General features: G+C 63.1%; 54 protein-coding genes and 1 pseudogene (1 of these 55 only partly in view). 36 read left to right on the forward strand and 19 right to left on the reverse strand.

All coding sequences use genetic code 11. From position 1 onward, the window contains the following. Nucleotides 1-236: 236 nt before the first annotated feature. The gene (locus HWX91_RS19160; protein WP_028198015.1) at nt 237-428 is read right to left on the reverse strand and encodes a hypothetical protein; all 192 of its coding nucleotides are present in this window, start codon (nt 426-428) and stop codon (nt 237-239) included. A 338-nt stretch (nt 429-766) separates the two neighbouring features. On the opposite strand from HWX91_RS19160, the gene HWX91_RS19165 reads away from it, so the two are divergent. Continuing rightward, on the forward strand, nt 767-994 hold the full coding sequence (locus HWX91_RS19165) for a hypothetical protein (RefSeq protein ID WP_028198016.1): 228 nt from the start codon (nt 767-769) through the stop codon (nt 992-994). A 21-nt stretch (nt 995-1015) separates the two neighbouring features. On the opposite strand, the gene hfq is transcribed toward HWX91_RS19165, so the two are convergent. After that, nucleotides 1016-1510, reverse strand: a complete 495-nt coding sequence (gene hfq / locus HWX91_RS19170; RefSeq protein WP_028198017.1) for an RNA chaperone Hfq — start codon at nt 1508-1510, stop codon at nt 1016-1018. Nucleotides 1511-1938: 428 nt separating this feature from the next. On the opposite strand from hfq, the gene HWX91_RS19175 reads away from it, so the two are divergent. The 6 genes from HWX91_RS19175 (at nt 1939) to HWX91_RS19200 (ending at nt 6335) form a co-directional block, all read left to right on the forward strand. Continuing rightward, nucleotides 1939-2085 (forward strand): hypothetical protein, encoded by a 147-nt coding sequence (locus tag HWX91_RS19175; RefSeq protein WP_167440699.1) that lies wholly within the window; start codon nt 1939-1941, stop codon nt 2083-2085. Nucleotides 2086-2100: 15 nt separating this feature from the next. Beyond that, nucleotides 2101-2643: a sigma-70 family RNA polymerase sigma factor gene (locus tag HWX91_RS19180; RefSeq protein ID WP_028198018.1), complete on the forward strand. Its 543-nt coding sequence runs from the start codon at nt 2101-2103 to the stop codon at nt 2641-2643. Beyond that, on the forward strand, nt 2643-3509 hold the full coding sequence (locus HWX91_RS19185) for an anti-sigma factor family protein (protein WP_028198019.1): 867 nt from the start codon (nt 2643-2645) through the stop codon (nt 3507-3509). Before HWX91_RS19180 ends, HWX91_RS19185 begins: the two co-directional genes overlap by 1 nt. A 269-nt stretch (nt 3510-3778) precedes the next feature. Continuing rightward, nucleotides 3779-4273: a hypothetical protein gene (locus HWX91_RS19190; RefSeq protein ID WP_028198021.1), complete on the forward strand. Its 495-nt coding sequence runs from the start codon at nt 3779-3781 to the stop codon at nt 4271-4273. A 63-nt stretch (nt 4274-4336) separates the two neighbouring features. Further along, nucleotides 4337-5914 carry an FAD-binding oxidoreductase gene (locus HWX91_RS19195; protein WP_028198022.1) on the forward strand — a complete coding sequence of 526 codons (1578 nt, stop codon included), beginning with the start codon at nt 4337-4339 and terminating at the stop codon, nt 5912-5914. A 4-nt stretch (nt 5915-5918) separates the two neighbouring features. Beyond that, a complete protein-coding gene (locus HWX91_RS19200) occupies nt 5919-6335 on the forward strand; it encodes a hypothetical protein (RefSeq protein WP_028198023.1) in 417 nt (138 codons plus the stop codon). Here the strand turns inward: HWX91_RS19200 and HWX91_RS19205 are convergent. From HWX91_RS19205 to HWX91_RS19240, 8 genes are all read right to left on the reverse strand, one after another. Then, nucleotides 6332-7309 (reverse strand): DUF1571 domain-containing protein, encoded by a 978-nt coding sequence (locus HWX91_RS19205; RefSeq protein ID WP_042275807.1) that lies wholly within the window; start codon nt 7307-7309, stop codon nt 6332-6334. The genes HWX91_RS19200 and HWX91_RS19205 overlap by 4 nt on opposite strands. A 92-nt stretch (nt 7310-7401) precedes the next feature. Next, a complete protein-coding gene (locus tag HWX91_RS19210; protein WP_028198025.1) occupies nt 7402-9219 on the reverse strand; it encodes an AMP-binding protein in 1818 nt (605 codons plus the stop codon). Between the two features lie 145 nt (nt 9220-9364). Then, nucleotides 9365-10666, reverse strand: a complete 1302-nt coding sequence (locus HWX91_RS19215) for an acetyl-CoA C-acetyltransferase (protein ID WP_028198026.1) — start codon at nt 10664-10666, stop codon at nt 9365-9367. Between the two features lie 119 nt (nt 10667-10785). Beyond that, nucleotides 10786-11706, reverse strand: a complete 921-nt coding sequence (locus tag HWX91_RS19220) for a MaoC/PaaZ C-terminal domain-containing protein (protein ID WP_028198027.1) — start codon at nt 11704-11706, stop codon at nt 10786-10788. A gap of 2 nt (nt 11707-11708) precedes the next feature. Continuing rightward, on the reverse strand, nt 11709-13139 hold the full coding sequence (locus HWX91_RS19225; protein WP_028198028.1) for a 3-oxoacyl-ACP reductase: 1431 nt from the start codon (nt 13137-13139) through the stop codon (nt 11709-11711). 124 nt (nt 13140-13263) lie between these two features. After that, on the reverse strand, nt 13264-15762 hold the full coding sequence (locus tag HWX91_RS19230; RefSeq protein ID WP_028198029.1) for an acyl-CoA dehydrogenase: 2499 nt from the start codon (nt 15760-15762) through the stop codon (nt 13264-13266). Between the two features lie 282 nt (nt 15763-16044). After that, nucleotides 16045-16938 (reverse strand): TetR/AcrR family transcriptional regulator, encoded by an 894-nt coding sequence (locus tag HWX91_RS19235; RefSeq protein WP_028198030.1) that lies wholly within the window; start codon nt 16936-16938, stop codon nt 16045-16047. Between the two features lie 394 nt (nt 16939-17332). Next, entirely contained in the window at nt 17333-18553 is a 1221-nt protein-coding gene (locus HWX91_RS19240) for an MFS transporter (protein WP_028198031.1), read from the reverse strand. A gap of 405 nt (nt 18554-18958) precedes the next feature. Between HWX91_RS19240 and HWX91_RS19245 the strand changes: the two genes are divergently transcribed. Both HWX91_RS19245 and HWX91_RS19250 read left to right on the forward strand, forming a co-directional pair. After that, on the forward strand, nt 18959-19333 hold the full coding sequence (locus HWX91_RS19245) for an MAPEG family protein (RefSeq protein WP_028198032.1): 375 nt from the start codon (nt 18959-18961) through the stop codon (nt 19331-19333). Between the two features lie 215 nt (nt 19334-19548). After that, nucleotides 19549-20886 carry a chloride channel protein gene (locus tag HWX91_RS19250; RefSeq protein ID WP_028198033.1) on the forward strand — a complete coding sequence of 446 codons (1338 nt, stop codon included), beginning with the start codon at nt 19549-19551 and terminating at the stop codon, nt 20884-20886. Nucleotides 20887-20907: 21 nt separating this feature from the next. Here HWX91_RS19250 and HWX91_RS19255 read toward each other — a convergent pair whose 3' ends face one another. After that, nucleotides 20908-21279 (reverse strand): cupin domain-containing protein, encoded by a 372-nt coding sequence (locus HWX91_RS19255; RefSeq protein ID WP_028198034.1) that lies wholly within the window; start codon nt 21277-21279, stop codon nt 20908-20910. Nucleotides 21280-21408: 129 nt separating this feature from the next. Here HWX91_RS19255 and HWX91_RS19260 point away from each other — a divergent pair, with 129 nt between their 5' ends. From HWX91_RS19260 to HWX91_RS19305, 10 genes are all read left to right on the forward strand, one after another. After that, a complete protein-coding gene (locus HWX91_RS19260; RefSeq protein WP_028198035.1) occupies nt 21409-21621 on the forward strand; it encodes a hypothetical protein in 213 nt (70 codons plus the stop codon). A gap of 261 nt (nt 21622-21882) precedes the next feature. Continuing rightward, on the forward strand, nt 21883-22902 hold the full coding sequence (locus tag HWX91_RS19265; protein WP_042275808.1) for an aliphatic sulfonate ABC transporter substrate-binding protein: 1020 nt from the start codon (nt 21883-21885) through the stop codon (nt 22900-22902). 114 nt (nt 22903-23016) lie between these two features. Next, the gene (locus HWX91_RS19270) at nt 23017-24666 is read left to right on the forward strand and encodes an FAD-dependent oxidoreductase (protein WP_042275763.1); all 1650 of its coding nucleotides are present in this window, start codon (nt 23017-23019) and stop codon (nt 24664-24666) included. Next, nucleotides 24663-24983 (forward strand): 4Fe-4S binding protein, encoded by a 321-nt coding sequence (locus HWX91_RS19275; RefSeq protein ID WP_028198036.1) that lies wholly within the window; start codon nt 24663-24665, stop codon nt 24981-24983. The genes HWX91_RS19270 and HWX91_RS19275 overlap by 4 nt, the downstream gene beginning before the upstream one ends. A gap of 271 nt (nt 24984-25254) precedes the next feature. Then, nucleotides 25255-26163: a TauD/TfdA dioxygenase family protein gene (locus HWX91_RS19280; RefSeq protein ID WP_028198037.1), complete on the forward strand. Its 909-nt coding sequence runs from the start codon at nt 25255-25257 to the stop codon at nt 26161-26163. A gap of 47 nt (nt 26164-26210) precedes the next feature. Then, nucleotides 26211-27263: an ABC transporter substrate-binding protein gene (locus HWX91_RS19285; protein WP_028198038.1), complete on the forward strand. Its 1053-nt coding sequence runs from the start codon at nt 26211-26213 to the stop codon at nt 27261-27263. Between the two features lie 81 nt (nt 27264-27344). Further along, nucleotides 27345-28178, forward strand: coding sequence for an ABC transporter ATP-binding protein (locus tag HWX91_RS19290; RefSeq protein ID WP_028198039.1), 834 nt, complete (start codon nt 27345-27347; stop codon nt 28176-28178). After that, nucleotides 28175-29053: an ABC transporter permease gene (locus HWX91_RS19295; RefSeq protein WP_028198040.1), complete on the forward strand. Its 879-nt coding sequence runs from the start codon at nt 28175-28177 to the stop codon at nt 29051-29053. The genes HWX91_RS19290 and HWX91_RS19295 overlap by 4 nt, the downstream gene beginning before the upstream one ends. 133 nt (nt 29054-29186) lie before the next feature. Then, nucleotides 29187-30593 (forward strand): selenium-binding protein SBP56-related protein, encoded by a 1407-nt coding sequence (locus HWX91_RS19300; protein ID WP_028198041.1) that lies wholly within the window; start codon nt 29187-29189, stop codon nt 30591-30593. Next, nucleotides 30590-31273 (forward strand): hypothetical protein, encoded by a 684-nt coding sequence (locus HWX91_RS19305; RefSeq protein WP_028198042.1) that lies wholly within the window; start codon nt 30590-30592, stop codon nt 31271-31273. Before HWX91_RS19300 ends, HWX91_RS19305 begins: the two co-directional genes overlap by 4 nt. 51 nt (nt 31274-31324) lie before the next feature. Here HWX91_RS19305 and HWX91_RS19310 read toward each other — a convergent pair whose 3' ends face one another. Together HWX91_RS19310 and HWX91_RS19315 are read right to left on the reverse strand one after the other, a co-directional pair. Then, nucleotides 31325-31693, reverse strand: coding sequence for a hypothetical protein (locus HWX91_RS19310; protein WP_127837929.1), 369 nt, complete (start codon nt 31691-31693; stop codon nt 31325-31327). A 20-nt stretch (nt 31694-31713) separates the two neighbouring features. Next, on the reverse strand, nt 31714-32853 hold the full coding sequence (locus HWX91_RS19315) for a DNA topoisomerase IB (protein ID WP_030102741.1): 1140 nt from the start codon (nt 32851-32853) through the stop codon (nt 31714-31716). A 220-nt stretch (nt 32854-33073) separates the two neighbouring features. Between HWX91_RS19315 and HWX91_RS19320 the strand changes: the two genes are divergently transcribed. The 8 genes from HWX91_RS19320 to HWX91_RS19355 all read left to right on the forward strand — a co-directional run bounded on the left by HWX91_RS19320 (nt 33074) and on the right by HWX91_RS19355 (nt 42032). Then, on the forward strand, nt 33074-33526 hold the full coding sequence (locus tag HWX91_RS19320) for a PA2169 family four-helix-bundle protein (protein WP_028198044.1): 453 nt from the start codon (nt 33074-33076) through the stop codon (nt 33524-33526). A 229-nt stretch (nt 33527-33755) separates the two neighbouring features. After that, a complete protein-coding gene (ehuR, locus tag HWX91_RS19325; RefSeq protein WP_028198045.1) occupies nt 33756-35153 on the forward strand; it encodes a MocR-like ectoine utilization transcription factor EhuR in 1398 nt (465 codons plus the stop codon). A 176-nt stretch (nt 35154-35329) separates the two neighbouring features. Then, a complete protein-coding gene (gene eutB / locus HWX91_RS19330) occupies nt 35330-36349 on the forward strand; it encodes a hydroxyectoine utilization dehydratase EutB (protein WP_028198046.1) in 1020 nt (339 codons plus the stop codon). Beyond that, nucleotides 36346-37347: a cyclodeaminase gene (locus HWX91_RS19335; protein WP_028198047.1), complete on the forward strand. Its 1002-nt coding sequence runs from the start codon at nt 36346-36348 to the stop codon at nt 37345-37347. Before eutB ends, HWX91_RS19335 begins: the two co-directional genes overlap by 4 nt. A 36-nt stretch (nt 37348-37383) precedes the next feature. Continuing rightward, a complete protein-coding gene (doeB, locus tag HWX91_RS19340) occupies nt 37384-38421 on the forward strand; it encodes a N(2)-acetyl-L-2,4-diaminobutanoate deacetylase DoeB (RefSeq protein ID WP_028198048.1) in 1038 nt (345 codons plus the stop codon). 7 nt (nt 38422-38428) lie between these two features. Continuing rightward, nucleotides 38429-38920 carry an Lrp/AsnC family transcriptional regulator gene (locus tag HWX91_RS19345; RefSeq protein WP_028198049.1) on the forward strand — a complete coding sequence of 164 codons (492 nt, stop codon included), beginning with the start codon at nt 38429-38431 and terminating at the stop codon, nt 38918-38920. Nucleotides 38921-39063: 143 nt separating this feature from the next. Then, the gene (locus HWX91_RS19350; RefSeq protein WP_028198050.1) at nt 39064-40584 is read left to right on the forward strand and encodes an NAD-dependent succinate-semialdehyde dehydrogenase; all 1521 of its coding nucleotides are present in this window, start codon (nt 39064-39066) and stop codon (nt 40582-40584) included. 50 nt (nt 40585-40634) lie between these two features. After that, nucleotides 40635-42032, forward strand: coding sequence for an aspartate aminotransferase family protein (locus HWX91_RS19355; protein ID WP_028198051.1), 1398 nt, complete (start codon nt 40635-40637; stop codon nt 42030-42032). Between the two features lie 185 nt (nt 42033-42217). Here the strand turns inward: HWX91_RS19355 and HWX91_RS19360 are convergent, their stop codons facing one another. Then, nucleotides 42218-43306: an alcohol dehydrogenase family protein gene (locus HWX91_RS19360; protein WP_244144100.1), complete on the reverse strand. Its 1089-nt coding sequence runs from the start codon at nt 43304-43306 to the stop codon at nt 42218-42220. A gap of 66 nt (nt 43307-43372) precedes the next feature. After that, entirely contained in the window at nt 43373-44593 is a 1221-nt protein-coding gene (gene doeA / locus HWX91_RS19365; RefSeq protein WP_028198053.1) for an ectoine hydrolase DoeA, read from the reverse strand. 483 nt (nt 44594-45076) lie between these two features. Between doeA and ehuA the strand changes: the two genes are divergently transcribed. From ehuA to HWX91_RS19405, 8 genes are all read left to right on the forward strand, one after another. After that, the gene (ehuA, locus tag HWX91_RS19370; protein ID WP_042275811.1) at nt 45077-45901 is read left to right on the forward strand and encodes an ectoine/hydroxyectoine ABC transporter ATP-binding protein EhuA; all 825 of its coding nucleotides are present in this window, start codon (nt 45077-45079) and stop codon (nt 45899-45901) included. A 59-nt stretch (nt 45902-45960) separates the two neighbouring features. Continuing rightward, the gene (gene ehuB, locus HWX91_RS19375) at nt 45961-46803 is read left to right on the forward strand and encodes an ectoine/hydroxyectoine ABC transporter substrate-binding protein EhuB (RefSeq protein WP_028198055.1); all 843 of its coding nucleotides are present in this window, start codon (nt 45961-45963) and stop codon (nt 46801-46803) included. A gap of 73 nt (nt 46804-46876) precedes the next feature. Beyond that, nucleotides 46877-47536 carry an ectoine/hydroxyectoine ABC transporter permease subunit EhuC gene (gene ehuC / locus HWX91_RS19380; RefSeq protein WP_028198056.1) on the forward strand — a complete coding sequence of 220 codons (660 nt, stop codon included), beginning with the start codon at nt 46877-46879 and terminating at the stop codon, nt 47534-47536. 4 nt (nt 47537-47540) lie between these two features. Further along, nucleotides 47541-48200 carry an ectoine/hydroxyectoine ABC transporter permease subunit EhuD gene (gene ehuD, locus HWX91_RS19385; protein WP_028198057.1) on the forward strand — a complete coding sequence of 220 codons (660 nt, stop codon included), beginning with the start codon at nt 47541-47543 and terminating at the stop codon, nt 48198-48200. A gap of 3 nt (nt 48201-48203) precedes the next feature. Continuing rightward, nucleotides 48204-48977, forward strand: a complete 774-nt coding sequence (gene eutA, locus HWX91_RS19390) for an ectoine utilization protein EutA (protein WP_028198058.1) — start codon at nt 48204-48206, stop codon at nt 48975-48977. Nucleotides 48978-49113: 136 nt separating this feature from the next. Then, nucleotides 49114-50472: an MFS transporter gene (locus tag HWX91_RS19395; protein ID WP_028198059.1), complete on the forward strand. Its 1359-nt coding sequence runs from the start codon at nt 49114-49116 to the stop codon at nt 50470-50472. 164 nt (nt 50473-50636) lie between these two features. Continuing rightward, a complete protein-coding gene (gene katE / locus HWX91_RS19400) occupies nt 50637-52742 on the forward strand; it encodes a catalase HPII (RefSeq protein WP_028198060.1) in 2106 nt (701 codons plus the stop codon). 25 nt (nt 52743-52767) lie between these two features. Beyond that, nucleotides 52768-53013, forward strand: a complete 246-nt coding sequence (locus HWX91_RS19405) for a DUF6723 family protein (protein WP_028198061.1) — start codon at nt 52768-52770, stop codon at nt 53011-53013. 21 nt (nt 53014-53034) lie between these two features. Here the strand turns inward: HWX91_RS19405 and HWX91_RS19410 are convergent, their stop codons facing one another. Beyond that, nucleotides 53035-53625 (reverse strand): hypothetical protein, encoded by a 591-nt coding sequence (locus HWX91_RS19410; RefSeq protein ID WP_244144101.1) that lies wholly within the window; start codon nt 53623-53625, stop codon nt 53035-53037. A gap of 177 nt (nt 53626-53802) precedes the next feature. On the opposite strand from HWX91_RS19410, the gene HWX91_RS19415 reads away from it, so the two are divergent. Beyond that, nucleotides 53803-53988 carry a DUF2934 domain-containing protein gene (locus HWX91_RS19415; protein WP_028198063.1) on the forward strand — a complete coding sequence of 62 codons (186 nt, stop codon included), beginning with the start codon at nt 53803-53805 and terminating at the stop codon, nt 53986-53988. 110 nt (nt 53989-54098) lie between these two features. Here HWX91_RS19415 and HWX91_RS41360 read toward each other — a convergent pair. The 3 genes and pseudogenes from HWX91_RS41360 to HWX91_RS19425 all read right to left on the reverse strand — a co-directional run. Then, nucleotides 54099-54245, reverse strand: a pseudogene (locus tag HWX91_RS41360) (divalent metal cation transporter); the annotation flags it as partial. 6 nt (nt 54246-54251) lie between these two features. Beyond that, the gene (locus tag HWX91_RS19420; RefSeq protein ID WP_028198064.1) at nt 54252-55844 is read right to left on the reverse strand and encodes an FAD-dependent oxidoreductase; all 1593 of its coding nucleotides are present in this window, start codon (nt 55842-55844) and stop codon (nt 54252-54254) included. A gap of 181 nt (nt 55845-56025) precedes the next feature. Then, nucleotides 56026-56610: the 3' portion of a LysR substrate-binding domain-containing protein gene (locus tag HWX91_RS19425; protein WP_028198065.1), read on the reverse strand. Its footprint extends 285 nt past the window's final position; only the last 585 of its 870 coding nucleotides appear in the window; its start codon lies beyond the right edge, outside the window; it ends in the stop codon at nt 56026-56028.

Genomic DNA, 56610 nt, shown 5'->3' on the forward strand with positions numbered 1-56610 from the left:
GCTGAATAACGTTTCATCTTCCATTCGCTGTCCGCCCCCCATCTTTACATCAATCGGTTCGGGTGAGGCGACAACTAGCCTGACATGGGGGGCAGGCAAAGAAAAGTAGGTGCCGCCCCGCACAGGGGCAACGCTAATAGACCACTAGCGCAACAAGGAAAGGCCAACAACCCTCGACGGGCGCAAAGAACCAACAAAAAACCAACCAAAAACAGCGCCCGCGCAAAGCCACACGGCTAATGCCGCTTCTTCCCTCCGGAGGAGGATTCCTTGTCCCCTGCCGAACGCTTTGCGTCACCCACATCAACGGCGATCGGGTCACTCGCAGGAAAGCTTTCCTCGAGCGCTTCATCGAGCCGCTCTTCGAGGGACTCGGCGGGCTGGGCAGTTTCTTTGGGATGAGATGCCTGTTGCTTCTGCTTGGTCATAACGTGCTCCGTTAGAAGAAAAGCCAACAGTTCAGCATAGCGCAAAGCGAGCCCACGCGAGCATCAGCCGAGCATCAGCCGAACGACCAGACCACTCTCCAGCAGCCAGTTCCTTCAAATCCAGAACCCGAAGAAACCAGACAACAGAACGACAGAAAAAAACAAAAGTTAAAACCATCCCGCATCAAGTCGTTTTCCGAGTGTCGCCTGACAACAAAAAGCATCCGCCGGCCACGCCAGCCGGCAGACCGCACGGCATACCGTGCACGGGCAACAGGGCAGCATCCAGCTCGGGAGGGGAGCAAACAGAAGCAGCGAACACCAAGGCAGCGAACGAAATGGACCGAAAAAACGCTCCGCGCGCGCAGCGCTTCAACGCGTCACACGTGGTGGAAGCCGAACTGGAACACCTGGATTGGGCGACACGGCAACCGGCACTGCACATGCTGGACGCCGGGTACTGGCGGCGCCGCGTGCTGGCGGTCAAAGGCGGATTTGAGCTGACGGACTTGCAGGTAATGCGGCTGGAGAAGATTTTGCAGCGGCTCGGCTATCCGTCGGAGTAGCCAAGCCGCTGCGGCGGCGATTTATTCGTTGCCGCCGCCGTTGCCACCATGATTGCCGCCGCCATGGTTGCCATTGTCGCCGCCGCCCGTGCCGAACAGGCGCCGGCGGCGTGTTACCACCACCGGGCCGTCGGACGTGCTGCTGCTACGATCGGGCGCGGGGCGATCCGAGGCCGGCGCGCCGTACGACTCGCGCGGTTCACGCGGTTCGCGCGGCTCACGATGGTCACGCGGTTCACGTGAGCCGTGCGGGCCGCGCGTGGTGTGCTCACCGTGCGAAGGCCGCCCGGCTCGCGGCGCCGGACGGGTGCCGGTGTCGAGCTGGATCGTCGAGATCGCGCGCTTGTAGATGCCTTGCAGGCCGACAGGCGTGCGCAGCATCACCAGATACTGATCGAACGACTCGATGCACCCCGTCAGGCGAATGCCGTTGACAAGGTAAATCTCGACGCGCTTTCGTTCTTTGCGCGCAGCGTTCATGAAATCGTTTTGCGGATGCGATTCTGCGGAAGCCATGGACAATTCAGGTTAGGTAAAACGGTTGTTCGCCGCGATTCTACCCTGTGTGGGGGCGGAACGCGTCGGGTGCCGAACTCCGTCCACTATAACGGCTTGCGCGCACATAAGCATCTGATAACTATTGACTGTAACGTTGAGTTACGAATCTGCGGACGAATAGCGCTTTCTTCCGCCACGTTCGGTCGGGCCACGGCTGGTCGGGCCACGTTCGGTTGTGCCACGGTTGGTCGGGCCGCGCGCGGTCGGACCCGCGCTCGGCGCGCCCGATGCGCTTGGCCGAAAAAGAAAGTGCCCGATGTCGCCGTATGTGGAATAAATCACCGTCCGCTCGCGTTAATCCAGGCATGGCGGCGCTGCATATCGCACGCAGCCGGTCGGATTCCCGGCTTGCAGGCACCGGCCGGGGGTTCATCAGGAGACTCACCATGAAATTATCCCGGATTTTCTCCGCTGCTTTCGTGCTGCTGGCGCTCGCGCTCGGCTCGCTTGCCACCAGCGCCTGCACCTCCGCCGCGACCGACAACAGCGCTTCGGGCAGCAGTGGGAGCTCGGGCAGCAGCGGTGGCTACTGAGCGTTGCCGCGCCGGGTGAATTTCGAAGCCGAAGTGATTTCGTGGCTCCCGCAGCTGCGCCGCTATGCGCGCGCGCTGACGGGCGACCGCGCGTGGGCCGACGACCTCGTGCAGGATACGGCGGAGCGCGCACTCGCACGCTGGGCGGCGTTCCGTCCGAACAGCAATTTGCGGGCGTGGCTGCTGACCATCCTGCGGCATCTTTACATCGATCAGTTGCGCGGCCGCCGCGAGATTGCCGTCGACGACGAAAGCGCGCCATGGCGCACTCTCGAAGCGCCGCACGGCGAGGTCGATGGCCTGGTCTTGCGCGATCTTCAGCGTGCGCTGTATTGCCTGCCGGTCGAACAACGCGAAGTGCTGCTGCTGGTTTGCGTGGAGGAACTGTCATATCAGGAAGCGTCGAAGGCGCTCGGCGTTCCGATCGGCACGGTGATGTCGCGGTTGTCGCGCGCGCGGGAACATATGCGCGTTCTGATGACGGATGGGCCGCTCGAAGGGGACGCCGTTGGATTGGCGCGTAAAGTCCCGCCGCTGAAAGTAGTGAGAAATCCGTGATGAATAACGACCACGATTCCGGCTTGCCCGAGGGGCCCGATCTGCGAATGCTGTCGGCGTTTGTCGACGGCGAGTTGCCGCCTGCCGAGCGCGCCGCGATCGAGGCGCAACTGGCCCGGCAACCTCAGGCCGCCGCGCGGGTGGCCGCGTGGCGCGCGCAGAAAGCGGCGCTGCAGGCGCTGTGCGGGGCATCGACGCGCAACCGTGAGCCCGAGCTCGATGAGCACGGTGCAAGCGCTGGCGGGGCCGAGCAGAGCGACGCCGGTGAGCCGGCCTTCATCGTGGTGCGGCGGCCGACGCCGTGGTGGCAGCGCGCTGGCCTCGCCGCTTGCTGGCTCGCGGCCGGCGCGGGTCTGGCGCTCGCGCTCGGGCCGCTTGCGCCGCGTCTGACGGGCGGCGCGTGGAACGGTCTGGGCGGCCAGCCGCCGAGCTTCGCCGAGCGCGCCGACATCGCCTATGCCGTGTACACGCCCGAGAAGCGTCACCCTGTTGAAGTCGCCGCGAACGAGGAAGAGCATCTGGTCAGCTGGCTGTCGAGGCGCCTGAACCGGCCGCTGTCGGTGCCGTCGTTGCAGGAGTACGGTTACTCGCTGGTGGGGGGGCGGTTGTTGCCCGGCGAAGCGGGACCGGCCGCGCAGTTCATGTACGAAAATCGCAGCGGCGAGCGCCTCACGCTGTACATCACGGGTATTTCTCGCGACGAAACCGCCTTCCGCCTGTTCCGCGACGGCAACCGCCGGACCTTCTACTGGGTCAGCGACCGTATGGGTTATGCGTTGTCCGGACCGATTGCGGAGGACAAGCTGCGCTCGATCGCGATCGAAGTGTGCAGCGCGCTCGGCGGCAAACCGGAAACCTGGCAGTAGCGCCGCAAGCACGGCAGGCGCCGGCGCCTGGCCCGCCTCAGCCATAAGATATCGCGTGCAACACGGCGTAACAGAAACGTGTGGCACCCGCCCACGCTGCAGGAATAGTGCCGCGCGGCGCTTCGTTTACTCGCTGCAGGACCCTGTTGCCCGGCACTTGCGTATGCGCTGCGACGGCACGGCGTCGTGCGAGGCGAACCGACGGGGTCTTTACGGTGCCGACGCGCTTTTTGCGAGTCGCAACGCCGGCGCGTCGAGGCAGTGAAATCATGCGTACTTTTCATCAATCCGGCATCGGGCTGTGTTGCGGCGTAGCGTGTCTGTGCCTGTGCGCTGTTTGTGCGACGCCGGTCGCGGCGCAAACAGACGCGGATGCGCCGTTGAACGAGGCGTCGACGTGCCGCTTCGTCGTGGGCCAGACGGAGATCGACGGTGTCGTTCAGCAGGTCGGCGGGCGGGCGTGCCTGCAGCCGGACGGCAGCTGGCAGATCGTCGAAGACGGTGCCGGCGCGCTGGCCTTCGGCCCGGCTCCGGTGTATTACTACGATCCATGGTACTGGGGGCCGCCGGTGGTGTTCGCTGCTGGCGTGTCGGTCGTTTTCGTCGACCGCTTTCATCATTTTCATCACATGGATCATGTGCGTTATGGCCACGGATCGTACGGAATGGGCGTACATGGCGGCACCTGGCATGGTGGCGCGTCGACGCACATATGGAGCGGCATGTCACACGGCGGCGCTGGCCACGGCGGGATGCACCGCTAGCTTGCCGGCGTCTGTGCCTACGCCTGTGCCTGTGTCTGCGCGCCCGGCCGCGAGGGAGATACCTTGACGCGCAGCCTGCCGCCGAAGATTTCCGCCGCCGGGTTCGATCGCGCGCTCGCGGGCTGGCGCGCGATTCTCGGTGAACCGCAGGTGATCACCTCGGCCCCCGGGCTCGCCGCGTATCTCGATCCGTTCGCACCCGGCGAGCGCGAAGCGTTCTCGGCGTCCGCCGCGCTGCTGCCCGCATCCGTCGACGAAATTCGTGCAGTGTTGCGGATTGCCAATCAATTTCGCATTCCGTTATGGACGGTCTCGACCGGACGCAACTTCGCGTACGGTGGCGCCGCGCCGCGACTGGCGGGTTCGGTCGTGCTCGATTTGCAGCGCATGAATCGCATCATCGAAGTGAACGAGACGCTTGCCTACGCGCTGGTCGAACCGGGTGTCAGCTACTTCGATCTGTACGCGCATTTGCGCGAACATGGCTACAGGCTGTGGGTCGATCCGCCCGCGGCGGGTTGGGGCAGCGTAGTCGGCAATACGCTCGAGCGCGGCTTCGGCTATACCGCGTACGGCGATCATGCGGCGGCGCAATGCGGCATGGAAGTGGTGCTCGCGAACGGCGACGTGCTGCGCACCGGCATGGGTGGCATCGAAATCGGCACCGCGTGGCAACTGTATCAACCGGGCTATGGACCTTCCTTCGACGCGATGTTCATGCAGTCGAACTACGGCATCGTCACCAAGCTCGGCGTCTGGCTGATGCCGGCGCCGCCCGCGTATCTGCTCGGCGAAATCCAGTTTCGACACGAAGCGGATCTCGAAACGATCGTCGATATTCTGCGGCCATTGCGGCTCGATGAAACGATCCGCAATCACGCGGTGATCGAAGGCGGGTTGCGCCGGGCCGCCGGATTGTCGTCGCGTCAGCAGTGGTATGAGGGCAAGGGCGCGATGCCCGAGAGCGCGGTGGCGGCGATGCTCGACCAGCTGAACGTGGGCCGCTGGAATCTGCATTTCGCGCTATACGGCAGGCCTGAACTGATCGATGCGCACTATGCGATCGTGCAGCGCGCATTCGCCCACGTGCCGCAGGCCAAGCTTTCGGCCGCTCGCTATGCGGGCGATGCGCAACCCACAGCGGGCGGCGACCGCAATATGGCCGGCATCCCCGCGATGAGCGCGTTTCGCATGCTCGACTGGCGCGGCGGCGCGGGCGCCCATGTGGATTTCGCACCGCTGTGTCCGGCAAGCGGACGCGACGCGCTGCGCCAGTACACGATGGTCAAGACCCGCGCGGCGGAATACGGCTTCGATTACTACGGCGGCTTTACGGCGGGCATGCGTCATCTGCATCACATTTTTGCAGCGATTTTCGACCGCGACGACGCGAGCCAGGTCGAGCAGGCCGGTGCATTACTGCGTTCGCTGATGAGCGATGCGCGCGCTGCGGGCTACGGCGAATATCGCGCGCATCTCGCGTATATGGATTTCGCCGCGGCGCAGTACAGTTTCAACGACGGTGCGTTGCTGCGGCTCTCGGAAACGATCAAGGACGCACTCGATCCGAACGGCATTCTCGCGCCGGGCAAGCAGGGCATCTGGCCGGCGGCGTGGCGCGACCGGCGAGGCTACACCTAAGATCATGGACCGACGCGCTTTCATGATGACCGGCGCATGGCTTTCGAGCGCGGCAGGCGGCGCGTGGCCGTGGCTCGCGCAGGCAGCCGCTCGCCGCGATACGCTTGCGGTGATCGATTCCACCCTTGCGGGCGGCCCCGCATTCGCCGACTACGTCGCGCGGATGAAGCTGCCTGTCTTCGAAGCGGGTGACGATATCGGCGTGCTCTGGTACACCACCCTGGCGCCGCGTCTCGGGCAAACGTCAGCGCAATCGCCCGCGTCGTTGATCGGTCTCACACGCGCGTCCGATTACTTCGTGCTCAAGCAGCTTGCGACCCGTGTGGGCCAGATGGTCGTGCCCGGCGGCGAGCAGCGGGTGGCGCCCATTGCGCAGGTCGAGCATGTCGCTTTCGTGCTGACGCCGCGCTTTATCCGCTAGAACTTATAGGCCTTGTTGTTCGGATCGAAGGTCGAGTCGTCGAAGGTTTTAGGCGTGATGCTTTCGAAGACGATCTTCTCGAAGATCTTGCCGTCGTTGTTATAGGACTCGACGGTACGGAAATACGGATGGCGCAGATCGAGCCCGAGTGTTTCTTTCTTCGCATAGAACTGCGGCTGACCGGTCGGCGTTTCGAAGGTGAAGGCAACCACGCGCACGCCGTCGATCGTTTTCACTTCCACCTGGGTCGAGCGCGGCAAGCCGGCCTCGATATATTTCTTGCCTTCGGCGAGGTACTGGTTGGCAATGTACTCGGTGCCGAGATCGCGCACCTGGTGGTTCGACTGCGCACGGGCGAGGGCGCCGGTCACTGAGGTCCACAGCGGCATCACATTCATGATGCCGCCGAGATGGCCGTACATTTCGTCGGTGCGTTTGGATTCGTCGTAGATGATTTCCTGGCCGGCGTGCGCGCCGTCGGGCAGCCACTTCGCGTAGATTCGCAGCGGATCGTGGGCTAAGCGCACCAGCATATGATCGGGCTTGTCGGGCCATTGGCCGTGAATGCGTTCCGAGCGCGACATGACGAACTCGTAAGACGGGTAGCCGTTCGGCCCTTCCTTGATGTAACGCGGCAGCGCAAGCGGATCGAGCGACTGGAACAGGGCGACCAGTTGCGCGTCGTCGAGCTTCTCCATGGCGCCGCTTTGTTGCGCGGCGCGCAGCCACTTGACCTGCTGATCGAGCGTGAGCTTGCCGACCTGCGAGGACGGCGTGGTGGGCGCCTTCACGGCACTGGCGGTATCGAGCGGGGGCGGTGTGTCGTCGTTCTGCGCGAACGCCGCCGGCGCGAGCATGGCGGCGCTGGCTGCCAGCGCGCCGACCAGCAGTCCCCGAAATGACAGCGTACGTAATGAAGCAGTCAGGGAAGCTCCCAACGGGATGGCCGCCGATGAAAAACGAGTGAGACGCATGAAGACCGACGATCGGTTCAAGTCTGTGGACGTGCTGTGCTTCATGAATCTCTCCGAAAGGATGGCCGGCGTGATAGTGCACGCCCAGCCTGTCAGGCAGGTTTTTGCTTCGCGAGTTCCTCGTCGCGCAGTGCACGGCGCAGAATCTTGCCGACATTGGTTTGCGGCAGCTCGTCGCGAAACTCGACGAGCTTCGGCACCTTGTACCCCGTGAGATTCTTGCGGCAGTGAGCGATCACCTGTTCCGCGGTCAGCGCCGGATTGCGCTTGACGATAAACACCTTCACCCGTTCGCCTTGCGCTTCATCGGGCACGCCGATTGCGGCGACTTCGCGCACGTCCGGAAGGGCCGCGATTACGTCTTCGACTTCGTTCGGATAGACGTTGAAGCCCGACACCAGGATCATGTCTTTCTTCCTGTCGATCAAACGGATGAAGCCGCGCGAATCCATCACACCGATGTCGCCGGTGGCGAGCCAGCCGTCGTCGTCGATCACCTTGGCGGTTTCTTCCGGGCGATTCCAGTAGCCTTTCATGACCTGTGGCCCCTTCACGCACAATTCACCCGCTTCGCCGATGTTGGCCCACGTGCCGTCGTCTTTCCTGAAGCGCACCTGGGTGGACGGCGCGGGCAGACCGATCGAGCCTTCGAAGTCGCGCAAATTGGTGAGATCCACGGGATTCATCGAGACGATCGGCGAACACTCGGTCAGCCCGTAGCCTTCGATGATCGGCTTGCCGGTGACCGCCTTGAATCGATCGGCGACCGACTTCTGCGTGGCCATGCCGCCGGCCATCGCGAGCTTCAGGTTCGAGAAATCACGCTTGCAGAACTCCTCGTTATCGAGGAACGCGTTGTAGAGCGTGTTGACGGCCGTCATGCCGGTGAATTTCTCGTGACGAATGATCATCATCACGCGCTTCATGTCGCGCGGATTGGCGATCAGAATATTGCGGCCGCCGAGTCCCATGAAGATCAACGCGTTCACGGTCAGCGAATAGATGTGATAGAGCGGCAGCGGTGTGAGCACCGTTTCGATCTCGCCGCTCAACTGGCCTTCGGACCACGCTTTTGCCTGCAACAGGTTGGCGATGATGTTCTTGTGCGTGAGCATCGCACCTTTGGCCACGCCAGTGGTGCCGCCGGTGTATTGCAGGAAGGCGATGTCGTTGTGAGTGGGACGCACGGGTGTCAGCGGCCGCGTGTAACCGATCGAAAGCGCGTCGAGTAGCGGCACCGCTTGCGGCAGGTTGTACGGCGGCACCATCTTCTTGACGTGGCGCAGCATGAAATTGAGCAGACGTCCCTTCAGATTCAGACCGTCGGCGAGCAGATCGCCCAGACCCGTCACGATCACGTTCTGTACCTTGGTGCCGGGCAACGCATCTTCAACGGTCTTCGCGAAGTTCTCGAACACGATGATGGTTTGCGCGCCGCTGTCCTTCAACTGATGCGCAAGCTCGCGAACCGTATAGAGCGGATTGACGTTGACGACCACGCCGCCGGCCTTCAGCACGCCGAACAGCGACACCGGATACTGAAACGTGTTCGGCAGCATGATCGCGACGCGCTCGCCGGCTTTCACGCCGATGCCTTGCAGATACGCGGCGAACGCCGCCGCCTTGCGGCCGAGTTCGCCATACGTCATGTCCGCGCCGACGCTCACGTAGGCGACGCGCTCGCGGAACTGCGCAATGCATTCGTCGAAGAATTGCACGACTGATTCGTACTGGTTGACGTCGATCTCATGAGGCACGTCGGCCGGATACGACTCGTACCAGATGCCGTCGGTGTTGGGCGCATGATTTGCCGGCTGCCCGAGTGTCTGACTGGGCGCCTGGTCTGCCGCATTCGCGGGCGCTGCGGATACCGTGGCGGACGAGAACTGGGTTTGCGTGGGCTGGGTCATCGGTCGTCTCCTGAAGCCGGGGCTTCATCTGTTTGTGCGCTGGCTTTACAGCCAGTCATGCAGTAATCAAAGCAGCTATGAAAGCAGTAAGCAACGCGCTCATTGCAGCGAGCTTCGACACAGGACAATCACTGAAGCGCGACGTTTAGCGTTCCAGAATGGCCACCACGCCCTGGCCGCCCGCGGCGCAGATCGAGATCAGCCCGCGTGCGGTGCCGGCCGGCTTATCGAGTTGCGCCAGCATTTTCGCGAGTCCCGCGACGATGCGGCCGCCCGTCGCCGCAAATGCATGGCCGGTGGCGAGCGAGCTGCCGTTCACGTTCAATTTTGCCCGATCGATCGCGCCAAGTGGCCCCGGCAAGCCGAGTTGCGTTCGGCAATATTCGTCATCCTGCCACGCTGTGAGCGTGCACAACACCTGCGCCGCGAAGGCTTCGTGAATTTCATACAAGTCGAAGTCCTGCAAGGTGAGCCCGGCGCGCGCCAGCATGCGCGGCACCGCATAGGCGGGCGCCATCAGCAGGCCTTCTTTCTTGTCGAAAAAGTCGACGGCGGCGGTTTCGGACCAGCTCAGATACGCGAGCACCGGCAGTCCATGTCTGGCCGCCCATTCTTCGCTTGCCAGCAGCACGGCGGACGCGCCGTCGGTGAGCGGCGTGGAATTGCCGGCCGTCAGCGTGCCGGCGTCGCGATCGAATACCGGTTTCAGACCGGCGAGTTTTTCGAGCGTCAGATCGGAGCGCAGATTGTTGTCACGCGCCAGACCACGGTACGGCGTCATCAGATCGTTGAGGAAGCCGCGCGCATACGCCTCGCTGAGCTTGCGGTGGCTGTCGTAAGCGAGCACGTCCTGCGCTTCGCGCGAAATGTTCCAGCGCTTGGCCATCAGCTCGCAATGCTCGCCCATCGAAAGCCCGGTGCGCGGCTCGCCGTTACGAGGCAACAGCGGCTTGAAAAACATGCCCGGCCGCAGCTTGGCCAGCGCGCCGACGCGTTGGCCGGTGCTCTTGCCGCGATTTGCCTCGAGCAGGATCTTGCGCATGCGTTCGTTGACGCCGATCGGCGCATCGGAGGTTGTGTCGACACCGCCTGCAATTCCCGCTTCGATCTGTCCGAGGGCGATTTTGTTGGCCACCAGAATGGCCGCTTCCAGCCCGGTGCCGCAGGCCTGCTGCACGTCATAGGCCGGCGTTTCCTTCGCGAGCGTGGTGGACAGCACCGCTTCGCGCGTCAGATTGAAGTCGCGCGAGTGCTTGATGACGGCGCCCGCTGCGACTTCGCCCAGGCGTTCGCCGTGCAGGTTATAGCGGTCGATCAGGCCTTGCAGCGTGAAGGTCAGCATGTCCTGATTCGACGCGGTCGCGTAAGCGGTGTTCGAGCGGGCAAACGGAATCCGGTTGCCGCCGACGATTGCGACGCGGCGCACGGCGGGCTGCGGGTTGGACATTGCTCGGCTCCTTTGGGTCGTTGCTGGTTATCGGTTAGTGCGGGTAGCGTAGGTAGCGCGAAAAGCGCTACCTACGCGAGCGGGATGACGCGCCGGTACGGTCCGGCCAGGTTGGCGTGTCATAACAGCTTCCATTGCATACGGCCGCGCAAATGCGGTTTTTCCCCGGCAATGTCGCGTACCTCGATGTCGCGCTCGATCAGCGAAGGCGATGCGCTCCACAGCGTCGCTTCGCCGGGCAGCAGCATCGGCACTTTGAATTCGGCGGAGAGCGTGGCTTCGGCGAGCGGCTTTGGCGGTTGCAGCGCGGCGGCGGCGCGCGCCAGCGTCCACATGCCGTGCGCGATGGCGCGCGGAAAGCCGAATACCTTCGCGGATAGCGCGCTCAGGTGAATCGGGTTGTAGTCGCCAGACACACGCGCATAGTCGCGCCCCAACTGCGGCGGCAATTGCCAGCGCGAGATGCGTTCCAGCGCATCGGGGCCGAGTTGCAGCGGATCGAGCCGGTTGCCGCTCGCGGGCACGCCGCGCTTCAGATACACACTGTCGCCGTCCCATACCGCTTCGCCGCGGCGGTACATGCGCGTATGCAGCACGAATGCCTGACCCTTGTCGTGGCTCAGCAGCGCGCCGAATTCCACCTCGATGCGCAACATATCCTTGTAAGTGAGCGGCCGGCGTAGCCGCACGTGGTTCGCCAGATGCACGAGGCCGAGCGCCGGCCACGGAAAAGCCGGATCCGTCAGCATCAGCAGATGCAGCGGGAAAGCCAGCAGATGCGGATACGTGAGCGGCACGCCGTGCTCGGGGATGAAGCCGCAGACCTGCGAATAACGCCAGATCGACCCCGGGTCCAGGGGCACGGCGGGGCGCACGAGGCGCAACGCCGGCAAGTGCGCTTCGCGCCCGCGTTTGACGATGCCCGACAACGCGCGCCCATACAGCTTCGCCGGCGTGGGCAAAGGTTCGATGACGACGGTCTTCGGACGGCCCGCGCTCGCTGCGTGAGCGCTCCGGAACGGATCACCCGGCTCACCCATGCTCATGCTCCAATCAGGCTTTGTCCGCACACGCGCACGATCTGGCCGCTCACGCCCGCCGATCCCGGATGCGCGAGCCACGCGATGGTCTGCGCCACGTCCACCGGCTGGCCGCCCTGGCTCATCGAATTCATCCGGCGGCCGGCTTCGCGGATGGTCAGCGGAATCTTCGCGGTCATCTGCGTTTCGATAAAGCCGGGCGCAACCGCGTTGATCGTGATGCCGCGCGCGCGCAGATGCGGCGCCATGCTGTGCACCCGCCCGATCACACCGGCTTTGGAGGTGGCGTAATTGGTCTGGCCGAGGTTGCCGGCAATACCGCTGATCGACGATACGCCGATGATACGGCCGCCGTCGCGCAGGATACCGGCCGCGAGCAGGGCGTCGTCGATCCGTTCCTGCGCGGACAGGTTGATGTCGATTACGCTTTGCCACGCGGCGTCGGTCATCTTCGCGATGGTTTTGTCCTTGGTGATACCGGCGTTATGCACGACGATATCCACGCCTTGCTCGTCGAGCGCCGCGGCGATCTGCTGGGGCGCTTCGGGCGCGGCGATGTCGAAGGCGAGGGCGGTGCCGTTCAACTGGCGCATGGTCGAATCGAGCGCCTCGCGTGCCGAAGGGATGTCGATGCCGATCACGTGCGCGCCTTGCTCGGCGAGCACGCCCGCAATCGACGCGCCGATGCCGCGCGCGGCGCCGGTGACCACGGCGCGCCGGCCCGCGAGCGGTTGTTTCCAGTCGAACGGCGGCAAGGCCGCGGTCCCGGCCCCAGCTCCTGTGCTGGCCGGCACGCCGATCCGCACCACCTGGCCCGACACATACGCGGAACGTGGCGACAGAAAGAATCGCAACGTCGCTTCGATAGCGTGCTCGGCGCCTTTTTCCACATAGACGAGATTCGCGGTAATGCCGCGCCGCGCTTCCTTGCCGAGCGAACGCACGAGACCCTCAAGCGCGCGTTGTGCGGTCCATTGGCGCGGGTTCGCGCAGGCTTCCGGCGGCCGGCCCAGCACGACAATGCGGCCGCACTTGCCAAGTGAGCGCAGCGTATCGTGGAAGAAACCATGCAGCGGTTCGAGCTGGCTGCTGTCTTCGATGCCGCTCGCATCGAACAGCAGCGCGGCGAGCTTGCCCTGCGAACCGGGCTCCGCTGCCTCGAAACGGCCCGTCATCAGACCATGGCGATTCGCGAGCGGCACCCACAGCCCCGCGCTTTCATGCGCCACGCTGGTCATGCCGACGCTCGCCACGAGATTCGCGAGCGCGTCGAGCAGATGCGGTTCGCGGCCCGCGCCGATCGCGATCAGGCCGTCGAACTCGGGCCGGTCCGCCCGATAGCGGCGCAGGACCTCAGGCTTCGGTAAGCCCAGCGAGCGCGCGAGGCGCGCGCCGAAGGGCGAATTGACGAAGTTCAGATAAGAGTCGTTCATGTTGTTCGTTGCTCCGCTGGCCACGCCCGAAGGAGATCGCTCCGGGGAGACCCCGGACGTGTGTCAGTGTGCATCCAGTTTGGGGCATCTGCGTATGCCCGGCCCGGATGTTTTTTTAAGGCACTCAGGCCGCGAGTTCCAGCGCTTTTTCGAGCGCGTCCTTGCGCTTCTGCAAGTTGGCGAGCATGTCGAAGTCCGGCGGGAAGTCGTCGACCTGCACGACTTGCGCGCCATACTTCGCATAGTCTTCCAGCACGCGGCGCTCGTCGGCGTCGATCAGGCCTTTGTGCAAGGCAGCGTCGGTCCACGCGGCCAGTTGCGGCAGGCTTTGCGGCATCGGTTCAAGCAGACCTTGCTTGACCGCTTCACGCAGTTTCTGGTCGATCTCCGTGAAGCGTGGGTTCAGCTCGAATACGAGCTCGCCGTAGCCCAGCGCATCGACATCCGGATGCGGGACGTACGAGTCGGACACGAGGCGGTTGCGTGCCGCGCCCGGCGTTTGCATCAGCTCCGCGATCTCGGTGCCGAGGCGGTCGGACGGCTCGCGATGCGGCAGGCCGAACGGGAATGCCAGCGCGCGCACCAGAGCCGCGGCGACGCGATTCGGGTAGTTGGCGAGCACGCCGTCGAGCGCGTGTTGAGCCTTGTACAGCGAGTCTTCGACGCCCCAGCGCACCAGCGGCAGATCTTCTTCCTGGCGGCCTTCGTCTTCGAAACGCTTGAGCGTCGCGGAGATCAGGTAGAGCTGCGAGAGCACGTCGCCAAGACGCCCCGAAATGCGCTCACGCCGTTTCAGGTCGCCGCCGAGCACGAACATGGAGACGTCGGCGAGCAAGGCGAACGCGGTGGAGATGCGGGTCGCCGCGCGATAGTACGGCAGCAGCGGTGCGTGCGCCGTGCGCGGCTTGACGATGAATGCGCCGCCCGTGATGCCGTACACGAAACTGCGCACCACGTTCGAGAGCGTGAAGCTGATGTGGCCGAAGAAGGCCGCATCGAAATCGCGCAGCGCCTTGGCGCGATCGGGTTCGCGCGTGGCTGCCATTTCCTTCAGCACATACGGATGACAGCGAATCGCCCCCTGGCCGAAGATGATCAGGCAACGCGTGAGAATGTTCGCGCCTTCGACGGTGATCGCAATCGGCACCTGCTGATAGGCGCGCGCAAGAAAGTTCGATGGACCCATGCAGATGCCCTTGCCGGCGGCGACGTCCATACCGTCGTTGATGACCATGCGGGCGCGTTCAGTGATGTGATACTTGGCGATCGCCGAAATCACCGAGGGTTTTTCGCCGAGGTCCACCGCATGCGCGGACAGGCGGCGCGCGGCGTCCATCACGTAGAGATTGCCGCCCATGCGGCCGAGTGCTTCCTGCACGCCCTCGAATTTGCCGACAGCGGTACGGAACTGGCGGCGAATCGCGGCATAGGCGCCGGTGCCGCGCACGGCGATCTTCGCCATCCCCACATTCGACGACGGCAGCGAAATCGCGCGGCCCGCCGCGAGACATTCCATCAGCATGCGCCAGCCGTTGCCGACCTGCGCGCGTCCGCCGATGACCCAGTCGAGCGGAATGAAGACGTCTTTGCCTGAGTTCGGGCCGTTCTGGAACACCGCGTTCAGCGGCCAGTGACGGCGGCCGATGTTGACGCCCGGATGATCGGTCGGAATCAGCGCGCAGGTGATGCCGGGTTCGTCATTCGAGCCGAGCAGGTGATCGGGATCGAGCGCGCGGAACGCGAGGCCGAGCACGGTCGCGATCGGTCCGAGCGTGATGTAGCGCTTGTCCCATGTGACGCGAAAACCCAGCGTTTCGCGACCTTCAAAAGTCCCCTTGCAGACAATGCCGACGTCGGGAATCGCGGCCGCATCCGAGCCCGCGTAAGGGCTCGTCAACGCGAAGCAGGGGATATCCTCGCCACGGGCGAGACGCGGCAGATAGTGGTTCTTCTGCTCTTCGGTGCCATAGTGCATCAGCAGTTCGGCCGGCCCGAGCGAGTTCGGCACCATCACCGAAACGGCGGCCGCCGAGCAGCGCGTGGAGAGCTTCATGATGACCTGCGAATGCGCGTAAGCGGAGAACTGTTTGCCGCCGTACTGCTTCGGAATGATCATGCCGAGAAAGCCACGTTCCTTGATGTATTGCCAGGTTTGCGGCGAGAGGTCCTGCCACACCATGGTGGTTTCCCAGTCGTTCGCCAGATCGCACAGGCGCTCGCATTCGACGTCGAGAAACGCCTGTTCCTCGGCGGTGAGCGTGGCCGGGCCGTAGCCGAGCAAGGTGTCCCAGTGCGGGCGTCCGGAGAACAGCTGCGCGTCCCACCAGACGGTGCCGGCTTCGATGGCGTCGCGCTCGGTCGGCGACATCTCAGGCAGGATCTTGCGGAAGATGTCGAGCACGGGTTTCGTGAGCCACGTACGGCGCAGCGGTTTGAGCGTGAGGACGAGCGCGGGGAGCACGAACACGATCGCGAGCACCGTCGTCGCCACCGGCCCCGCCGCTCCGCTGACATGCGCGGCCGCCACCCAGACGATCATGAAGGCAAGCCACCATGAGGCGCGCGCCTGAACGTAGACGAGCGCGAGAGCGGCAATGACGAGCACTAGGATGAACCACGGCATGACGTTTCCTCCTGTTTCGATGGTGCGTGCGAACGCATCCACGGGTCGCGGACGGCTCGCGTTCTATTGATCTTCCAACTGGCGGTGGTGCTGCTATGTCGCGTGCCCGGGGCGCTTTTGCATGGCGCCCCTGGCGCGTTTTTCGTGTCGTGTTTTCAATTCGACAGCGTGACGTTGTTTAGGTGCGGGACTTAGACGTGCTGCTCGGATAGACGATATTCATTCATGTTTTTGCACGCGGACGGCCCGTTACGGCGCCGCCCGCATCAGCATCGATTCCAGTCAGGCCGTGCCGTGCAACGCGGGCTGAAACGAACTCGCCTCAACGTCGCCACCGCGGCGTTCACCGTCCGAGACCGCTGGCGACGACGTATCGAATCCGCCAGACTCACTCGATCCGCCTGACGCCGGCTGCGCACCCGCTACCCCGGCAGCAGGATTCGCGCCTTCTGCCTGGGCTTCGGCAGCGCTTTCGGTGGCATCGCCGAGTACGGCGGCAAAGGTGGCCAGTTGCGAGCCGTCAGGCAGCGGTGCTTTCAGCGCGGCCACCATCAGCGAAGCCAGACGCGCGATCAGTTGCAGATCGTTCATCGACTTGCCTTGCGAGAACTCGGAAATCAGGCTGTCGGTATCGGTGCCGGCCAGCACGCCGGACAGTGCGCCGATCGCGAAGTGCAGACGCCAGCCAAGCTCCTCGCGCGGCAGATGCGGCAGCGCACGCTGGAAGGCGTCGAAAAAACGCACCGCCACCGACTCGTAATGCGCATTCAGAAAGTCCCGAATGAACGCTGACGGATCGGTATAAGCGCGCCCCAGCAAGCGGAGAAAAGCCTTGCCGCCGACGCGCGGATCGCGCGACAGGCGCAACGCCGGAATGAACATCGCGCCGAGCACGTGCTCGCAGGTCAGGCGCGCGCCAAGCATTTCGTCGAAGCGGTCGAGCAGCTTGAGCCGCTCCTGGTTGAGCCGGTCGAGCCGGCGCGACAGCATCGAGTGAATCAGCGATTCCTTGCTGCCGAAGTGATAGTTGACCGCCGCGAGATTCACTTCGGCACGCGAAGTAATCTGGCGCAGGGACATGGCCTCATAGCCGCATTCGATGAAGAGTGTTTCGGCGGCGTCGAGGATGCGGGACTTCGTGTCGCCGGCATGCCGGCCTGTTGTGCGAACTGCCATTTTGCGTCTCCCAGTTGCCGGGCATCCGGCCCGCAAACAAGCGATTCAAATGACTATTTGAAACAGCCGTTTTTTTTCAGGATAAAGAAGGATGGGGACTGCGATCAAGGACTCGATGTGGACTAACTCCTCTAGAAGACCTGACGAAGGTCCGCCTTTCCAGTGCACGCGGGCACGTCAAACCGCGCGGAAATAAAAAAGGCCGTTCCGATCGAAATCGGAACGGCCTCGTATTGCTTGCTACCTGTGTTGGCCTTGCGTCTTGTATTGCCTGCGCCGCTCGTTGGCGGTGCTTATGTGCTCACGTGCTCACGTGCTCATGGCGGTTCGAGCCCGCCTTCGCAGCTATTGTGCCTGATAACGCGCCGGCGAAATAGCTGTTTAGTTCGAACGCTTAAAGCTGTGCCGCGACCTGCTTGGCCGACTGCGTCATGTCGATGCCGCGGCGTTCGCGGCTGAACGGAATCAGCGCGGCGATCACCACCGCCACGATACCGATCACGATTGCCATGATCAGCGCGTAGTTGTTGCCATGCGCTTCGGCGGCGCTCGCCTGCAGCGGACCGTTGACCGACGCGATCAGATTGCCGAGCTGGTACACGAGGCCCGGGAACGTCGCGCGGATTTCATCGGGCGAGATTTCGTTCAGGTGCACCGGAATCACACCCCATGCGCCTTGCACGGAGATCTGCATCAGGAAGGCACCGATGGCGAGCAAGATAGGCGTGGACGAGAATGCCCACAGCGGCAAGACCGGCAACGCGATCAATGCAGCGATGAAGATCGCGCGCTTGCGGCCGATCTTCTCCGAGAACCAGCCGAAGAACAGACCGCCGCAAATCGCGCCGATGTTCAGCGTGATCGTGATCAGCGACACCGTATGCGCGTCGAACCCGTGCTGCACGCGCAGGAAGGTCGGATACAGATCCTGCGAACCGTGCGAGAAGAAATTGAACGCGGTCATCAGCACGATCGCATAGAGCGACAGGCCGACGTTCTGCTTCAATGTAGCGACGAGACCCGGACGCGTTTTCTTCTCGAGTGTCTTGAAGGCCGGCGACTCCGGCACGTGCGCCCGCACGTACAGCACGAGCAGCGCCGGCAGCACGCCGACGAAGAACATGCCGCGCCAGCCGATGTATTGGTAGAAGACGCCGAACACGACCGAAGCGAGCAGGTAGCCGCTCGGATAGCCGGCTTGCAGGAGGCCCGACACAATGCCGCGCGATTTCGGCGGCACGGTTTCCATCGTCAGCGCGCCGCCCACACCCCATTCGCCGCCCATCGCGATGCCGAACAGGGCGCGCAGCACGAGCAGGGTGGTCAGGTTGGGCGAAAAGCCGGACAGCAATTCCAGCAGCGAGAAGCACGCGATGTTGACCATCAGCGTGGGACGACGGCCGTATTTGTCGGCGAGCCAGCCGAAGATCAGCGCGCCGAGCGGACGCATAATCAGGGTCAGCATAATGCCGAAGGCAACCGTGGGGATTTTCGTATTGAATTCCGCCGCGATATCTTTCAATACGAACACCATTAGAAAGAAATCGAATGCGTCCAGGGTCCAGCCCAGATAGGCGGCGATCGTTACGTTTCTCTGTTCCCGTGTCCAGCTCATTGATTGTTCTCCTGAGTCTCCAATAACCCGTGTTTGACGACGGGCGGCTCTGCAGCCCCGTGTGCCCTGTGCTGTGGGCTTCGAGCGAGTGTACGCCGAGCGTTAAACGCTTGCATGATTGAACCCGCCTTTATCCGTATTAATCCCTGGAGCGAATTTCGGGCTGAATCCCGATGCATGCAAAATGTCTGGCAAACGTAATTATTGTATTAATTGTGTTTGATATTCCGTTTGTAATTTGTAATGTTCATCTAGCGCAGGCGAGCGGTGCCTTGCGTAATCCGGCTTACGGGTTGCGCGTGCGGTAGAGGCGGCCCTCGCGGGATTCAGGTTGGCTCGGGCGGATGCCGGCGGGTATAACAGCGGCTCGCGGCATTCACGCCGCGCATACAGGGAGACCGAAGAATGACAATTCCGCATCTATGCCTGCTCATCGTGGTGGTGCTGCCGTTCCCTTGGATCATGCTCGCGAAGCTCAGCAGGCGCTACGACAACCTTGCGCCGCGCACTTATCTCGCGGGCCTCGAAGGCTGGCGCGCACGGGCTTACGCCGCGCATCAGAACGCGTGGGAGGCACTGGCGATGTTCACCGCGGCGATCGTCGCCGCCGGGCAGGCAGGCGGGGCCAACCCATGGGTCAACTGGCTGGCGATTACTTTTGTCATCGTGCGCGTGCTGCACGGCGTCCTGTACGTGGCGAATCTGGCGTCGCTACGCTCGCTGGTGTGGTTCGTCGGTGTCGCGTGTGTGGTGTCGATGTTTTTCGTATCTGTGAGTTAAGGCAGGACAAAGCGTGAGGCGGTGCCGGCGGATAAGCATGCCCGTCGGCTTTCGCGATCCGGATGGGCTTCGGCATTGACGTTTCCGGTGAGGCGGACGGCGTGCGCAATATATGCGTTAACCGCATCAGTCGAGCAGAAAAATCAATTGGACTCATGTTGCGGCGCGGAATAGGATGATCGCTATCCCATTAATTCCGCTTCCCTCGACGCACCATGTCAGTTAAATCACTCGTTTCGGCGCCGCGGCGGCGTACCCGCAATCCCCTTGCGGCAATGGCCGTGGTCACCTTGCTGACCGGCATTGGCGCGGGCCTCGGCGGCATGCTGCTCGCGTTGCTGCTGCACGGCATTCAGCACCTGGCCTACGGCTACAGCGTGACGCAACTGATCAGCGGCGAGAGTTTCCTGCAAGGTGTGACCGCCGCTGAGCCTGAACGTCGTCTGCTGGTCCTGACGCTTTGCGGACTGGTGGCGGGACTTGGCTGGTGGGCGTTGTATCGCTTCGGGCGGCCACTCGTCAGCATTCGCCAAGCCGTCAAGTCCGACGATCCGCGTATGCCGATGCTAAGCACGATCGTGCATGCGCTGCTGCAGATCGTGACCGTGGCGCTCGGCTCGCCGCTCGGGCGCGAAGTCGCGCCGCGCGAGATCGGTTCGGTGCTGGCCGGGTGGCTGTCGCACCGCGCGGGCTTATCAGTCGAGCAGAGCCGGATCATGGTCGCATGCGGCGCCGGCGCGGGTCTGGCCGCCGTCTATAACGTGCCGCTCGGCGGCGCGGTATTTGTGCTCGAGGTTCTGTTGGGCACCTTCGGCTGGAAGGCCCTGGTACCTGCCGTGGTGACCTCCGCAGTGGCGGCGCTGGTCGCGCAATTCGGTCTGGGCAACGAGCATCAGTATCTGGTGCCGTCGTTGACGGTGAGTACGGCGCTGGTGGTCTGGTCGGTGGTGTGCGGGCCGATTTTCGGCGTCGCGGCGTGGGGGTTCGCGGAAGTGACGAAGCGCGCGCGTGCCCAGGCGCCGAAGGATTGGCGTTTGCCGGTGTTGTCGCTATTGAACTTCGCGATCATCGGCGTGCTGGCGATGCACTTTCCGCAGTTGCTCGGCAATGGCAAAGGTCCTGCGGGACTGGCGTTCGACGGCAACCTGACGATCGCACTCGCAGCCATGCTGCTGGTACTGAAAGTGGTGATTACCGTGAGCAGTTTGCGCGCGGGGGCAGAGGGCGGTCTGCTGACGCCGGGACTTGCGAATGGCGCGTTGCTGGCGATCGTGCTTGGCGGCGCCTGGAGTCTGTTCTGGCCGGGGGCTTCTTTGGGCGCCTTTGCCGTTGTCGGCGCAACGGCATTCCTGGCCGCATCGATGCAGATGCCGATAACTGCCGTGGTTCTCATGTTCGAATTTACCCGCGTGGGCCACGACTTTCTGATTCCGGTTCTGTTTGCCGTCGGCGGCGCCGCGTTGAGTTTTCAGGCGTGCGTGAAGTGGGCGCCTGCGCTGCAGTTTGGTTCGGGTTTCAATTGGGGTGGGGCGGGGGCGGGCAAGGCCCGCTAGATTGTCCGGGGCGCATGAGTGTTATTGATCTGGTCTCGAAGCCACCGAATCGAAAAGCTGGCTGAGGTCGTACATGAGCAGGAACATGCACCCGGTGATGCTGCGAAAGCCGCGCTCGAGGGTTCCAGCTTCAGCCACGCCGGCGCACCCGCGCGTCAGCAGCCGGCCGTTCCAGGTCACTTCGCCCTCCAGCACGTAGATGAACTCAGGTCCGGTGTGAAGGTGGTCGGGAAACGTCGCACCGGGTGAGAACCTCACTAGCTGCATTGCGCGGCCGTCTGCTTTGCCGAGGTTTTTCACTTCGACGCCCTGCGCGAACCGTGACGGTATCCACGGAACGTCGTTCGAATCGCTCCAGCGAAATTGTGGTCCCGCCGATGGATCATCAGTCATGTCGTCCTGCCTTTCCGCTCGTGTATGCACAGTTATATGTTGAAACGATGCAGGAAAACACCAGCCTCGCTACTGAAGCTCGCCAGTATACTGGCCAACTGCCAGACGCCATCACTTCAACGCAAGGTGATGGAGTTGATCGCCGCGCTGAAAGCGCAGGGCGTGTCCGTGATTCTGATCTCGCACAATCTTCACGACATCTTTGCGATTGCCGATCGCATCGTCGTACTGCGGCGCGGTGAGGTCGCGGGCGAACGGCTCGTAGCCGGGACTAGCGGCGACGAGATCGTGCATCTGATGGTGGGGGACACCTACTCGAACACGGGCGGCTCAGGTCACTGAACACCGCCTCAAAGACTCACGCCCTCCGTGCGAACTGGTTGACCGGATAGTCAAGCCCCAGGTGTTCGCGCAGCGTCGCGCCTTCGAGCGCTACTTCGTAGAGCATTGTTCGCCGAACCACTCGACGCATGCCCGGCGCCGGCCGCTTTTTGCCGTTATGCGCCCGGCTGCTAAGCATAGTTGAAACGCTCGCTTATCCGCACGATCCAGCGTTGCTACGATCGCAGTTTTATCGTCCTGACCAGACCGGAACTTCGCGCCGTGACCTCTTCTATCTTTCGTTGGCTCGCTCGCGCGGCGCTGACTTCGCTGCTCGTCATGAGTGCCGCTCACGCACAGACCTCGGCCAACTCGCCGGCGCCGCTGAAACTGCGGATCGGCTATCAGAAGTCTTCAACGCTCATCACCATTCTGAAAGCGCGTGGTTCGCTCGAGCAGGCGCTCGCGCCCTTGGGTGTGAGCATTAGCTGGAACGAGTTTGCCAGCGGCTTGCCGCTGACCGAAGCACTCAATGCGGACGCGGTCGACCTGAGCGCCGATGTCGCCGACACGGTCCCGGTTTTCGCTCAGGCCGCTCATGCGCGTTTTGTGTATATCGCGCAGGAAGCGCCTTCGCCGGGCGCCCAGGCCATTATCGTGAAGCGCGATGGGCCGCTGCATACGCTTGCCGACCTGAAGGGCCAGCGCATCGCCGTGACCAAGGCGGCCGGCAGCCACTATCTGCTGCTCGCCGCGCTCGCCAAAGCCGGCCTCGCTCCTGCTGACGTGCGCATCAGCTATCTGACGCCCGCCGACGGACGCGCCGCCTTCGAGCGCGGCAGCGTGGACGTGTGGGTCACCTGGGACCCGTATGTCGCGTCGGTCGACAAAGCGCCGGACGTGCGTGTTCTTGCCAACGGCGAAGGTCTTGCCTCCTATCAGCGGTACTACCTCGCGTCCAGCAGTTTTGCCGCGGCCCATCCCGATGTGATCAACACCGTGTTCGCGCAGTTGAAGTCGGCGGGCGTTTGGGTTCGCGCCCATCCCGACGATGCGGCGAAGCTGCTCGCGCCGATCTGGGGCCTGGACGCGGCGACGATCGAGCGTGCCAATGCACGCCGCAGCTATGCGGTCCGCGCGGTGGATACGCAGAATTTCGGTGAGCAGCAAAAGATCGCTGACACCTTCTATCGAGCGTGGCTTCTGCCGGCGCCGGTGGATACGGCTGCGGCGCAGCGCTGGAACTTCAGCACGAAGCGCGCCGAAACGGCGGCCACTTCAACCACCGCCTCCGGTGGCTAGTGCTGGCGCACAGGCGCTAGCGCCGTGCCGGTTCGCCAGGCCAAAGCCTGTCTACGTCGCCAACGTCGCTAACGTCGCTAAGCAATCGGCTCATTACCTTAGGGGAAATCTGTCATGACGGACAACGCGGGAAAAAATCAGCGGCCACCGGTGACGGCGGCGGATGGCGCAGTCCAGTACGAGGCGGACGTACTCGTGATCGGCGGCGGCCCGGCTGGCGCGTGGGCTGCGATTAGCGCGGCCGCCAACGGCGCGCGCGTGGTATTGGCCGATAAAGGCTTTTGCGGCACCTCCGGCGCGACCGCGCCGGCTGGCACGGCACTCTGGTATGTGCCGCCTGACGAGGACGCACGGGATCGTGCAAAAGCGAGTCGTTTCACGTTGGGCGGCCAGCTTGCCGAACCGGCGTGGATGGATCGCGTGCTCGAGCAGACCTGGACCAATGCGCAGCAACTGGCCGAGTGGGGCTACCCGTTTCCCATCGACGAAAGCGGCGAGCAGCGGCGCACCTCGTTGCAAGGGCCCGAGTACATGCGGCTGATGCGCAAACGCGTCAGGGAAGCGAAGGTGCGCATCCTCGATCACAGCCCCGCGCTCGAACTGCTCGTCGACGAGCAGGGCGCGGTCGCGGGAGCGGCCGGCGTTGACCGTCAGGCGGACGAGACGTGGGTCGTGCGTGCGGGCGCGGTGGTCATCGCAACGGGCGGATGTGCGTTTCTCAGCAATGCGCTCGGCTGCAACGTGCTCACCGGCGACGGCCAGTTGATGGCCGCCGAGGTGGGCGCGGCCCTGTCGGGCATGGAGTTTTCGAATGCTTATGGACTTGGGCCGGCGTTTTCATCGGTGACGAAATCGTTGTTCTACAAGTGGGCTACGTTCTACTACCAGGACGGGTCGGCGATCCCGGGGGCGGGGTCTGCGCAGGGCCGCGGCGTGATTGCCCGCACGCTGCAGAGCCAGCCCGTGCTGGCCTGCCTCGATCGCGCCGACGAACAGATTCAGGCGTGGATGCGTACTGCACAGCCGAATTTCTTCCTGCCGTTCGATCGGCTCGGGATCGACCCGTTCAAGCAGCATTTCCCGGTGACGTTGCGCCTCGAAGGAACCGTGCGGGGAACGGGCGGCCTGCATCTGGTGGATCAGACTTGCGCGACGTCGGTCGAAGGTTTGTATGCGGCCGGCGATGCGGCCACTCGCGAGCTGATCTGCGGCGGCTTCACCGGCGGTGGCAGTCATAACGCGGCGTGGGCGATGTCATCCGGTTTCTGGGCCGGTGCGGGCGCTGCCGGCTATGCCCGTTCACGCGGGCGCGCGGGCCTGCGGGGCCGGCTGTTGCGGGCCGGTGGCGCTGGCCTGCGCGACACCGGCGGCTCGGCGCCTTATGACAGCGACGCGGTGATTCGCAGCGTGCAGCAGGAGGTATTTCCCACGCAGCGCAACTGGACCCGCCAGGCCGACTTGCTCGACGACTCGCTCGCGCGGCTCGACGCGCTGTGGCATCGCGTGCGCGGTGCGGCGCCGGCGCGAAGTGCGTTGGCTGCCGTGCGCGCGCGTGAGGCGGCGGCCATGCTCGCCACTTCGCGCTGGATGTATCGCAGCGCGCAGCAACGAACCGAAACACGCGGGATGCATCGGCGGCACGAGCACGCCGCGCTCGATCCGGCGCAGAGGCATCGTCTGTTGAGCGGCGGTCTGGATGAAGTCTGGATCGACAGGCTGGCCTTGTCTCCAGCCACGGTCCGCACCGAAGGAGTGACGGCATGATCGAGATCGTCGACGCTGCGCGCTGCACGGGATGCAACATCTGCGTGAGGGCATGCCCCACCAATGTGTTCGACATCGTGCCGGGGAGTCCGCCGCGCATTGCCAGGCAGGGGGACTGCCAGACCTGCTTCATGTGCGAGCTGTACTGTCCCGAAGACGCGTTATTCGTCGCGCCCCAGGTGGCGCCGGCGCCACCTGGCGGCTTCGACGACGGCCCGCTGCTCGGCAATTACCGGCGCGCAGTCGGCTGGGGCCGCGAGCGGCAGTCGACTGCGAGCCAGGATGCGAGCTACGAGTTGTTGACGCGAACGCATTGAGGAATTAAAGAGCGAGACGCCCCTGCGATGCGATAGTGGCGAGCGCATTGCGCTGACTCTGAACTTCGCGCGCCTGCAACGCTTCCGGCATTGCGCAACTGAATGCGCAAAAGCGCCTGCGCGGCCCGCGGCGCGTTAAAACATCGGGTTTATCACTCCAGCAGATAACCGTATCGGATTTGCTTCGTTGTCGCCGTGCGTGTGTGCCGGTAAATTTGTTTGACTTCGCCTTCGCCGGCGTCCTCCGAACAGATTCGACGAAGAGTTTCCCGTGACGACTGCCTTTGCATCCCCCGCCGCCAGCGCCGCTGGTCCTGCCAATCAAGCCCGGCGGATCGAAATTCGCGCTTTCGACGGCCCCGTCGGCGCGGAAGTTCTCGGTCTCGATCTCAGCAAACCGCTGGCTCAGGACGATTTCGCCCGCATCCACCGTGCCCATCTGGACCACCACGTGCTGGTGTTTCGCGATCAGCGCATTACGCCGGAGCAGCAGATTGCCTTCAGCCGCCGCTTCGGTCCGTTGCAGATCCACGTGCTGCATCAATTCCAGTTGCCGGGCCACCCGGAGGTGCTGATCGTCTCGAACATCGTCGAGAACGGCCAGCCGATCGGTCTCGGCGACGCCGGTCATTACTGGCATTCCGATCTGTCGTACAAGGAGAAGCCGAGCCTCGGTTCGATGCTGCACGCGCAGGAGTTGCCCTCGGAAGGCGGCGACACGCTGTTCGCCAACATGCACCTCGCATGGGACACGTTGCCGGAGCATTTGCGCAGCGCGGTGCAAGGGCGTTCAGCGGAGCATACGTATCTCGCGAAATACGCGGAATTGCAGAAGCGCAGCCCGTGGCGGCCGAATCTGTCGGCGCAGCAGATTGCCCAGGTGAAGCCGGTGGTGCAGCCGATCGTGCGCACTCATCCTGAGACCGGACGGCGCGCGCTCTTCGTCAGTGAGCATTTCACGACCCGTGTGATCGGCTTGCCGGAAGACGAGAGCAAGTCACTACTCGAAGAAATTTTTGCGCATAGCGTGCGGCCCGAGCATCTGTACCGGCATCAGTGGGCCGAACACGACATGGTGTTCTGGGACAACCGTTCATTGATGCATCTGGCAGCGGGCACGCCGGATCATCTGCGCCGCAAGCTGTATCGCACAACGATCGAAGGCGACGTGCCGTTCTGACGGCAACGCCGCCCGCCCTGACCCCACACATGCTGAACGGAGTTCCAATGCTTGCCAGGTTTCGCCCGACCTCTCTGAGGCCGTCTCTGTCCCGTCGTTTGACCACAGCTTTACTGAGCGTATCGATGGGCGTGGCCAGCCTCGGCGCGGCCATGCCCGCGCATGCCGAAGGCCAGATTCGCATTGCCGAACAGTTCGGCATCGTCTATCTGCTGCTGAACGTCGCGCGCGACCAGCAGTTCGTCGAGAAAGAAGGGCGCAAGCAGGGACTCGATATCAAGGTCGACTGGGTGAAGCTTTCGGGCGGCGCCGCCGTCAACGATGCATTGCTCTCCGGCGCGGTGGATGTCGCCGGCGCGGGTGTCGGCCCCTTGCTGACGATCTGGGACCGCACGCACGGCAAGCAGAACGTGAAGGGCGTGGCCTCGCTCGGCAATCTGCCGTATTACCTCGTCAGCAACAATCCGAATGTCAGGACGATTGCCGACTTCACCGAGAAAGACCGCATTGCGGTGCCGGCTGTCAATGTGTCGGTGCAATCGCGCGTACTGCAGTACGCGGCGGCGAAGCGCTGGGGCGACAAGGATTACAACCGCCTCGACAAATTCACGCAGGCGCTGCCGCATCCCGACGCAGCAGCGGCGATCATCGCGGGCGGCACGGAAATTACCGGGCACTTCGGCAATCCGCCGTTTCAGGAGCAGGAGCTCGCCGGCAATCCGAAGGCGCACATCGTGCTGAATTCTTACGATGTACTGGGCGGACCGAGCTCGGCGACCGTCCTGTACGCGACAGAGAAATTCCGCGACAACAATCCGAAGACCTACCGCGCATTCGTCGATGCGCTGGCGGATGCCGCACGCTTTATCTCGGCCAATCCCGACGCCGCCGCTGATATCTACATCCGCACGAACCAGTCGAAGATCGACCGCGATCTGCTGCTGAAGGTGATCAAGGACCCGCAGGTGCAATTCAAGGTCGCGCCGCAGAATACTTTCGGACTTGCACAGTTCATGTATCGCGTTGGCGCCATCAGGAACGAGCCCAGGTCGTGGAAGGATTATTTCTTCGACGACCCGGCAACCGCGGCGGGCAGTTGAGCATGATGTTCTTCGCGAGCTTTGCCGGCGCTTTGTTGGCGCTTCATCGGCCCTTGTGGCTGACCTGCAGGGAGTGATCTGATGGTGGCCAATCCTACTTTGCTGTTTCCGAACGACGCCGTTGCCCAGGCCACACCGGCGACCAGCGAAAGGCTGCTTGCGGTCGAGAACGTCAACCTTGAATACCGCACGCGCGACCGGATCGTTCGCGCGACCCATAACGTGAGTTTCGATGTGTACGGCGGCGATCGCTTCGTGCTGCTGGGACCGTCGGGTTGCGGCAAGTCGACTTTGCTCAAAGCGGTTGCCGGCTTCATTCAACCGACCTCCGGCAGCATCGCGCTCGACGGCGAGACCGTGCGAGGTCCCGGCGCCGATCGTATCGTCGTATTCCAGGAATTCGACCAGTTGCCGCCGTGGAAGACGGTTCTGCAGAACGTCGCGTTTCCGCTGCGTGTCGCGAGAAAGCTGTCGCGCGCGGAAGCCAATGAGCGTGCGCTGCATTATCTGGAGAAGGTCGGACTTACGTCATTTGCGAAAGCCTATCCGCACACCTTGTCGGGCGGCATGAAGCAGCGTGTCGCGATTGCCCGCGCGCTGGCCATGCAGCCGCGCGTGCTGCTGATGGACGAGCCTTTCGCCGCGCTCGACGCGCTTACGCGCCGCAAGATGCAGGAGGAACTGCTGCGCCTATGGGAAGAAGTGAACTTCACACTGCTGTTCGTCACGCATTCGATTGAAGAGGCGCTGGTGGTCGGCAATCGCATTCTGTTGCTGTCGCCGCATCCCGGCCGTGTGCGCGCGGAGCTCAACAGCCATCAGTATTCGCAGGACAGTTTCGGGCGCAGCGATTTTCAGCGCAGCGTCGCGCGTATTCATCATCTGCTGTTCGAAGAGACGGAGGCTGCGCAATGAGTTCTCCCGCTACGCTGTTGCCGCCGGTTCGCGAGGAGTACGAGCGCCCGCTCGAGCCGCTCGGCGAACTCGCCCTCGAAGCGCCGCTGCCGTTGGGCAAGCGCCTCTTCGAGCAAGGCTGGTTGCGTAAGACGCTGATTGCGCTGGTCCTGATCGTCATATGGGAAATCGCCGCGCGCGCCATCGACAACGATCTGCTTCTACCGACTTTCGGCGCGACGTTCACTGCGTTCGTACAGGGCGTGTGGTCCGGCGAACTGCTGCAGAAAACGGCGGTGTCGATGTCCGTGCTGCTGCGCGGCTATCTGCTCGGCGCATTGCTCGCCTTCGCGTTGACGTCGCTCGCCGTGTCGACGCGTCTGGGCCGTGATGTTCTGTCGATGCTGACGGCGATGTTCAACCCGTTGCCTTCCATCGCGCTCCTGCCGCTCGCGCTGCTCTGGTTCGGTCTCGGTACCGGCAGCCTGTTGTTCGTGCTGGTCCATTCGGTGCTGTGGCCGCTCGCCTTGAACACGTACTCCGGATTTCAATCGGTGCCGGCGACGCTGCGCATGACGGGGCGCAACTACGGCCTCACGGGCATGCGCCACGTGCTGCTGATTCTGGTGCCGGCGGCGTTGCCCGCGATTCTGGCCGGCCTGCGGGTCGGCTGGGCCTTTGCGTGGCGCACGCTGATCGCCGCCGAACTCGTATTCGGTGCGAGTTCCGGCAGCGGCGGGCTGGGCTGGTATATCTTTCAGAATCGCAACGAGCTGTACACGGATCGCGTTTTCGCCGGGTTGGCGGCGGTGATCGTGATCGGTTTGCTGATCGAGCATCTGGTGTTCGATACGCTGGAGCGCGTGACGGTTCGGCGCTGGGGCGTGCAGCATTAACGGTCCGGCGCGACAATGAGCGTTTAGCAATGCGCTTATGTATGACGAAATACGCGGTGCGCTGAAGTTGGCGAAACAACCGGTTGCGCTCGCCGTGGCCGGCCCGGAATCAGATAGACAAGGAGACGCTGTTATGGGAATGCGCCCGGATCCTACATTCCATGCATCGCCGAAGCTCGCGATGGATGCGCCAGCGGAAGACTTCGCCTACACGTTGCTGCTCAGCCCCGATTTTTCACAGCCCGACGCGCTCGCCGTCATCGATGTGAAGCCCGGATCGCCGACCTATAGTCAGGTGGTTCACACGGTGCCGGTGCCGAACAAGGGGGACGAGTTTCATCACTTCGGCTGGAATGCCTGCTCATCGTCGCTGTCGCCGCTGACCGGCCACGCCTTTCTCGAACGGCGCTATCTGATCATTCCGGGCATGCGCTCCTCGCGCATCTATATCGTCGACACCAAGCCTCATCCGACCCAGGCGCGCATCCACAAGATCATCGAGCCCGAGGAAATTTTCCGCAAGACAGGTTATTCGCGTCCTCATACGGTTCATTGCGGACCTGAAGGCATTTACGTCAGTACGCTCGGTGGCGGCGGGAAAGACGGCACTGACGGGCCGCCGGGCATCTCCATCATGGACTGCGAAACGTTCGAGGTTCTCGGCCGCTGGGAGATCGACCGTGGGCCGCAGGAGAAACACTACGATTTCTGGTGGAACCTGCCGCGCGACTACATGGTGTCGAGCGAGTGGGCTTTGCCGCCGCAATTCGAGAACGGGATCGTCCCCGAAGATCTTCTCTCGAACAAGTACGGGCACCAGATCCACTTCTGGGATCTGCGGGCAAGGCGCAACGTGCAAACGATCGATCTCGGCGCCAACCATCAGATGGCGCTCGAGGTGCGGCCCGCGCACGATCCGGCCCGGGAATACGGCTTCATCGGCGTGGTGGTCGATACGACGAACCTTGAAGGATCGATCTGGACCTGGTGGCGCGAGGACGGCAAGTTCCATATCGAGAAGACCGCGACTATTCCGCCCGAGCCTGCGGCCGCGGAATTGCTGCCGCCCTTGCTGCAGGGATTCGGCGCGGTGCCGCCGCTCGTTACCGACATCGATCTGTCCATCGACGACAAATTCCTGTACGTCGCGTGCTGGGGAACGGGCGAGCTGCGTCAGTACGACGTGACGGAACCCCGCAAACCGAAACTCACGGGATCGGTCCATATCGGCGGGATCGTACGGCGTACGCCGCACCCGAACGGTCAAGCCTTTGCCGGCGGTCCGCAGATGGTCGAGATCAGCCGCGACGGCAAGCGTGTCTACTGGACCAACTCGCTCTACTCGACATGGGACAACCAGTTCTATCCGGACGGGGTGCCCGCGGCCCAGGTCATGGCCCGGGCTGAACCGGGTGGTGGCCTGACCCTGGCCGAGGACTACTGGGTAGCCTTTCCCGACGGTTACCGGGCTCACCAGATCCGGCTGGAAGGCGGCGACTGCTCGACCGATTCGTTCTGCTACCCGTCGGTGGGGACTTGATTGGCAGCGGCTGGCCGCAAACCGGCCTTTGGCTGGCGGTCGCGGCGAGCGGTCTCTATCATGGGCTGAACCCGGCAATGGGCTGGCCGCTGGCCGTTTCCAGCGGGTTGATGGAGCGGCGCGCGCGGGCGCTGTTCTCCGCACTCCTGTATCTCGCGGCAGGGCATGTATTGGCGATGTTCGTGGTGATGGCGCCGTTCGCCATGCTGGCGATGCTGCTCGCCTGGCAGCGCGAGATCCAGATTGGCGCGAGCGTGCTGGTGATTGCCTTTGGCGCGATGCTTCTGATCTGGCGACGCCATCCGCGAGTGCTGGCGCGGATTCCACCGTCGCGGCTCGCGCTCTGGTCCTTCGCCGTGGCCATCGCGCACGGCGCGGGACTGATGCTGGTGCCGGTCTATCTCGGCCTGTGCCGCTCGTACGGTACGGATCGAGGGCACCAGGCCGCGCGGGCCCTGATCGACGCCAATCTGGGCATGGCGCTGCTCGTCTCCGGCGTTCATGCCGTGGCGATGATCGCGGTCGGCGGGCTCCTTGCGTGGCTGGTCTATCGCTATCTTGGACTGAAGTTCGTGTCGCGGAGCTGGTTCAATCTGGACGCAGTCTGGGCGGTGAGCCTGATTCTGGTGGGTGCGCTTTCGTTGGCGCTCAACACCGCTGTTCCAACCGGCGACGGGTGATGGCGGCGGAATTGCACGTCGCCAGATAATTCTTCCGGCGAGGAAGTCGCGCTAACGTGTTGGCGCAGGTGTCAAGGCTTTGGCCGCTTGCCAGTATTTCGCTACGACGGGCAGGATGCCACCCTCTGTCGGGCCGGAGATTTCGCGCTCGAAACACGCGCACAGCGCGGCGATCAGCAAAACGGCGACAACCCGGCCATGCGATGGACGCGAGCGTTCAGGCTTCGGCTGCGAGACCTCGTGCGAGGCCGTTGCAGCGGTGTGCTGCGAATAATCCCACTGGGTTTTGCTCATCTCAGTAGACCACGCCGAAGAGGACGCGCTCAGTGTCGCCCTTTCTGCGCGGCGGCAGAACCAAGATTCTCGACTATCCATATCCCCGTGGTGCATTTGGCGCTCGACGCGCGAGCGCAGATTCATGCTGCTCGGGTTCATAAGCCCTACGAGCTTTGCCTGGGTTTTCGCCCCGCCTGACGCGTGAGCTTCGCGGCCCGCCTCGCCGCCCGCGCCAGCAGCGCGGCGAATGCCGTTTCATCTACTTTCAGACCGCGGCGTGTCCGGCAGGGCAGCAAGTCCTGCAGTTCGTCCGCTTCGAACGCGCTGATTACGACAGGGTGGATGTAGCACCGCCGGCATACCGCTGGCGTATTGCGCAATAGCGTCGCCACCTCCTTGACTGTCGCCACGATATGCCGGCGGGTTTGCGCCGCGCTGCCGCACATCAGCCGCCGTAGCGCGGCTAATGCATGGACGCTGCCTGCCCAGGTCCGGTAGTCCTTCGCCGTGAAATCCGCGTTGCTCGCGCGGCGCAGGTAATCGTTGATGTCGGACGAACCGATGGTGCGGCGCTCGCCGTTTTCGTCGAGATACTGGAACAGGTCGTGGCCCGGCAGTTCCGCGCAGCGCCGCAAGATGCGCTTGACGCGCGGATGGTCCACCGCGACATCGTGCTCGATCCCGCTCTTGCCACGGAATTTCAGGCGCAATTGACCCGCTTCGATCTTCACGTGCTTTTTGCGCAGCGTCGTCAAACCGTACGACTGATTATCGCGCGCGTATTCGACACTGCCGACGCGGATGAGCGTCGTGTCGAGCAACTGCACGATCGCGGCAATGACCTTGTCGCACGGCATCCCCGGCAATTTCAGATCGCGTGCGACGCGCGCGCGGATCTTCGGCAACGCGCGGCCGAACGCGGCCATGCGCTCGTATTTGTCGGCGTCGCGTGTTTCGCGCCAGAGCGGGTGATAGCGGTACTGCTTGCGGCCGCGCGCGTCGCGACCGGTCGCCTGCAGATGACCGCGAGCGTCCGCGCAAATCCACACTTCTTCATAGGCGGGTGGTATCGCGAGCGCATTGATACGGGCAATTTCGTCGGCATCGACGATGCGTTTGCCTGCCATGTCGAAATAGGCGAAGCCGTCCTTTCCCGCTTTGGTTTTCCGCTTGCGGGTGTAACCGGGCTGGGTGTCGTCCGTGTGCCGCAGCCCCGGCGCGATCACGACGGCAGCGGGTTGCCGCGTGAGCTTTGCAACACGGTTGTCAGCGCGGCGCGGAGTCGAATGGGCAGTGGCAGGCATCGTTGTGGGTAAAAGTTTCAGATGCGTGGCGCGCAATGCGCGGGCGTTCCCGCTATGAGCAAAGCCGATGCCTGACTGTCGGAGCGCGCCCGGACGGTCCCGTATGCGACGCAGTGGATGCCAGGCACGCCGCGTGCGAAGGGCCTTAGGAGTTCTGCTGCTGCATGGAAAAACTGCGGCGGCGGATTTTCTGATAGACAACACCTCTGGAGGTATTTGAATGGCTTCGAACGTTATTTCCGTGCTGAACGATCTGGTCGAAACGTCGAAGGACGGCGAGAAAGGCTTTCTCAAGGCCGCCGAGGATGCGCATGACGCGCAACTGAAAACCTTGTTCCAGTCGCGGGCCGCGGACTGCGCGCGCGGCGCGCGTGAACTGCAGGACGCTGTTCAAGCCATGGGCGGCAAGCCTGAAACGCATGGCAGTGTGAGCGGCGCTTTGCATCGCGGCTGGGTCGACGTGAAATCCGCGGTGGCGAATCGCAGCGATTACGACATTCTTGCCGAATGCGAAAAGGGCGAGGACGTGGCGAAGAAGCGCTATCACGACGCGCTCGAGAAGGAGTTGCCGGCGGACGTGCGCGCAATCGTCGAGCGCCAGTATCAGGGCGTGCTGCAAAACCATGACCGCGTGCGCGATCTGCGTGATCAGTACGCTGCGGCCAAGCCTTAATCGGCGGGGCGGGGTTATCGGATGCGATACCCCGCCGTAAGGGTTGAGATGTGCTGCACCGCTTGCCGAATGCCGGATATAAAGCCTTATTTTTGTTCGTCACTGTACTAGGACAATAATGTCTGTGCCGTATTTGGCCTCAATATAGGGGCCATACGGAGTAATGCGCGAACAAATACGCGGAGAAATACGCGTACCAGTAAGGGACCCGGCAAAAACGGAGGCAGCGGTGATCGAGCAGTGGCGGGAAGCCGTGCGCGCGGTGCACGGCGTCGAGTCGAAATATAAACGGCTGGTCAAGGCGATCGCGGGTGACATCGAAAACGCGGCGCTGCCGGCTGGCGCACGCCTGCCGCCGCAGCGCGATGTCGCCGCCGGGCTGGCGATCAGCGTGCAGACGGTTACCAATGCCTATAAGGAACTGGAGCGGCAGGGGTTGATCCGCTGTGAGGTCGGGCGTGGCAGTTTCGTAGCGGCGCGCGTTACCGAAACCATGTCGCGCTATATGCTCGATACAGCCGAACGCTCGGTGGTCGACTTTTCGATTGCACGCATCCTTCATACGGCGGAGCACGACGCCATGTGGCGCAAGGTATGTGCGACGCTCTCGACGCTCGACGATCAGCCATGGATTCGCGCATTCCGGCCGATTGCGGGTTTCGAGCCTCATCGGCAAGCCGGGATTGCGTGGCTGGCGTCGCTGGGCATGCCGGCTTCGGCGGATACGTTACTGGTCACGAACGGTGCCGCGCACGGCATTTTTCTCGCTCTGGCTTCGCTGGTCGGACCGGGCGATACGGTGCTGTGCGAAAGCATCACGGATCATGGCGTGATCGGCTCGGCCAATGTACTTGGCTTTACGCTGAAGGGCCTCGAAATCGACGAGTACGGAATTCACCCCGAGCACTTCGAGGAGATGTGCGATAGCGAGCGCATCACGGCGCTGGTCTGCACGCCTACTTTGAACAACCCCACGGTCGCGCTGATGCCTGACTCACGGCGCCGCGCGATTGCAAAAATCGCCGAGCGCTATGGCGTTTACGTGATCGAGGACGATGTCTACGGTCCCTTGCCCGCCAAGGCCGGCACGCCGATTTCGAGTCTGATTCCCGATCTGTCTTTCTACTGCACGAGTATGACGAAGTCGGTAATGGCCGGTTTGCGAATCGGCTATCTCGCCACGCCGCGGCGACTCGCACTACGCGCTGAAAGCGTGCTGCGCGTGAGCAGCTGGATGGCGAACCCGCCGATGGCCGAGGTGGCCACCCGCTGGATCGTCGACGGGACAGCCGAACGGCTCGTGGAAATACAGCGCGAATGTCTGGGGCGGCGTCAGGCACAGTTGCGGCAAACACTGGGCAGCTACGTACTCGGCGCCCATCCGCAGGCGCTGTCCGCGTGGTTGCGCGTGCCCGACCATTGGCGAACGGATCGCGTGGTGAGAGAACTGCGCAACCGCAATATCGCCGTGACTTCGCCCGATCCATTCATGGTGCGCGACGCGGACAAACCGAATGCAGTGCGCGTGTGTGTGGGCGCTGAAGTGGGTGAAGAGACTTATAAGAGCGCGCTGGAAACCATTCGCGATGTATTCGAGCAGTACCCGCAGGTGCACGACTTCACGTGAAGTCTCCGGCTGGGCTTCTGCCGGCTTCGAAAGCCGCGCATGAAATGAACTAGGACAATAGAAATCGGTTTTTAGAACATTAGACTGGGCTGCATTGAAAAGCGATGCGGCCACACTCAGCGTGACAACGCAGGCGCGGCGGCATTGGAATTGAACCCTTTCGTAGGGCCTGGTTCATGTCCGTTCTGTCGCCAGACGATCTGTCGTTGGCCGATGTCTACCGCGCGCGTCGCCGGATCCAGGGACGTGTCTGTTGCACGCCGCTCGTCGAATCGCCGAGCTTGTCGGCGAGGGCGGGCACGCCGGTATTTCTCAAACTCGAAACCGTGCAGCCGACCGGCAGCTTCAAGCTGCGCGGCGCGACCAATGCACTGGCGCGCCTCGCCGAACAGGGTTGCCGGAAAGTCGTGACCGCTTCGACCGGCAATCATGGCCGCGCGCTCGCGCATGCGGCTCGCGCGCTGGGTATCGCGGCGACGGTCTGCATGTCGGCGCTGGTGCCGGCCAATAAAGTCCAGGCCGTGCGCGCACTCGGCGGCAAAGCGCGGATCGTCGGTAAAAGCCAGGACGAGGCCGAACATGAAGCGTTGCGACTGGTACGCGAAGAAGACTTTGCCTATGTGCCGCCGTTCGACGATCCGCACGTGATTGCCGGGCAGGCAACGATCGGACTTGAAATCGTCGAGGCGTTGCCGGACGTGGCGAACATCGTCGTGCCCCTATCCGGTGGCGGCCTGTTTGCGGGCGTGGCGTTCGCCGCCCGAAGCGCAAATCGCGCGATCGGTCTGAGCGGCGTGACGATGTCGCGTGGTGCCGCGATGCATGCGAGTCTTGCCGCCGGCCACCCGGTGCTGGTGGAAGAAGTCGAAACGCTCGCCGATTCGCTCGGCGGCGGCATCGGGCTCGAAAACCGCTATACGTATGCGCTCACGCGCGATCTGATCGACGAGACCGTGCTGCTCGACGAGGCATCGATTGCTCGCGGCATCGTGCACGCCTACCGGCATGAACGGCTCGTGATAGAAGGCGCGGCGGCGGTGGGGATTGCCGCATTGCTCGACGGCGTATTGGCCGCCGGGCGTCTCAAACGCGGACCGCTCGTGCTCGTCGTAACGGGCGCCAACATCGATATGGATCAGCATCGCCGCATCGTCGATTCCGCTTCGACGCAACCCGACCCCCACGGCATCCTATGACCTCGATCACACTTCTTGGCGAAGCCGAGCTTCGCGAACTCGTGCCGCTCGACCTTGCCGCGATCGACCAGGTGGAAGCCGCTTTTCTCTCGCTCGCCACCGAGGCCGTCGCGATGCCACCCGTCCTGCGGCTGGACCTGCATGCGCACAACGGCGAAGTCGACGTCAAGACGGCGTATCTGCCCTGTTTCGAGAGCTTCGCGATCAAGGTAAGTCCCGGTTTTTTCAACAATCCGTTGCTCGGGTTACCGAGTCTGAATGGGCTGATGCTGGTGTTGTCGGCGAAGACGGGTTTGACTGAAGCGGTGCTGCTCGACAACGGTTATCTGACGGCGGTGCGCACGGCTGCCGCCGGGGCTGTAGCGGCGCGCTGGCTGGCCAGGCCGCGCACGCCGCGAGTGGCGGTGCTGGGCGCGGGCGAGCAGGCGCGTTTGCAGTTGCGAGCGTTGATGCTGGTGCGCCGTGTGGAACATGTGCGCGTATGGGCGCGTGATCCGGACAAGGCGCAGCAGTTCGCAACGGAGATGAGCGCCTCGCTGGGCGTGCAATGCGATGTCGCGCGTGATGTCCACGCGGCGCTCGCCGAAGCGGACGTCGCGATCACCACGACGCCAAGCCGCACACCGTTGATCGAAGTCGCGGACTTGCATGCGGGCCTGCACATCACGGCGATGGGCTCGGACGCTGAGCACAAGAATGAAATCGCGCCGGCCGCGCTGGCTGCGGCGCGTTATGTGTGCGATCGCGCGCAGCAAACGCGTGTGCTGGGGGAACTGCACCACGCGCTGAATGCCGGCTTGATGCACGGCGGCGCCGCGATCGCGGAGCTGGGCCAGGTGATAGCCGAGCAGACCGTGGGCCGCGTCAGCGAAACTGAAGTGACCATTTGCGACCTGACCGGCACCGGCGCGCAGGACACGGCGATCGCGGCGCTTGCGTTGAAGCGGGCGCACGCAGCGGGCGCGGGAACGCTTTTCCGCAACGACGTGCGGGACTGAGAATGGACTATGGAAAGGACTACGGGAGTCAGGCATATGCGGGCATCACCTATTCAGCCGACGGTCGATTTCAATGCCGACGGCGAACAACACGGCTTTCTGCGGCTACCTCATTCGCACGATACATCCGCATGGGGCGCGGAGATGATTCCGGTCACCGTGATCCGCAACGGCGCGGGGCCGACGGCGCTCCTCACCGGCGGCAATCACGGCGACGAATACGAGGGGCCGATCGCATTATCGAAGCTGGCTACGGCCCTGAAGGCCGCAGACGTAAAAGGGCGCGTGATTATCGTGCCGTTCATGAATTTACCCGCATTCCGTGCCGGTACGCGCACGTCGCCGATCGACCGTGGCAATCTGAACCGCAGTTTCCCCGGCAAGCCGGACGGCACGGTTACCGAGAAGATCGCCGACTATTTTCAGCGCTATCTGCTGCCGCTCGCCGATTACGTACTCGATCTTCACGCCGGCGGCCGTACCCTCGACTTCGTGCCGTTCGCCGCGATTCACCTGCTGCCGGATGCCGATCAGCAAGCGAGGTGCGACGCGGCGATGCGCGCGTTCGGCGCACCGTATTCGATGCGGATGCTCGAACTCGATAGTGTCGGCCTGTACGACACAGCCGTCGAAGAAGCAGGCAAGGTGTTTGTGTCGACGGAACTCGGCGGCGGCGGCACGGCCACCGTGCAAAGCGTGGCGGTGGCGGAGCGCGGCGTGCGCGGTTTTCTGCAACAGGCCGGCCTCCTGCGGCCGGACGAAGCCAGGCGTGAGGCCGAGCGCGCCGCCCCACGCACCACGACGCTGCTGGACATGCCAGACGGCACCTGCTTCACGACGAGCGAACACGACGGTTTGCTGGAGTTCTGCAAGAACCTTGGCGAGACGGTTGCATGCGGCGAAGTGATCGCCCGGGTATACGACGCGTCGCGTACCGGCGTCGCACCCGTCGAGTATCTCGCACGCCGCGGCGGCCTGCTTGCGGCCCGGCATTTTCCGGGCCTCGTGCGGATCGGCGACACCGTGGCGGTGGTGGCCGACGTCGTCGAGCGCGGCATACCGGTGACAGTCTGAGCGCGCGATGAAACTCGACCGCTACGATCTGGCAATTTTGCGCATTCTCGTGTGCGATGGCCGCATCACCAAGTCGCGTCTCGCCGAGCAGATCAATCTGTCGATCTCGCCGGCGTGGGAGCGCGTCAAGCGCCTGGAAGAGGACGGTGTGATTCGCGGTTATCGCGCCGATATCGACTGGGCGCGCGCCTTCAAGGGCAGCCGGGTGGTGGTCGAGGTCACTCTGGCGCGCCATACGGCGCACGATATGCGGCGCTTCGAAGAACGCATCGCGACCGCACCGGAAGTCGTGCAATGCCATGCAACGGGCGGCGGCGTCGACTATGTGATGCACGTCATGTCGCGCGATATCGACCACTATCAGCGCTTTATCGATTCGCTGCTGACTGACGAACTGGGTATCGAAAAGTACTTTACCTACATCGTCACGAAGGTGGTGAAGAACCACGCGGAAGATCTGCCGGACTGGGCGGAACATATGATCGATGACGGCGGTTGAAGCGTATCGCGATCCCGCCAGAAAAATGCCACGCCGCGCGGCGAACTCCAGAAAAAACACCAGCTTTGCAGCGCCATAACCAAAAAAACCACAGCGCTGCCGGACGTACAGTGACAGACATACATCGCACACAGGAGGTCGTCATGTTGCTGGGTCATCCGGTCTTATTCAAATCGCTGTGCTACGTCGATGGACGCTGGGTGCACAGCGCGAGCGCCGCGAGCGTCGCCGTGCAGAACCCAGCGGACCAGCGGGTGCTTGGCCACGTACCGATGCTCGACGCCGCGCAGATCACGGAAGCAGTCGATGCGGCGCAGCGTGCCTTCCTGACATGGCGCTGGCTGCCGGTTGCCAAACGCTCGGCGTTGCTGTTGCGCTGGCACGAGTTGATTCTGCGCCATCAGCATGACCTCGCGGCGATTCTGTCGCTCGAACAGGGCAAGCCGCTCGCGGAAGCCCGTGGCGAAATCGCTTATGGCGCGAGTTTTGTCGAATGGTTTGCACACGAAGCACGGCGCCTGAACGGCCGCACGATCCCCACGCATATTGACGGCGCGCACCTGGGTACGGTGATCGAACCGGTTGGGGTGGCTGCCCTGATCACGCCTTGGAATTTTCCCTGCGCGATGATTACGCGCAAGGCAGCCGCCGCGCTTGCCGCGGGTTGCACGGTCGTCGTGAAGCCCGCGCATGAAACTCCGTTCTCCGCACTTGCGCTCGCGCAACTTGCGGAAGAAGCGGGTTTTCCCGCGGGCGTATTCAATGTTGTGCTCGGCGAACCGCAGATGGCGATGGAAACGCTGGTGCGCGATAACCGCGTGCGTTCGGTGAGCTTCACCGGTTCGACGCGTGTCGGTACGCTGGTCATGCAGGCCGTGGCGCAGAGCGGCATCAGGAAGACGGCATTGGAACTCGGCGGCAATGCACCCTTCATCGTGACCGCAGATGCCGAGCTTGAGCAGGCTGTGCGCGTGGCGGTCGCGGCGAAGTTTCAGACGTCGGGTCAGGATTGCTGCGCGGCTAATCGCATCCTGGTTGCCCGGCCGCTGTATGAGGCGTTCGTCGCGCAATACAGCGAGGCTGTGAAAGCGCTGAAAGTTGGCGCCGCATTCGAGGCGGACGTGGATGTCGGCCCGTTGATGCATCAGGCTGCATTCGACACCACGGTGCAGCGCGTTGCCGACGCGAAGGAGAAGGGCGCGCGCATTACCGCCGGTGGCGCGGCCCACGAACGCGGCGGCTGGTTCTTTGAGCCGACCGTGGTCGCGGACGCCACACCCGGCATGCGCATCTACGACGAAGAGAACTTCGCACCGATCTCCGCAGTCGCGCCGTTCGACTCGCTCGAGGAAGCCATCGAGCGCGCGAACGACACCGAATACGGCCTCGCCGCTTATGTCTGCGCAACAGACCTCAACACGGTGTTTCAACTGATCCGCCGTCTCGACTTTGCCATGGTGTCCGTGAATGGCGCGAAATTCACGGGTGCGCCGATTCCATTCGGCGGCATCAAATCATCCGGGCTCGGCCGCGAAGGCGGTGCCGAAGGTTTTGAGCCGTTTGTCGAAACACGTTATTTCTGCCTCGGTCAACTCGGCCTGCCGGTAACCGGGAGCCTTCCTGGCCGTCACATTGTTGCTGCAACGGCCGCCTCAGCGGCCTGAACCGGCCCAATCCATTCATCGCATTCATCGATCACACGAAGGAGCTTCCCATGACCCAACTCGATCAGCTTTTCGACGCCGACCGCGCGCACTTCATGCATCCGTCGACGCACGCTCACGACCACGCGAGCGGGGCGCTGCCCGGCCGTATCGTGACGGGCGCCAAAGGCATCCGCATCGAAGACCATCAGGGCAAGTCGTTTATCGACGCTTTCGCGGGCCTGTATTGCGTGAACATCGGCTATGGCCGCACCGAGGTTGCCGAAGCGATCTACGAACAGGCCAAAAAACTCGCCTATTACCACACGTATGTCGGCCATTCGACGGATACGATCATCGAACTGTCGTCGCGCATTATCGACTGGGCGCCGCCGGGCATGAAGAAGGTGTACTACGGCATGTCTGGTTCGGACGCAAACGAAACGCAGGTCAAGCTCGTCTGGTATTACAACAACGTGAAGGGTCGCCCGAACAGGAAGAAGATCATCTCGCGCCAGCGCGGGTATCACGGTTCAGGCATTGTCACCGGCAGCCTGACCGGTTTGCCCAGCTTCCATCAGAGTTTCGATTTGCCGATCGAGCGCGTCAAGCATACGGTGTGTCCGCACTGGTACCGGCACGCTCCGGCCGGCATGAACGAGACGCAATTTGTCGCGTACTGTGTGGAAGAGCTGGAGCACCTCATTGCGCAGGAAGGCGCGGATACGATCGCTGCGTTCATCGCCGAACCGGTGATGGGCACCGGCGGTATCCTGCCGCCGCCGACGGGTTACTGGCCCGCGATCCAGCAAGTGCTGAAGAAGCACGACATCCTGCTGATCTGCGACGAGGTGGTGTGCGGTTTCGGCCGGCTCGGCTCGAAGATGGGCGCACAGCACTACGGCATCACGCCCGATCTGATCACCGTGGCGAAGGGTTTGACCAGCGCGTACGCACCGCTATCGGGCGTGATCGTCAGTGAAGGCGTATGGAATGTGATCGATAAGGCTTCCCAGGAATTCGGTGCGATGGGGCATGGCTGGACCTATTCCGGTCACCCGATCTGTGCGGCAGCCGCGCTCGCGAACCTCGATATTCTCGAGCGCGAGGACCTCACGCAGAACGCGGCGCAAACCGGTGCGTATCTGCTCGAACAACTGCACGCGGCGTTCGATGCTCATCCGCTGGTCGGCGAGGTGCGTGGCGCGGGCATGCTGGCCGCGCTCGAATTCATGGCCGACAAGGATGGCCGCCAGCCTTTCGATGCCGCGCTGAAGGTCGGCCCGCGAGTCTCCGCTGCGGCGTTGCAGCGCGGCTTGATCGCGCGCGCCATGCCGCACGGCGACATTCTTGGCTTCGCGCCGCCGTTGATCACCACGCGCAGCGACGTCGACGAGATCGTGAAGCTGGCGCGCGCGGCGGTGGATGAAGTCGCATCCCAGGTCCTGGCTCCGGCCACGTCCGCGTAGTGAAGCGCTGCGCCGGTTCGTGTGCCGCTGCGGGTTGGGTGGCAGCGCGGCCGGCGTTCCATTCGATGCAATGATCCGGCCGGGGATAGAAAACAGCGGGGCCAGCGATCGTTCTCTGGCCCCGCTGCCTGGCTGGTGCTTGCCCGTTGCGCGTCCGCGACCGGTCCGTCATTCAATCCGACTATTCAAGCCGGCTGCGCGGGTTCTCCGTAATGCCGGTCCGGAATCACGACGATATTGCCCACGAACCGCTTGGCCATGAATTGCGTTTGCGCTTCATGAAACTTCGACAAAGGATAGGTGGCGGCCAGAATCGGCCTGATCGTGCCGGACTGGATATAGTCGAGCACGCGCCTGAATGCGGCTCGCGTACCCTGCGAAGACCCATTCAGCTGTAGCTGCTTCAAATACATCGTACGCAAGTCAAGCTGGACTACCGGTCCGGCAATGGCGCCGGCCGTCGTGTAACGGCCTTCCGGGCGTAGCACGTTCAGGAGCTTGCCGAACAGTGCGCCGCCGACCAGGTCGGCCACCACATCGATCGGCCGGCCGCCGGTCATCCGTTCCACATCCGCGGCGAAATTCTCGCTGTCGCGAAGCATCGCGCCTTCAGCGCCGAGTGCGAGCACCGCATCTTCCTTGCCCTTGCCGACTACCGCATAGGGAATCGCTCCGCGTGCGCGGCATAGCTGAATGATTCCCGAACCGACGCCACCGGAGGCGCCCGTGATGAGCACCGTTTCGCCGCTTTTCACGGCAGCGCGCTCGAGCATCTGCTCGCCGGTGTGATAGGCGCACCAGAAGGTCGCGAGTTCGGCATCGGAGTAGGCGGAATCGACGCGATGTGCGTTCGCCGCCGGCACCGCCGTGTACTCGGCGTAACCGCCGTCGCGGCCGTGGCCGATGTAGTCGATATCGGCCAGGCTGTCGTCGGCGCGGTTATAGATCGACGCATCCACGATTACGCGTTCGCCGATACGCGCATCGCTCACGCCACGGCCCACGTCGACCACGCGCCCTACGATATCCGCGCCCTGAATTCGCGGGAACGACAGCGTCGAGCGGCCGCGCCGCCAGGTGGAGACAGCGTGTGGATCGTCGTCCGTACCGTACGCGCCCTCGCGCACCCACACGTCGGTATTGTTCAGTCCGCAAGCCGCGACTTCAAGCAATACCTCGCCCGCTTTGCAAACAGGAATCGCCACGTCGTCGCGATAGACGAGTTTGTCGAGGCCGCCGTGAGCGGTCAGCACGACGGCCTTCATGGTCTTCATAAGCATGTTTCCCCTCTGCGATGTCCCCGCACGCGCCGCGGTCGCGGCGGCACAGGGGTGACGGGTTCATGGTTTGACGAACAGCTTGCGGGGTGTATTGCAGAACGTCTCCACGCCGGAATCGGTAATCAGGATGCTTTCGGTGATTTCGAGTCCCCAGTCGTCGAGCCACAGGCCCGGCATGAAGTGAAACGTCATGCCGGGCTGGAGGACCGTCTGGTCCCCCGGGCGCAGGCTCATCGTGCGTTCGCCCCAGTCCGGCGGATAGCTGGCACCGATCGGGTAGCCGCAGCGGCTGTTCTTCTCGATTCCGTACTTGTGCAGCACCGCGAAGAACGCAGCGGCGATATCTTCGCAGGTATTGCCGGGTTTGGCGGCCGCGAGGCCGGCTTCAATGCCTTCCACCACCGCGCGCTCGCCTTCGATGAAATGCCTGGGCGGTGTGCCCAGGTACACGGTGCGCGATTGCGGGCAGTGATAGCGCCTGAAGCAGCCGGCGATTTCGAAGAACGTGCCGGCATCTGTCGCGAAGGGCGTGTCGTCCCAGGTCAGGTGCGGAGCAGCGGCATCGGCACCGGTCGGCAGTAACGGTACGATGGCCGGATAGTCGCCACCGTAGCCGTCGATGCCGGTAATGCCTGCCGAGTAGATTTCAGCGACCAGGTCGTTCTTGCGCATGCCAGGCTCGATCCGTTCGACGATATGCGCATGCATCTTTTCGACGATGCGTGCCGCCACGCGCATGTATTCGATCTCGCGCGGCGATTTCACCGCGCGCTGCCAGTTCACCAGCCCGGTCGCATCCTGCCATCTCGCGTTGGGCAAATGAGCGACCAGCGAACGATAGGCCGCTGCGCTGAAATAATAGTTATCCATTTCCACGCCGATCTTCAGGGCGCCCCAGCCGCGCGCCTCGATCACTTCGCGGGCGAGGTAATCCATCGGATGCCGCTCGGTCGATTGCACGTAATGGTCCGGATAACCGACGATCTGATCATGCTGCATGAACACGGTACGCCTCGCGCCATTGGCGTCCTGGCCGCGGCCAAACCAGACCGGTTCGCCATCCAGCGCCAGCAGCACGCATTGATGGACATAGAAGGACCAGCCGTCGTAACCGGTAAGCCACGCCATGTTGGTCGGATCGGACACGATCAGCAGTTCGATCCCCGCGGCCTGCATCGCTTTACGTGCTTTGCCGATACGGGTGGCATATTCCGCGCGTTCGAAAGGCAGGTGCACAACGGGCGCCCTGGTGCGCGATTCCTGCTGCGTTGTTTCTGACATCTTCCCCTCTCTTTGAGCATGACGTCGTTGAGGAACGTAATGCCTCGCACACGTCATGAGGCATCTACAGGCGTTTCTGGCCGCAGTCTAATGCGGCAGGAAACGGCTTTTAATGTGCTAGTTCAATCTCATCGTGGCGCTGCGCCGAACACGAAATCCGCCGGCGTCGTCAGGTGTGCCGCGTCGCGCCGCGCGCGTAGGTGTTGTCCCTGACTCGCGCACCAGCGTTCCTGGGGCGGCCTTCCGGCGCCGGCCTGCGGCCGGTTCCCGCCGGAAAAAGAATTGTTCTAGAGCAATCGGTTCCCGAATATGGCTTTGTATGCTGGTTTGCATCGTTGTTCTTCCAGCACCGCCGCCGCACCCCATCCAATCAGGGCAGGTATGACGAACGGGAACCGAATCGATATGAACACCGCACGAGTCACCGACATGCTGAGCGCCTCACGCGTCGCCCCGGCGACCCTTCCGTCGGATTTCCCGGCGATGCCTGCTGACGCCGTTGTGGCAAGCCGCGACGCGCGGACGACGAGACCGATGATCAGCATCGATCGCATCACCAAGCGCTACGGCGCGCTGACCGTGCTCGACGAACTGTCGCTCGATGTGATGCCGGGCGAGAAGCTCGCGCTGATTGGCCCGTCGGGTTCCGGCAAGACCACCATCCTGCGCATTCTGATGACGCTCGAATCCATCGACGGCGGCCACATCGAAGTGGATGGCGAACAGTTGTTTCATATGCCGCGCGGCGACCAGATGGTGCCGGCGAACGAGCGGCATCTGCAGAAGATGCGCGAAAAGATCGGCATGGTTTTTCAGCACTTCAATCTGTTTCCGCACAAGAGCGTGCTGGACAACGTCACGCTCGCGCCGATCCTGACCAAAGGGGAGAGCCGCGAATCGGCGCAGAAGCGGGCACTCGAACTACTCGACATGGTTGGGATGGCCGACAAGGCAAAGAGTCGTCCGGCGCAACTGTCCGGCGGCCAGAAGCAACGCGTGGCGATCGCGCGGGCGCTGGCCCTTGCGCCGAGGATCATGTTGTTCGACGAAGTGACGTCGGCGCTCGACCCCGAGCTTGTGGAAGAGGTGCTGAACGTGATGCAGCGGCTCGCCAGGGAAACCGATATGACGATGCTGCTGGTCACCCATGAGATGGGTTTCGCTCACGATTTTGCGGACCGTGTGCTGTTTTTCGACCGCGGGAGGATCGTGGAAGAAGGCAAGCCGGCGGATATTTTCAGCCATCCGGAGCACGAGCGCACACAGGCGTTCCTCCGCAAGATCATCGCCGCCGGTCACCGGATCTGATCTATTCAGGCAACACGCCTTTAACGTTGCACGCCACCAGGCTTTAGGAGCCGACAATCATGAAACTGAAGGGGATTCTGGTCACGGGGACGTTGTCGCTGCTAGCCTTGAGCTGCCTCGCAGTCGCGGCACAGGACAAACTCGCGCAACTCAGGGAGCAGGGGTTCGCACGCATCGCGATCGCCAACGAGCCGCCGTTTACCGCGGTCGGCGCCGACGGCAAGGTGACGGGTGCAGCCCCCGATGTGGCGCGTGCGGTTTTCAGGAAGCTGGGTGTCAACGACATCGTCGCGTCGATCTCCGAATATGGCGCGATGATTCCTGGCCTTGCAGTGGGACGGCATGATGCCATCGCAGCGGGTCTTTTCATGACGCCGCAGCGCTGCGCCGCGGTCGCCTATTCGCAACCGGTGTTGTGCGCGGTCGAGGCGTTTGCGATCAGGAAGGGCAACACCAAAAACATCAAGACCTACGAGGAAATCGCCAAGGATCCTAAGGCGGTGATCGGTGTCGAGGGTGGCACGACCGAGCAGAAACTGGCGACCGCTGCGCAGATTCCGGGCGAGCGCGTCATCATCGTGCCGGACGGCCAGAGCGGCCTGAAGATGCTGCAGGATGGCCGTATCGACGCGTTCGCGCTGCCGCTCCTGTCGATCAGCGATCTGCTTTCGAAAGCGAAAGACAGCAATCTCGAATCGATCGCGCCGGTGCAAGGCACACCCGTGCAATGCGATGGTGTGGCGTTTCGCAAGCAGGACACCGCGCTGCGCGATGCTTTCGACGTCGAACTGAAGAAGATGAAGGAGTCCGGCGAGTTCGCGAAGATCGTCGAGCCGTACGGGTTCTCCGCCAAGGCGGCCATGTCGACGAGCCGCGAAAAACTGTGCGCGGCAACACAGTGAACTTTCCGTGGCGGCGCTGCGCGCGGTCCGGTAGCGCGTAAAACGCCCACTCCATTGTCGACGAGGTGTGTTTATGAGCGACTGGTCCGGTTATCTGCTGCTGATTCTGAAGGGCGCGCAGGCGACGGTCGAGCTTACCGTGATGGGCACCGTACTGGCGCTCGTCATGGCATTCGCCGCCGGACTCGGGCGTTTGTCGCGGTGGTTCGCGGTGCGAGCAATCGCGACCTCGTATATCGAGTTCTTTCGCGGTACGTCGGTATTCGTGCAACTCTTCTGGGCGTATTTCGTATTGCCGATGGCCGGACTCACGCTCACGCCGCTACAGGCCGGCGTACTCGCACTGGGCTTGAACGTAGGCGCCTACGGTGCTGAAGTGGTGCGGGGCGCGATTCTCGCAATTGGCCACGAGCAGAGGAGTGCATGCATTGCATTGAATCTGTCCACGTATCAGCGCATGCGTTACGTGATCCTGCCGCAAGCGCTGCCGCTGATGCTGCCGACTTTCGCTAACAACGCGATCGAGTTGCTCAAGGGCACGGCGGTCGTTTCGCTGATCTCGCTCGGCGACATGACTTTCCAGGCTCAGGTCGTACGTTCGCAAACCGGCAATACCCTGATACCGTTCGCGACGATTCTCGCGCTGTACTTCGCAATGGCTTGCGTGATCACGTTCGGCATGCGCCGGCTCGAACGCCGGATGAGCTTTGGTCTCGACGGGATGAGGAGATAAGCGTATGGAATGGGACTGGAGTTTCGCCCGTGAGATTCTGCCGATCCTGCTACAGGGGTTGAAGATCACCGTGCTCGCCACGTTGCTCGGCGCGGTGGTGGCGGCCGTGATCGGCATGGTGTTCGCGATCCTGCGCCTCTCGCCGAACCGCATGGTGGCGCGTACCACCACGGCGGTGGCAAGCTTCATTCGCGGCACACCGCTGCTGGTGCAACTGTATTTTGTGTTCTACGTGCTGCCCGACGTGGGTATCCGTATGCCGGCGCTTGCGGCCGGTGTGCTGGCACTCGGTGTGCATTACGCGACGTATACGGCTGAAGTCTATCGGAGCGGCATCGAAAACGTGCCGCGCGGACAATGGGAGGCCGCCAAGGCGTGCAACCTGAGTCCGTCGCAGATGTGGCAGCACATTATCCTGCCCGAGGCGGTTCCGCCGATGCTGCCCGCGCTCGCGAACTATCTGATCTCGATGTTCAAGGAAACCCCTTTGCTATCCGCGATCACCGTGCTCGAATTGATGAACGAGGCGAAGATCGTGGCGAACACGGATTACCGGTACCTCGAGCCAATGACGCTGGTCGGTGTGCTGTTCCTGTGCATCAGTCTTGTCGCGGTGATCGGCGTGAGATTGCTCGAAAAACGCTTTCCCGCTCCTGGGCACTAGCCGATGCCGGCCGCTATCCATCCGCTGAACGAAGTGCCGCCTCTGGACGAGCGCGCTTTCGACAAACGCATCGGCCTCGTGATCCTCGCGACCGATCACACAACCGAGCCGGACTTCGCGACGCTCGTCGCGAATCCGCGCATTGGCGTGTATGTAAATCGCGTGCCGTACGCGAATCCGGTGACGCCGGCCAATCTGCGCGCGATGCAGCTTTCGCTTACCGCGTGTGCCGCACTGATCCTGCCTGACGAAACGCTCGACGTGGTGATGTATTCGTGCACGTCGGCGTCCGTGGTGATCGGGGACCCGGAGATCGAACAGGCAATTCATGCAGCGAAGCCTGAAGCACGGGTCGTCACGCCGACGGCTGCCGCGGTCATTGCGTTAAAAGCACTGGGCGCGCGCCGCATCAGCGTGCTGACGCCTTATACCGTCGAAACCAGCCGGCCGATGGCCGAGTACTTTGGCGCGCAGGGATTCGCTATCGACCGCTTCACTTGCATTGGTCTGACCGACGATCGTGAGATGGCGCGAATTTCCCACGACGACATCGTAGCGCTGGCCTCGGTCGCGATGTCATCGGAGTCCGATGCGCTTTTCATTTCCTGCACGGCGGTGCGCGCGGCGGCTGTGATCGCGCGCATCGAGGCGGCGATCGGCAAGGCGGTGGTGAGCAGCAATCTGGCAACGGCCTGGATGTGTCTGCGTTTGTGCGGCGATAGCGAAGCCAGACCGGCGAGGGGGCGTTTGATGACGCTGCCGCTGCCCGTACTTTGAGTCGAACCCGCCGGGCCGGGAAAACCCCAGCGGAATCATCGTCCTAGGACATCGCTGCATCCATGGCCGGCAGGTATTGTGGTTTCAAGGCGGTGCCTCGGTGCGCGCCAATCGATTGGGATTCAGGAGGAAGACAATGAGTTACGTACATCCATGGGATGGCGACGCGCTGCAGCACGGTTCGTCAGGCCTGTTACGGCGCGCGATTGCCGCATCGGCGCTGGGCAATGCGACCGAGTGGTTCGATTACGGGATTTATGCGTACGGCCTGACCTACATATCGGCCGCGCTGTTCCCAGGCAGCACGGCGCAGGCCACGCTGTTCGCACTCGCCACCTTCGCCATTTCTTTTCTGGTTCGTCCGCTTGGCGGATTATTCTGGGGCCCGCTCGGCGATCGACTGGGCCGCAAGCATGTGCTGGCGCTGACGATCATCCTGATGTCGGTGGCGACGCTGCTGGTAGGGCTGGTGCCGTCTTACGCGCAGATTGGCTGGTGGGCGCCGGCGATTCTGATCGTCTTGCGGATGATCCAGGGTTTTTCGACCGGTGGGGAGTATGGCGGCGCGGCGACCTTCATGGCCGAGTATGCACCCGACAAGAGGCGTGGCTTTTGCGGTAGTTTCCTCGAGTTCGCCACGCTTGCCGGTTTCTCGCTTGGCGCTTTCCTGATGCTGGGTTGCTCGGTCGTGCTGGGCAACGCAACGATGCATGCGTGGGGATGGCGCCTGCCGTTCCTGATTGCGGCGCCGCTCGGGATGATCGGCTTCTATCTGCGTTCCCGGCTGGAGGACACGCCTGTGTTCCTCGAGCTGGAGCAATCGATCCACAAGGAACAGCATGCCCGTGTGCCGCTGAAGGCTCTGCTGAGCGGATACTGGAAACCGCTGCTATTGCTGGGCGGGCTGGTGGTGGCCTTGAACGTCGTCAATTATGTGCTGCTGGCTTATATGCCGACCTTCATGCACAAGCAACTGGGCATGAGCGATAACATGTCCTTGCTCGTGCCGCTCCTTGGCATGTTGGCGATGATGGTCTTTCTGCCGTTTGCCGGCACGTTCTCGGATCGAGTCGGCCGCAAGAACGTCTGGTGGTTCTCTCTGATTGGACTCTTTGTAGCGGCCATTCCAATGTTTCTCCTGATGACCCATGGTCTCGCTGGGGCGCTGGCGGGTTTCTGCGTGTTGGGTCTCTTATACGTTCCGCAACTGGCGAGCATCTCGGCCATGTTCCCGGCGATGTTTCCCACCCAGGTGCGCTACGCGGGGATGGCGATTGCCTACAACATCTCGACTTCGATCTTCGGTGGCACCGCGCCGATGGTGAACGAATGGCTCGTCGCGCGCACGGGCAACGCGCTGGTGCCGGCGTACTACATGATGGCCGCGTGTGCGATTGGCGCACTCGCCCTGATTTTCGTGACGGAGACAACCGGCTGTTCGCTGCGCGGCCGGGAGATTCCCGGCACGAAGCAGGGCGCCCGGGTGTCGTCGTAGCGGCAACGATGTAATCCGGCCTGGCGGACCGGCGGGTCCGCCAGACGCATGGCCGGAAACGGAGCCGCGCAGCTTTCATCGGGAACAACGCTTGCTGACCCTGCGTTCGAGCCGGAGCGAATCATCGCCTGGCGCTGCTAACTGCTAACGCAAGGAGTGTTTCCATGGCAGGCAAAACCGGCACCCGTCAGCCCACAACCCCGGCTGACGACCGCAAATCGCAAGATCTCGAACCGTTCCGCGTCCGTCCCGACGGCGCGGCGCTGCGCACCAATCAGGGCGTGAAGATCGCCGACAACCAGAACACCTTGCGCGCCGGTCCGCGCGGTCCGTCTCTGCTCGAAGACTTCATCATGCGTGAAAAGATCACGCATTTCGATCACGAGCGTATTCCCGAGCGCATCGTGCACGCACGCGGTTCCGCCGCCCACGGCGTGTTCCAGGTGTACGAGCCGATGACCGATTACACGAAAGCCGCGTTCCTGCAGAACCCGGCCGAGCAGACCCCGGTCTACGTGCGCTTTTCCACTGTACAGGGGCCGCGTGGCTCGGCGGATACCGTGCGCGACGTGCGCGGTTTCGCGGTGAAGTTTTACACGCAGGAGGGTAATTACGATCTGGTCGGCAACAACATGCCGGTGTTCTTTATTCAGGACGCGATCAAGTTTCCGGATTTCGTACACGCTGTCAAACCGGAAGCGCCCAACGAGATGCCGACCGGCGCTTCCGCGCACGATACGTTCTGGGATTTCGTGTCACTGGTGCCGGAATCCGCGCACATGGTGCTGTGGACCATGTCGGATCGCGCGATTCCACGCAGCTTGCGCACCATGGAGGGCTTTGGCGTTCACACTTTCCGCTTCGTGAATGCGCAAGGCAAGGCGCGCTTCGTCAAGTTTCACTGGCGCCCCGTGCTGGGCTCCTATTCGCTGTTGTGGGATGAAGCGCAGAAGCTCGCCGGCAAGGACCCCGACTTCCATCGGCGCGATCTGTGGGAAGCAATCGAGCGAGGCGATTTCCCTGAATACGAACTCGGCGTGCAGATCGTCGAGGAAGAGGATGAACACAGCTTCGGTTTCGATCTGCTCGATCCGACCAAGCTGATACCGGAAGAGCGCGTCCCGGTAAAAATCATCGGCAAGATGACGCTCAATCGCAATCCTGATAATTTCTTCGCCGAGACCGAACAGGTCGCGTTTCATCCGGGCCATATCGTGCCGGGTATCGACTTCAGCAATGACCCGTTGCTGCAAGGCCGGCTCTTTTCGTACACCGATACGCAGATTAGCCGGCTCGGCGGCCCGAACTTCCACGAGATTCCGATCAACCGGCCGGTGTGCCCGTTTCATAACAACCAGCGCGACGCGATGCATCGCCAGACGATCAATGTCGGACAGGCATCGTATGAGCCGAACTCGGTGAGCGGCGGCTGGCCGAAGGAGACTGATCCGGCGCCGTCCGATGGCGGCTTCGAGAGCTATCAGGAACGTGTCGACGGCGTGAAGATCCGCGTGCGCAGCGAGTCTTTCGCCGATCACTTCTCGCAAGCCGCGCTGTTCTACCGGAGCATGTCGGAGGTCGAGCAGGAGCACATCAGCGCTGCGTATCAGTTCGAACTCGGCAAGGTGACGAAGCCGGAGATTCGCGAGCGCGTGGTGAACGAGATTCTTGCCAACTTCGACGCGGGGCTCGCCGCGAAGGTCGCGGAAGGCTTGGGTTTGCCAGCGCCGAAAAAGGGTAAGGCGCCGCCCGTGTCGGACCCGCAAACTTCGCCGGCGCTGAGCCTGCTCAATCGCGGCAAGCCGGGCATCAAGACTCGCAAGATCGCGCTGCTGGCCGCACCCGGTGCCGACGGCGCGTCGATCAGGAAGCTTCAGCAGGCGCTGCACGGCGAGGGCGCGACGCCGTTGCTGATCGCGCCGAGCCTGGCTGCGATCGACGGTTTGCAGCCGGACGCAACGATTGCCGGAATGCCGTCGATCATGTTCGACGCGGTGATCGTCTGCGGCGGCGAGGCTGGTGCGAAAACACTGGCGCAATCCGGCGACGCGCGACATTTCGTGCTGGAGGCGTTCAAGCATCTGAAAGCGATTGCGGCGCTCGGGGCGGGGCGCGACGTGCTGGCGGCGGCTCAACTGCCGGACCAGGCCGACGGCGTGGAAACCGGCGACGACAGCCAGAGCGCCGAGGTGCTTAAGGCGTTCGTTGCGGCGGCGGAGCAGCACCGCGTGTGGTCGCGCGCGGCGCTGGCGCAAACGGTACCGGCATAACGTAAGGATAGTTAAGGAATTTGCAATGGTGCGGCATAAGGCGGATGTGTCCGACGGCGACTTCGAGATTTTCGCGACCTACCACGGCACGAGCGACGGCCGGTACGTGGGCGGCCTGAGGGTGATCAGAAAGTCCGACCGGAAGATCCTGTTCCCGTTCGAAGGCGCGCCGCAGATCGGACCTTACGCGACGCCGGCGCAGGCACGCGAGGCGGCCGTGGAGTACGGCCGCCATATCATCGCGACAGACCGGGCTTCGCCCGAGACTTAGCGAGACTGCGCAAACGCCGGTTTAAAACCCGTGTCGCACGGAAAGCGTCGCGCCCGTGCTGTGCGAGTGAAGAACCGCAACACGCGCTGTTGCAGAGAAGGCCCAGTCGTTGACCGTCAACGACAGCCTTCGCTGCGGTTGCGCACCGAGCGTCAGGGTCGTGTTCTGTACATCGGCGAGGGAGAGTTGCGGCGCCGTCGACGGGCCCAGAGAGAGATAATTCGACGCCTGGGACGGCGCCTGTTGCGACGCCGGCCGAGGCATTGGTGCGGGCGTTGCGCTGCCAAAGCGGACGTCGTGAGTTATCGGCGTGCTATAGAAATTCTCGACTGGCGCGTAAAAGGGACGGCCTTGGTCCGGCTGATATTCAAAGGCGTAGCGTTGCGGTTCCGGAATGGGGGGAAGGGTTCTTATGGGCATTGGCGCGATGCTCGCCACGGTCATCTCTTCGGGCGAATCGATCGCAAGGTCGCCCGCGAACGCATACCCGCTCAGCAAGAAGATGATTGCGCCGGCAATTCTTTCGCTCAGGCAGCTCATGGCATGCCTCCAATGAAGGAATTGAAACGTCACGCTACTGACACGCCAGGCTTGAACGGAGCGCTTGCTCATTGTCGCTCGCACTCAACTATTGTAGTCAGTCTTTTGCGTATCGCTACCGGTCTCTGCAGTGCCCACCGGTGAGGAACAGCGCTTGCTGTGCTCCAGGGGTGCCGGCGTGCAATCCGTTGCAAACGGCAAATTCCGCGAGCCCGGAGCGGGCTCTTTTTTGCTGGTCTCACAAGGAGCATGAGCATGGAAACCATGTCGGTGGAAGAACGCATCAGGACCCGGGCCTACCATCTGTGGGAGAAGGCGACCGAACCCAGGGGCACGCCTGAGGAGTATTGGGAACAGGCACGCGCCGAGATCGAAGCTGAAGACGCTCAGGCAGACGCGTCGGGCGTGCCCACGGAGCCGCCCGGCACGCTATGAGGGGCGGCGGCAAGTCCGCGCTGGCCCGCTCATACTCCGAACGCGAACATGGCGATCGCGGCGGCGGCCATCACGAGCGCCGCCAGCCAGCCAACAATCCGCGGCGTGCCGCCAATCATGAATTCACCCATCACGCTTGCGACCATTAGCGGATAGGTCAGCAGGACCGTCCGCAGAATATCGTAGCCGGACGCTGCGCCTGCCTGCGAACAGGTAGCAATGCCGCTCGGGTCGTCGTCGGTCGCGCCGGTGGTGATGCCGGGTTAATCGCGTGCTAACTCCCGCACCTGGGCGACCGATAGCCCCACGTGCATTTTCCCGATCAAGCGCGCCGTCGCCGCTTCACGCCCGCACGCGAGCACTGCGGCGACGATGCCGTCCAGTACGTACAGCGCCATGAAGTCCTGCTCGTCGAGTTCGCCGTCGACGACCAGTTCGTCCCATTGTGTCGCGTGACCGAGATACTCGAAGTTCTTGCCGTAGTGATAGGTCCAGAAATACGGCGCGCCGGTATAGCGGTTACGCGCGCCGCACATGTTTTGCGCTGCAATCCGGGCATGCTGCTGCGCGACGCGCCAATGCTCGATGCGCAACGGCTCCTGATTTTCGTGCAGCGGAAACACGGCGACGTCGCCCGCCGCATAGAGGCCAGGCGCGGCCTGCATGCCGGCATTGACAATCACGCCGCCATCCTTGCCTAACGGCAGTCCTTCAATAAAGCCCGTGGCGGGCGACACGCCGGTGCCGATCAGCACGGCGTCCGCAGCGATGCGTGTGCCGTTCTCGAGGACGACTTCTCGCACCGTTTCATCGCCTTCGAATGCCGATACCTGTTGCTTCAGGTGGAAGACCACACCATGGTCTTCATGAAGCCGCTGGAACATCGCGCCGACCCGCTCGCCGAACTGGCGCGTGAAGGGCACCGCTTCCGGCGACACGACGCTCACCGGTGTACCGCGTTGACGTAGCGCGGAGGCCGTTTCCAAGCCGATAAAACTGCTACCGACAATGACGACCTGGGTGGCATCGCTCACCGCCTCGACCAGCGCGAGCGCGTCGTCGAGCGTACGCAATACCTGTACGCCGCGCAGCTCGCGGCCGGGCAGTGGTGCAACTGTCGGCACGCTGCCGGACGCTAACAGCGCGGTGTCGTAAGCTAGCTCCCGGCCATCGGCGAGGCGGATGCGCCGCTTCGGCACGTCGAGGCCGACTATCTCGGCCTGAAGCCGCTCGATGCGTTCGTGCTCGAACCAATCGGGGGGAAGCAGCGGGGGCACGTCGGCGCAGGCCATCTCTCCTGACGGTACGAATTTGCTCAACGATGTCCGGTCATAGGGGACGTGCGCCTCTCGACCGATCATCGTGATGTGGCCGGCAAAACCGCACTCGCGCAATGTCGCGCAGGCGGCCGCGCCCGCGGCGCCCGCGCCGATGATGACGAACGCCGGCGCGTTGCCTGCGGCTTGAGCCGATGCAGTCGAACCGTTGGGCGCAGTCGACGCGGATGAGTCAACGGCCGCGGTCGTGGCCGGCCCCGACAGTTTGTCGGGCGAAACCAGCACATCGTCTCCATCGAGCGCCACCGGATAGCGGTCCAGCGCCATCAACGCCGGTGGTTCGAGCACTTTGCCGGTGGCGACATCGAAGCTGCCTTTATGCCACGGACAAACGATACGGCCCTCGCAGAGCGCGCCCTGTTCGAGCGGACCGCCAGCATGCGGGCAGTTCGCGCCGTAGGCATGCACGGTATCTCCGTCGCGCACCAGCAGAATGGACTCGCCGTCCAGTTCCAGCCGTTGCGCGCGGTCGGCATACAATTGCGCCAGGCGGGCGACTCGTTTTAGCGGGGTTGGCATGATGGGATCCTCGTCGATGCGCGGCCTGCGAGCCACCGCACACTGACACTTAGCAATCGATGTTCCCGCCGCGGACCGCCACAATCATCCACCTTGCATCCAGCAGGACTGAATGGCCGGCAAAACGCCGTGCCGGCCATAGACCAGAGGCACAGGCGGCGCGCACTGTGGTGTTCATCGTTCAAACGCTCTTCATTTGATTCTGCAGATTCTGGAAGGCTGGAACGTTATAGCCCGAACGCCACAGCAGACAGGTATCGACCTGCCCGGCAGGCAGCGTCTTCAGACCGGTTGGAACCCTGGCTAGCTCAAGGACGCTTTTCGGCAGCACCGTGACGCAGGCGCCGGCGGCAACGCACGCGATCATGGCGTGGTAGGAGCCCATTTCCTGGACTTGCCAGCCAGGTGAATCAGGAATGCCGAGCAACTGTTCCGCGATGGCGCGGTACGAGCAACCCTGCGCGAACGCAGCCAGCGACCGCGTTCGGATTGCCCGAGGGGTGTCAGCGGACGCCTCACTGGTGGGGGCCAGCAACAGCAGTTCTTCAAGCCACGCTTTTTCGGCGACCAGACCCATATCCGCCAGTGAGGCGTCATCGCCCGCTGCGGGCGGCAAGGCCAGGAATGCACAGTCCAGCCTCCCGGTGCGGACCTGTTCCAGTAGCTGGCGCGACGGTCCCGTACTCACTTCAAGCCGTGTGGCCGGGTAGCGGGCATGGTACGCAGCGAGCACGGCGGGCAGACGGCTGGCGGCCGTACTTTCCAT

The organism is Paraburkholderia fungorum, from assembly GCF_902833645.1.
Lineage (GTDB): Bacteria > Pseudomonadota > Gammaproteobacteria > Burkholderiales > Burkholderiaceae > Paraburkholderia > Paraburkholderia fungorum.

Bases quoted from the DNA above. Each gene is read 5' to 3' on its own strand.
- HWX91_RS19160 (WP_028198015.1), bottom strand. From the start codon at position 428: ATGACCAAGCAGAAGCAACAGGCATCTCATCCCAAAGAAACTGCCCAG.
- HWX91_RS19165 (WP_028198016.1), top strand. From the start codon at position 767: ATGGACCGAAAAAACGCTCCGCGCGCGCAGCGCTTCAACGCGTCACAC.
- hfq (WP_028198017.1), bottom strand. From the start codon at position 1,510: ATGGCTTCCGCAGAATCGCATCCGCAAAACGATTTCATGAACGCTGCG.
- HWX91_RS19175 (WP_167440699.1), top strand. From the start codon at position 1,939: ATGAAATTATCCCGGATTTTCTCCGCTGCTTTCGTGCTGCTGGCGCTC.
- HWX91_RS19185 (WP_028198019.1), top strand. From the start codon at position 2,643: ATGAATAACGACCACGATTCCGGCTTGCCCGAGGGGCCCGATCTGCGA.
- HWX91_RS19190 (WP_028198021.1), top strand. From the start codon at position 3,779: ATGCGTACTTTTCATCAATCCGGCATCGGGCTGTGTTGCGGCGTAGCG.
- HWX91_RS19200 (WP_028198023.1), top strand. From the start codon at position 5,919: ATGGACCGACGCGCTTTCATGATGACCGGCGCATGGCTTTCGAGCGCG.
- HWX91_RS19205 (WP_042275807.1), bottom strand. From the start codon at position 7,309: ATGCGTCTCACTCGTTTTTCATCGGCGGCCATCCCGTTGGGAGCTTCC.
- HWX91_RS19210 (WP_028198025.1), bottom strand. From the start codon at position 9,219: ATGACCCAGCCCACGCAAACCCAGTTCTCGTCCGCCACGGTATCCGCA.
- HWX91_RS19215 (WP_028198026.1), bottom strand. From the start codon at position 10,666: ATGTCCAACCCGCAGCCCGCCGTGCGCCGCGTCGCAATCGTCGGCGGC.
- HWX91_RS19220 (WP_028198027.1), bottom strand. From the start codon at position 11,706: ATGGGTGAGCCGGGTGATCCGTTCCGGAGCGCTCACGCAGCGAGCGCG.
- HWX91_RS19225 (WP_028198028.1), bottom strand. From the start codon at position 13,139: ATGAACGACTCTTATCTGAACTTCGTCAATTCGCCCTTCGGCGCGCGC.
- HWX91_RS19230 (WP_028198029.1), bottom strand. From the start codon at position 15,762: ATGCCGTGGTTCATCCTAGTGCTCGTCATTGCCGCTCTCGCGCTCGTC.
- HWX91_RS19235 (WP_028198030.1), bottom strand. From the start codon at position 16,938: ATGGCAGTTCGCACAACAGGCCGGCATGCCGGCGACACGAAGTCCCGC.
- HWX91_RS19240 (WP_028198031.1), bottom strand. From the start codon at position 18,553: ATGAGCTGGACACGGGAACAGAGAAACGTAACGATCGCCGCCTATCTG.
- HWX91_RS19245 (WP_028198032.1), top strand. From the start codon at position 18,959: ATGACAATTCCGCATCTATGCCTGCTCATCGTGGTGGTGCTGCCGTTC.
- HWX91_RS19250 (WP_028198033.1), top strand. From the start codon at position 19,549: ATGTCAGTTAAATCACTCGTTTCGGCGCCGCGGCGGCGTACCCGCAAT.
- HWX91_RS19255 (WP_028198034.1), bottom strand. From the start codon at position 21,279: ATGACTGATGATCCATCGGCGGGACCACAATTTCGCTGGAGCGATTCG.
- HWX91_RS19260 (WP_028198035.1), top strand. From the start codon at position 21,409: ATGGAGTTGATCGCCGCGCTGAAAGCGCAGGGCGTGTCCGTGATTCTG.
- HWX91_RS19270 (WP_042275763.1), top strand. From the start codon at position 23,017: ATGACGGACAACGCGGGAAAAAATCAGCGGCCACCGGTGACGGCGGCG.
- HWX91_RS19275 (WP_028198036.1), top strand. From the start codon at position 24,663: ATGATCGAGATCGTCGACGCTGCGCGCTGCACGGGATGCAACATCTGC.
- HWX91_RS19285 (WP_028198038.1), top strand. From the start codon at position 26,211: ATGCTTGCCAGGTTTCGCCCGACCTCTCTGAGGCCGTCTCTGTCCCGT.
- HWX91_RS19290 (WP_028198039.1), top strand. From the start codon at position 27,345: ATGGTGGCCAATCCTACTTTGCTGTTTCCGAACGACGCCGTTGCCCAG.
- HWX91_RS19295 (WP_028198040.1), top strand. From the start codon at position 28,175: ATGAGTTCTCCCGCTACGCTGTTGCCGCCGGTTCGCGAGGAGTACGAG.
- HWX91_RS19300 (WP_028198041.1), top strand. From the start codon at position 29,187: ATGGGAATGCGCCCGGATCCTACATTCCATGCATCGCCGAAGCTCGCG.
- HWX91_RS19310 (WP_127837929.1), bottom strand. From the start codon at position 31,693: ATGAATCTGCGCTCGCGCGTCGAGCGCCAAATGCACCACGGGGATATG.
- HWX91_RS19315 (WP_030102741.1), bottom strand. From the start codon at position 32,853: ATGCCTGCCACTGCCCATTCGACTCCGCGCCGCGCTGACAACCGTGTT.
- HWX91_RS19320 (WP_028198044.1), top strand. From the start codon at position 33,074: ATGGCTTCGAACGTTATTTCCGTGCTGAACGATCTGGTCGAAACGTCG.
- eutB (WP_028198046.1), top strand. From the start codon at position 35,330: ATGTCCGTTCTGTCGCCAGACGATCTGTCGTTGGCCGATGTCTACCGC.
- HWX91_RS19335 (WP_028198047.1), top strand. From the start codon at position 36,346: ATGACCTCGATCACACTTCTTGGCGAAGCCGAGCTTCGCGAACTCGTG.
- doeB (WP_028198048.1), top strand. From the start codon at position 37,384: ATGCGGGCATCACCTATTCAGCCGACGGTCGATTTCAATGCCGACGGC.
- HWX91_RS19345 (WP_028198049.1), top strand. From the start codon at position 38,429: ATGAAACTCGACCGCTACGATCTGGCAATTTTGCGCATTCTCGTGTGC.
- HWX91_RS19350 (WP_028198050.1), top strand. From the start codon at position 39,064: ATGTTGCTGGGTCATCCGGTCTTATTCAAATCGCTGTGCTACGTCGAT.
- HWX91_RS19355 (WP_028198051.1), top strand. From the start codon at position 40,635: ATGACCCAACTCGATCAGCTTTTCGACGCCGACCGCGCGCACTTCATG.
- HWX91_RS19360 (WP_244144100.1), bottom strand. From the start codon at position 43,306: ATGAAGACCATGAAGGCCGTCGTGCTGACCGCTCACGGCGGCCTCGAC.
- doeA (WP_028198053.1), bottom strand. From the start codon at position 44,593: ATGTCAGAAACAACGCAGCAGGAATCGCGCACCAGGGCGCCCGTTGTG.
- ehuA (WP_042275811.1), top strand. From the start codon at position 45,077: ATGCCTGCTGACGCCGTTGTGGCAAGCCGCGACGCGCGGACGACGAGA.
- ehuB (WP_028198055.1), top strand. From the start codon at position 45,961: ATGAAACTGAAGGGGATTCTGGTCACGGGGACGTTGTCGCTGCTAGCC.
- ehuC (WP_028198056.1), top strand. From the start codon at position 46,877: ATGAGCGACTGGTCCGGTTATCTGCTGCTGATTCTGAAGGGCGCGCAG.
- ehuD (WP_028198057.1), top strand. From the start codon at position 47,541: ATGGAATGGGACTGGAGTTTCGCCCGTGAGATTCTGCCGATCCTGCTA.
- eutA (WP_028198058.1), top strand. From the start codon at position 48,204: ATGCCGGCCGCTATCCATCCGCTGAACGAAGTGCCGCCTCTGGACGAG.
- HWX91_RS19395 (WP_028198059.1), top strand. From the start codon at position 49,114: ATGAGTTACGTACATCCATGGGATGGCGACGCGCTGCAGCACGGTTCG.
- katE (WP_028198060.1), top strand. From the start codon at position 50,637: ATGGCAGGCAAAACCGGCACCCGTCAGCCCACAACCCCGGCTGACGAC.
- HWX91_RS19405 (WP_028198061.1), top strand. From the start codon at position 52,768: ATGGTGCGGCATAAGGCGGATGTGTCCGACGGCGACTTCGAGATTTTC.
- HWX91_RS19410 (WP_244144101.1), bottom strand. From the start codon at position 53,625: ATGAGCAAGCGCTCCGTTCAAGCCTGGCGTGTCAGTAGCGTGACGTTT.
- HWX91_RS19415 (WP_028198063.1), top strand. From the start codon at position 53,803: ATGAGCATGGAAACCATGTCGGTGGAAGAACGCATCAGGACCCGGGCC.
- HWX91_RS19420 (WP_028198064.1), bottom strand. From the start codon at position 55,844: ATGCCAACCCCGCTAAAACGAGTCGCCCGCCTGGCGCAATTGTATGCC.